We start from the raw sequence: 57,250 nt of genomic DNA on the forward strand, positions 1-57,250 counted from the left end.
GAGGCGCATTATAGGGAGTTATCCGCAGCCCGCAACAGAAAAGTTGCAAAAAAATGACTGACTGCTGCATTCCCCAGCAAAACCCCGATTTATACCCTTTTACGCACAGACTTATCCACAATTACAGCAAGATCCTGATGCGATCCTGCGAACTGAAAGAGAAGATCAACTATACTAGCGGCAAATATTCTTTTCCGCAGAGCTCCCCCTGATGAATACACAACGCCTGCCTCGCGACTGGCGCCTCCCTTCGGCCGGATTGATGCTGCTGGCCATCCTCTTCGCCGCTTTTACGCTGCATACGCACTGGAACGCCTTTATCCAGTGGTGCCTTGCCACTCAGATTACGCTGCACCGTTATCTGGTGATGTATCTCCTGCAGCTTAATAACAACCAGTACAGCGGTGGATTATGGCTCTTAACAGGCGCTTTCTTTTATGGCGTCCTTCACGCCATCGGGCCGGGGCACGGGAAGTTCATCGTGACAACCTACCTGAGCACAAATAAGGAGAGCGAACTGGCCGCACGCACCGTTCCCTTTCTTGGCAGCCTGATGCAGGGCGTCAGCGCCATTCTGTTTGTCTTTATTCTGGCAGTAGGATTTAACCTCGCGTCAGGGGATATCAGCACCAGCCGCTGGTATGTCGAGAAGATAAGCGCCGTGCTGATTGGCGCGTTTGGTGCTTTCATCATTTACCAGGCGCTGAAAAGCCTGCGGCCTCAAAGAATAAGGATCTCAGCCATCACTCCCCTTCATCAGCACGATGAACACTGTGGCTGTGGTCATCACGGCGTGGGCGCAGATCTGACACAAGGTGACTGGAAAACACGTCTGGGCGTCATTCTGGCGATTGGCGCACGTCCGTGCAGCGGTGCAATCATGATTCTGATGTTTTCGAACGCGCTGGGCATTGTCACCTGGGGAATGGCGGCCGTTATGACCATGTCTTTAGGAACGGCACTCGCTATTATGGGGCTATCACTGGCGGTTCGTTATGCCCGTGAACGCACGGTGGCATGGTTCGGGGGAGATAGCGCGTTCAGATGGCTGGTACCGGCAGTTAAAATTGCCGGAGGTATCATCCTGATCCTGTTCGCGACCGTCCTGTTCCTGACCGTCATCCCCATTAGCGCCAACGGCGACTACATCGCCGCCGGATGCTAATAAAAGAAAACCCGCCGTTGGCGGGTTTCTTTATTACTCGTTAATGCGTGGATGTTGATCAACAAGACGGGAGCGTTTCTTCTGCAGCTCTTCAATCTCTGCGTCGATATCCTCAATTTTCTGCTCAACGTTATCGTAATGCTCGCGCAGGATTTCTTTCGCTTCCTGAATATCAGATGCCGCAGGCGTCGCCCCTTTCAGAGGACGGTTCGCCGTCTCCTTCATGGTCAGGCCGGTCGCCAGGCCGACTACCGCAATAACCATCAGGTAGTAGGCTGGCATCATCAGGTTCTGCGTGCTTTCCACCAGAGAGGCGGCAAGCGTAGGCGTCAGGCCGGCAATCAGAACGGAGATGTTGAACGCCGCCGCCAGCGCACTATAACGAATGTGCGTCGGGAACATCGCAGGTAATGTGGATGCCATCACCCCGATAAAGCAGTTCAGGATCACCGCCAGCATCAGCAGACCCGCGAAAATCAGACCCAGCACGTTACTGTTGATCAGAATAAACGCCGGGATCGCCAGCGCGAACAGCGCTACGCTACCCAGGATGATAAACGGTCGACGGCCAAAGCGGTCACTCAGCAGACCCATAATCGGCTGTACAAACAGCATACCCACCATGATGGCGATAATAATCAGCACGCCGTGATCTTCCGAGTAGTGCAGGTTATGCGACAGATAGCTCGGCATGTAGGTCAGCAGCATGTAGTAAGTAACGTTGGTGGAAATCACCAGACCAATACAGGTCAGCAGGCTGCGCCAGTGCTTTGTCGCGATCTCTTTAAAGGACACTTTCGGGCCGTCCTGCAGCCCTTCGCGGTCGCCCTGCTCCAGTTTATCAACGTGCTGCTGGAACGCAGGTGTCTCTTCCAGCGCATGTCGCAGGTAAAGACCGATAATACCCAGTGGGAGCGCGATAAAGAACGGGATACGCCAGCCCCAGTCGAGGAAGTTCTCCTCACCGACCACGGTTGAAATCAGAACCACGACGCCCGCACCCATCACAAACCCGGCAATCGAACCGAAGTCCAGCCAACTGCCCATGAAGCCGCGCTTACGGTCAGGGGAATACTCCGCGACGAAGATCGACGCCCCGGTATACTCGCCCCCGACGGAGAAGCCCTGCGCCATCTTACAGAGCAACAGCAGAATAGGTGCCCAGATGCCGATCGTGGCATAGGACGGTATTAGGCCGATACAGAACGTACTGATCGACATAATGACAATGGTGATAGCGAGTATTTTCTGGCGACCGTATTTGTCACCGAGCATACCGAAGAACAGACCACCCAGCGGGCGGATCAGGAAAGGAACGGAGAATGTACCCAGCGCGGCAATCATCTGCAGGCTAGGGTCAGCACCGGGGAAGAACACTTTACCTAATGCATAGGCAACAAAGCCGTAGACACCGAAATCGAACCATTCCATCGCATTACCGAGCGAGGCGGCGGTGATCGCTTTACGCAGTTTAGCGTCATCAATAATGGTGACGTCGCGAAGCGTAATGGGTTTAACCTTTTTCCTTCTTAGCATAGCTTTCCTCGTAGACTTAGCCCTGTCCGTTCCACAGCCAACTCGCACTCTGTGAACCCGAGATCCGCTCCGTGCGAACCTCCATCTTCAAGCGTAGCAGGTTTACTTACATTGACGTTTACCGTCGATACAACCGAACCTGTTGACGCCTGTCTGGGCAGTTAATGACCTTTTTACCCTACCAGCGTTTATATTTGTGATCAACTTCACACATATATTTATACTGCGTCAGGTGAAGACAGTTTTTGTCAACTACCGCAAATAAGTACTTTCTCAACCTTCCAGAGCCCCCATTTACGCCCTCATCCTTTTTCTTTTCCCAACAGAATAAAAAACCATATTTTTTACAAGAGATTTACATAAATTTTCAGCTCTCACAACGGGTCTTAAAGTTTACATTCAATATGTGATGAAGATAACTAAAACACCGTTTTATTTTCATTGAATCAATATTCCATCGATCGCATGATAATTCCTGAAACATAGCGACGCATGTTTTCTGACGACAGGAAACGAGAGCGCTGACTGAATTTCGGTGCAGGGTTATCACAAACCAATCATCAAGAGCACCCTTCATCAAATTGAATTTATTGATTTTTTTATTCGCACCTGTCGCTCACCATGAGAGGCGAAATTGTGAGGGTTAGAGATGAAGATTAAAGCCACGATAGAACGCATACCGGGTGGTATGATGCTGGTGCCGCTGGTACTCGGTGCTATTCTGAATACATTAGCACCTGAAACCGGAGCTTATTTTGGTGGTTTCACAAAGGGGATGATTACGGGTACCGTTCCCATCCTGGCGGTCTGGTTCTTTTGTATCGGCGCATCCATTAATTTGCGGGCAACCGGTACCGTATTACGCAAATCCGGAACGCTGGTAATAACCAAAATAGCGGTTGCCTGGGTGGTCGCAATGATATGCGCGATGTTCATTCCTGAAAATGGAATTCAGACCGGTTTCTTCGCCGGGTTATCCGTCCTGGCGATTGTCTCGGCGATGGACATGACCAACGGCGGGCTGTATGCAAGCCTGATGAACCAGTACGGAACGAAAGAGGAGTCCGGCGCGTTTGTTTTGATGTCTCTGGAGTCCGGCCCGCTCATGACGATGTTGATCCTGGGGTCCGCTGGCCTGGCTTCTTTTGAGCCCCATCATTTTGTCGGCGCGATCCTGCCATTCCTGATCGGCTTCGCGCTGGGCAATCTGGATCACGATCTGCGTGATTTCTTCAGCAAAGCCACGCCGGTGCTGATCCCATTCTTTGGCTTTGCGCTGGGTAATACCATCAACCTGAACGTGATTCTGGATACGGGACTGCTGGGGATTGTGCTGGGTGTCGCGGTTATCATCATCACCGGTATTCCGCTGATCATTGCTGACCGCGTAATCGGGGGAGGAAACGGCACGGCGGGCGTCGCCGCCTCTTCAGCCGCAGGCGCTGCCGTTGCAAATCCGGTGATTATCGCCCAGATTAACCCGGCCTTCGAACCGGTGGCCGCGTCCGCGACGGCACTGGTTGCCGCCAGCGTGATTGTCACCGCAATCCTGGTGCCCATCATCACGGCGCTATACGCGAAACGCTACGGAAATGTGCAAGAGATCCCGCCTGAACCGAAACCGATAGAAATGAATCACTAACACACCGCGCCAGCCATCCTCTCTCCCCTGGGGGGAGAGGGTCAGGATGAGGGGTTCAACCAAAAATCTCTTCCACCATCGCATCCACCAGCCGTTTTGCCGAACACAGCCTCGGCATACCCAGCGCGACGGTCTGCCAGTTTTGCGTCACTGACCAACTCACCGGGTGTATATCCGCCTGACACCAGTCGCCCAGCCAGCCCAGCATGTCTTTGTGATCGATTAAACCCGCCGAAGCGGGTGTGGTCAGCCATTGATGATAGAAATGGCGCGTTGTGGGAGACGCATTGATGCCCTGTGCGAGGTAGTTGGCGGCCATGCTGCGTAAATTATCCTTGAGCATGGCCGACACATCGTTGTTCGCCAGACGGCAGGCATCGCCAAATGCTCCCCAGCGCAGCTCTTCCAGAACAATGAAGCAGCGCCCGGCCAAAGACCAGCCATCATAGTGACCGGCTCGCCAGCGGGTGAAAATTTGTTCACTGTGCTCGCCCGCCTGTACCGTCAGTCCACGCTGGGTCAGCGCCTTTTCTTTATAGGCGGCACGTTGGGTAAAATGAGAGGAGAGCTCCGCATACTGTTCAAGCAGGCCGGGAGATGGCTGAGCGCGCAGGTGAGCCTGCTGGCACAGTGCAGTCAGTTTATCGGCCATCAGCGTCAGCGCAAGATGGCCCGGATCCAACATGCCGGCGAGTTTTTCCGCCAGCCCCAGGCGCAGGGCCGCGTTCTCGTTAAGCATTCCCGCCATCGCCCAAGGCCGTAGCCGGGTATGCGTCATGATCTCCTGAGTCAAACGTTCACGAAACTGCAGCTGCTGCGGCCCCAGATGGGGATGGCGCGCCGCGTCCACGCCCTGCACAAGATCGACCATAAACCTGGGATGAATACACTCCAGCGTCCGCCCGGGACCGTCCAGTAGCTGTGTTGTCATGGTTGCTCTGCTGCGAATAAAGTTTGAATGTCATCGCGTAACAGTCGGGTATCTTCCTGAATCCACGTCGCAGTCGTAATGCTTTGCTTCAACAGCTGGCTGAGCGCTCGGGTTGAATGCTCATTTTGTTGACGCACTGCGAGGCTATCACGCAAGCTTTCCTGTAACCCGGTCAGGCATAACGAAAATTCTGCAAAGAACGTCGCCATTCCGGCCGTAACAGAGACATCGACCTGCGCGGATAAAGCTTTACGTATTTGTTCACAAAACTGATCAATATGTTGCTTAAATTTGTCATGCAGTTGCGCAATGTCGATAACATAGTGCGTGCGCGTGACCACATACTCATCCCAGCCCCAGCCCGGATTATTGAGCCAACGCGAAACGGTTTCACGCATACTGCTCCCGGCGGAAAGTTGACCTGCCGGGCGGTTATCCTGTGCAATGGCATCGTTAAACAGCGCGCGCGTATTGAAGTCAAGCTGGTTTGCCTGAAAGGCCGGGAAGCTGATCCGCGCCCGGAAGCCGGCATGGCTCAGATGCTCTTTTATACGCGTTTCAATGGGGCGGATAGCGTCATTCAGCGAGCGCGCCAGCGTAGATTCCAGCTGATCGAAGCGTAACGCCAGCTCCCGGGCAATTTTTGCCTGCGCATCCAGCATGATGAGTTCACAGGAGGAGCGAATTTTACTCAGGACGATCTGCGCCTGACCTTCATCATCCAGAACCAGCGGTTCCCGCTCTTGCTGTTTGTCACTGCGGCGATTCAGCCGCTCAATACCTGCCAAATCAAGAATATTTTGAGGGCTGAACACATGGCCCACTGCCTGGTGAAGCGCCGATTTTTCGGCCTCCATAAAGTCCGCGGTCGCGTTCAGCGCCTGGTCAACTTCATGTTTCACCTCATCGCTCACCGCGCTCTGGCGCGTCTGCAGCAGCGCCATATCCTCTTCAAGACGCGCGATGTTCAGTTCCAGCCCCTCAAAGGCCACCGTCAGCCCCTGATAGCGGAAGTCGAGATACTCCCGGGCATTTTGCGCGTAGTTGAGCAGCTTATGCGAGGCCGAGCGCAGCGCGAATAGCGAGGCATTGGCATAGGCGGCGTAAATCAGTTTGCGTATCGGCTGTTCAAACAGCGAATCTTCCCAGAGCAAATCGGCTGCGTGACGGATATGGTTTATATCGTCCAGGTCCGCCGAACGCCAGCGGCGTCCGAGTGCGGCTTCGGCAAAATCCTGCACCCAGGGCTGCTCCTGATGATCCGGCAGGCGTCCGCGGGCATTCATCTCGTTGCGGGCGCGGTTTGCCAGATACGCCCACATAGAGGAAACAGGGTAGATCTGGCCAGGCGAAATAGTGCCTTTCATTAAGGTCCCCGAGATCATCGCCCTGACCTGCTCTTCATCGTCGCTATTGCGATCCTTCTGGTCGAATTTATTCACCAGCGCATACAGAGGCACTGATTTCCCCGCAACCGAAATAGCCTGACGGACCTCTTCATCAGAAATAGATTTAAGCTGGGTATAATCCATCACCGCCAGCACCGCCGACGCGCGGGCTAACTGTTCGCTAAGCATTTTTTGCAGATGCGGTTGTCCGGCCTCATTGGGGCCGGGAGTATCGAGCAGCGTCAGCTGCCCGAGGTGGGCATCCAGACCCGCAAGATGCACGAACTCCACTTCAATCACCGGAATATGTTCGATGGCCGCGTATTCAGAGAACGGAAACGCCACGCCCAGCGCCTGGGAGAGCCTCACCAGGTCATTGAGACTTTTCAGGCAATGAAATATTGGCTGCGCCCCGAGATGATGCTTTTCAAAGGCCTCGCCTTTCTCAATACGCTCCAGCAGCGTATTCATGTCCTTATCAATTTCCAGTTGCAGAGCCAGCTTGCCGCGATCGTAATCGCCAAGCTTTTTCTGCAGCAGGTGAATCAAATCATCAATAGGAGAGACATGTGAGAAGTGGAGAACCGGCTCTTTCTGACCTGGCGTATGACGTATCAGCGTAGGCAGCGCCGTCATTGGGCGGTTGCGGTTCGGCAACACTTCGGTACCCACAATGGCATTAATGGTGGTCGATTTCCCCGCTTTCATCGTGCCAACGATAGCCAGAACCATTTCCAGACGTGTTATTTTGCGTAATTCATTATTCAGCGTTGCCTGCTGCGCTTCGACACCTCGCGCACTAAAATGCAAAGGCAGCACGTTGTTCTTTTCACCTGTAATAGCAGCCGTCGTGCTCTCCAGCTTCGCTGTCGGCATTGATTTCAGGGTATCGAGATTTTGCAGGGCAAGCTGTAACAAACGCTCAGCTTCCTGACTTAATTCAAAAATGGTCTGTGTGTGCATGATAAAAGCCTTTCCTTAACGCAAATTTATTACTTTTATTAAGCCACTTGTATTAATTATGATGTTCAGGCTTATATGATCACGTGTGGAAAACATGTTCACCAAAATATAACTAATTGAAGATAATCAGAAATAAATGGCTATCCCTGCATGGCGTGTAAAGCTCTCCTCAAGGCCTGAAAGCCAAAAGATAAAAAGCCTGGCCCATTTTAAGAAGCTTCAGGATATATCATCATTATTTACCCACCTAAAAAGAGAGGGATAGGCCGCCAACATAAGAAATGCATGGCAGTAAAGTTCGAAGATAAATAACAATGCGTTGCTTCACCTTATCCGAAATGAAGGTGCGTAGCAATTTGCCGCAATAAAATATTCGATATATTTAGCGACTTCTCTTTCCACCGTGTTAATGACGTTAGCATCGCTTAGCTGACTGACAGTAAGTGTCACTCGCAACACATTTTCTGCGTTTTTTAAATTCACAATAGCACCGACAAAAGTGTGGATTTGCGTTATACTTGCCGCCTTTTTCGGCACTCTGCCGTCATTTAGCTGGCATTTTCCAGCGCGTTAACACTTTTGAGGATACCGACATGCAACTCCCACACTGCCCAAAATGCAATTCTGAATACACCTACGAAGATAATGGCATGTTCATCTGCCCGGAATGTGCACACGAATGGAATGATGCCGAGCCAGCGCAGGACGCTGATGCGCTGGTCGTCAAAGATGCCAACGGTAATCTGCTGGCGGATGGCGACAGCGTCACCGTGGTGAAAGATCTTAAGGTGAAAGGCAGCTCTTCCATGCTGAAGATCGGCACCAAAGTGAAGAATATCCGTCTGGTGGAAGGCGATCATAATATCGATTGCAAAATTGACGGCTTCGGTCCGATGAAACTGAAATCTGAGTTCGTGAAAAAGAACTGATTTAACCCGCCCGGTAGCGCTTCGCTTACCGGGCTTTCGGGAACTACACTTAACGGGCTTTTCTTACGTGAGGTAAAGATTATGCCGTTAAGTCCCTACATCTCTTTTGCCGGCAACTGTGCAGAGGCTACCGCCTTCTATCAGCAGGCCGTCGGCGCAGAACTCCTCTATAAAATCACCTTCGGCGAAATGCCAAAAAGCGATAACAGCGAAGAAGGCTGTCCGTCCGGCATGCAGTTTCCGGATTCGGCTATCGCTCACTCCAACGTTCGCATTGCGGGCAGCGATATCATGATGAGCGACGGGCTGCCGCCGGGCAGCAGCGCACAATACGCGGGCTTCACGCTGGTGCTCGACACGCAGGATGTGTCAGAAGGCAAGCGCTGGTTCGACAACCTTGCCGATGGCGGGAATATCGACATGGCCTGGCAGGAAACCTTCTGGGCGCACGGCTTCGGTAAGGTCACCGACAAGTACGGCGTGCCGTGGATGATTAACGTCGTTAAGCAGCAGCACTAATTTTCGGGCGGTGGGCGGTCTGCCTCCGCCTGTCATCAAACTCCCCTCAACTCTTCAAACTCCCGCAACCTGCACTTAACCCAAATGTCATATTGATGCGCCAGCATGAGGCCACATTTATCGTGAGGCCCAGCACATGCACACTGTCATCCGCGTCGAGAAACTGAGCAAGACCTTCAATCACAACAAGGCGCTGCATGCCGTTGATCTGACCGTCCAGCAGGGCGAAATGGTGGCGCTGCTGGGGCCGTCCGGTTCAGGAAAATCCACCCTTCTGCGTCACTTAAGTGGCCTTATTACCTGCGATAAAACGCCGGAAAGCCGCGTCGAGCTGCTGGGTAACACCGTGCAGCATGCGGGCCGTCTGGCGAGCGATATTCGCAAAAGCCGCGCCCGGACGGGCTACATCTTTCAGCAGTTCAACCTGGTGAACCGCCTGACGGTGCTGGAGAACGTGCTGATTGGCGCGCTCGGCAGCACCCCGTTCTGGCGCACCTGCCTGCGCTGGTTCTCCCCATCACAGAAGCAGGAAGCCTTACAGGCGCTGACCCGCGTCGGCATGGCGCACTTCGCCCACCAGCGCGTGTCCACGCTGTCTGGCGGGCAGCAGCAGCGCGTCGCTATCGCCCGCGCCCTGATGCAGAAAGCCAAAATCATTCTCGCCGATGAGCCCATCGCCTCGTTGGATCCGGAGTCGGCCCGCATCGTGATGGAAACCCTGCGCGACATCAACCAGAACGACGGCATCACCGTGGTGGTGACGCTGCATCAGGTGGATTACGCCTTGCGCTACTGCGAGCGCATCGTCGCCCTGCGTCAGGGCCACGTGTTCTTCGATGGCGCCAGCCACCAGTTTGATAACGAACGTTTTGACCATCTCTACCGCAGCGTAAACCGCGTCGAAGAACGCGCGCAGGCTGCTTAACGCCCCGATAACGAGGAATGGAAATGAACTACAAAGCCGTTGCCGCGCTGGCCTTCACCAGCATGTTCAGCATCAGCACCCTGTTAAGCCCGGCGTACGCCGAAGAGCAGGAAAAAGCGTTGAACTTTGGCATCATTTCAACGGAATCACAGCAAAACCTGAAGCCGCAGTGGGAACCGTTCCTGAAAGATATGGAAACCAAACTGGGGATCAAAGTGAACGCCTTCTTCGCCCCGGACTACGCGGGCATCATCCAGGGGATGCGCTTTAACAAAGTGGACATCGCCTGGTACGGCAACCTTTCAGCCATGGAAGCGGTGGACCGCGCCAACGGTCAGGTCTTTGCCCAGACCGTTGCGGCAGATGGTTCTCCAGGATACTGGAGCGTGCTGATCGTGAACAAAGACAGCCCGATCAACAACCTCAACGACATGATCGCCAAACGCAAAGATCTGACCTTTGGTAACGGCGATCCGAACTCCACCTCCGGCTTCCTCGTCCCTGGTTACTACGTCTTCGCGAAAAACAACATCTCCGCCAGCGACTTTAAGCGCACCGTCAACGCCAGCCACGAAACCAACGCGCTGGCCGTGGCGAACAAGCAGGTGGACGTTGCCACCAACAACACCGAAAACCTCGACAAGCTGAAAACCTCCGCGCCTGACAAGCTGAAAGAGCTGAAGGTCATCTGGAAATCCCCGCTGATCCCCGGCGATCCGATCGTCTGGCGCAAAAATCTCTCCGAAAGCACCAAGGACAAGGTCTACGACTTCTTTATGAACTACGGCAAAACGCCGGAAGAGAAAGCGGTTCTGGAACGTCTGGGCTGGGCACCGTTCCGCGCGTCCAGCGATCTGCAGCTGGTCCCGATTCGCCAGTTGGCGCTTTTTAAGCAGATGCAGGCCGTGAAGGACAACAAAGGGCTGAAGGAAGAGGAGAAGACCAGCAAAGTCTCTGAAATCCAGGCCCAGCTGGAAGACCTCGACCGCCTAACCGCCGCGCTGGGTGCGATGACGAGCGTGAATAAAGCGGTGCAGTAACACAAGTCCCCTCTCCCTTGGGGGAGAGGGAGAACAGATTAAGGAGCCAACATGCAAACCATCACCCTCCCGCCGCCGAAGCGCAGCTGGTTCTCGCTCATAAGCTGGGCCATCCTGCTGGCGGTACTCGTTATCTCCTGGAAGGGCGCGGAGATGGATCCGCTGCTGCTCTTCAAAGATTCCGGCAACATGGCGACCTTCGCCGCCGACTTCTTCCCGCCGGATTTCAGCCAGTGGCAGGACTACCTCAGCGAAATGGCGATCACCCTGCAAATCGCCGTCTGGGGCACCGCCCTCGCCGTCGTTCTCTCCATTCCGTTCGGCCTGATGAGCGCCGAAAACATCGTGCCGTGGTGGGTATACCAGCCGATGCGTCGCCTGATGGACGCCTGTCGTGCCATCAACGAAATGGTCTTTGCGATGCTGTTCGTGGTCGCCGTTGGCCTGGGTCCGTTCGCCGGCGTGATGGCACTGTTCATCCACACCACCGGCGTGCTCTCCAAGCTGCTCTCGGAAGCGGTTGAAGCCATCGAGCCCGGCCCGGTGGAAGGTATTCGCGCAACCGGCGCCAACAAAATCGAAGAGATCCTCTACGGCGTCCTGCCGCAGGTGATGCCGCTGCTGATCTCCTACTCGCTGTACCGCTTCGAGTCCAACGTTCGCTCCGCCACCGTGGTCGGCATGGTGGGCGCAGGCGGGATTGGCGTCACCCTGTGGGAAGCGATTCGCGGTTTCCAGTTCCAGCAAACCTGCGCCCTGATGGTGCTTATCATCGTCACCGTCAGCCTGCTGGATTTCCTCTCTCAACGCTTGCGTAAGCACTTCATCTGATTAGCGAGGCTTTGATTGGTATGCACTTATCCAGACATCCGACCAGTTACCCTACCCGCTGGCAAGAGATTGCGGCCAGGCTCGAAGTGGAACTGCGCACGCATTACCGCTGCGGTGACTACCTGCCCGCCGAGCAGCAGCTTGCCGACCGCTACGAAGTGAACCGCCACACCCTGCGCCGCGCCATTGACCAGCTGGTGGAGCGCGGCTGGGTGCAGCGCCGTCAGGGCGTCGGCGTGCTGGTGCTGATGCGCCCGTTTGACTACCCGCTCAACGCCCAGGCGCGTTTTAGCCAGAATCTGCTTGATCAAGGTAGCCATCCAACCAGCGAAAAGCTGCTCTCGGTCCTGCGCCCGGCCTCCCACCACGTGGCGGATGCGCTCGGGATTCAGGAGGGTGACAACGTCGTACACCTGCGTACGTTGCGCCGGGTCAACGGCGTGGCGGTCTGCCAGATCGACCACTACTTCGCGGACCTCACCCTCTGGCCAGTGCTGCAACATTTCGCCAGCGGTTCCCTGCATGATTTCCTTCAGGACGCGACGGGTATCGCGCTCAAACGCACCCAGACGCGCATCAGCGCCCGCCGCGCGCAGGCGAAAGAGAGCAAGGTGCTGGAGATCCCCAATATGGCCCCGCTGCTCTGCGTGCGCACCCTCAACCACCGTGACGGCGAGATCAACGCGACGGAATACTCCGTCAGCCTGACCCGCGCCGACATGATTGAATTCACCATGGAGCACTGAATGCACTTCGACACCTCCACCCGACAGCGCTGGATGCGCGTGCTGGCCCATAGCCAGCCTGCTGCGCTGGCCGCCCGCATGAACGCACTCGGCCTGACGCCGGACTACGACACGATCCGCGCGCCGGAGATCGGCCTGGTGCAGATCCAGGCACGCATGGGCGGCACCGGCGAGCGCTTCTTCGCCGGCGATGCCACCCTCACCCGCGCGGCTATCCGCCTTAACAGCGGCACGCTGGGTTATAGCTACGTACTTGGGCGAGACAAAACGCACGCCGAGCGCTGCGCGGTGATCGACGCGCTTTTACAGGAACACCCGCATTTCCAGACGTTAATGGAAACCCTTATTGCCCCGCTGGAAGCCGACCGCGCCGCACGCCTTGCCGCGCGTCAGGCCGAAGTGAACACCAGCCGGGTCGACTTCTTTACGCTCGTTCGCGGAGACAACGCATGACGCTTCAACCTGCTTTTACCCTGGCCGTCCAGGATGCCCAACAGAGTTTCCGTCGCCTGCTGAAGGCCATGAGCGAGCCGGGGGTGATTGTCTCCTTGCACCAGCTCTCGCAGGGCTGGCTGCCGCTCAACCTCGCCTCCACCAGCGTGCTGCTGACGCTGGCGGACAACGACACCCCGGTATGGCTGTCAGGCGCATTGCTGAACGATATCGCCAGCCAGAACCTGCGCTTTCACACCAGCGCGCCGCTGGTCGATCAGCCCCAGCAGGCAGTCTTTGCCGTCGCCGACGAACAGATCAGCCATGAACAGCTTAACGCCCTGAGCGAAGGCAGCGCCGTCGCACCGGAAACCAGCGCCACGCTGATTTTGCAGGTCTCCAGCCTGAGCGGTGGCCGCATGCTTCGCCTGACGGGCGCAGGCATCGCCGACGAGCGGATGGTCGCGCCTCAGCTACCGGAGTGCATCATCCATGAGCTGACCGAGCGCCCGCACCCGTTCCCGCTCGGCATTGACCTGATCCTGACCTGCGGCGAGCGCCTGCTGGCAATCCCGCGGACTACCCACGTGGAGGTGTGCTGATGTACGTAGCCGTCAAAGGAGGCGAAAAGGCGATCGCCGCCGCTCATGCCTTACAGGAGCACAGACGCCGGGGCGATGAACAGCTTCCCGAGCTGAGCGTCGCCCAGATTGAGCAACAGCTTAACCTCGCGGTTGACCGCGTGATGACCGAGGGCGGCGTTGCTGACCGCGAGCTTGCAGCGCTGGCGCTGAAGCAGGCCAGCGGCGATAACGTGGAAGCCATCTTCCTGCTGCGCGCCTGGCGCACCACCGTTCCCCGTCTGGCAGTCAGCGAGCCGGTGAACACGGCGGAAATGCGCCTAGAGCGCCGAATCTCTGCCGTTTATAAAGACATTCCCGGCGGCCAGCTGCTTGGCCCTACCTACGACTACACCCATCGTCTGCTGGACTTCACGCTGCTGGCGAACGGCGAAGCCCCAACGCTCAGCACTTCAGACGTCGAACAGGAACCGTCTCTGCACGTCTTCAGCCTGCTGGCAAACCAGGGGCTGGCGAAAGCGGAAGAAGACACTGGCGCCACGCCGGACGACGTCACCCGCACGCCGCCGGTCTACCCGTGCTCACGCTCGTCCCGTCTGCAACAGCTGATGCGCGGCGACGAAGGGTATCTGCTGGCGCTGGCCTACTCCACACAGCGCGGCTACGGGCGCAACCACCCGTTCGCGGCAGAAATCCGCAGCGGCTATCTCGACGTCGAAATCGTGCCGGAAGAGCTGGGTTTTGCGGTGAACGTCGGCGAACTGCTGATGACCGAGTGCGAAATGGTCAACGGTTTCGTCGCGCCAGAGAATGAAGACCCGCATTTTACCCGCGGCTACGGGCTGGTGTTTGGCCTCGGCGAGCGCAAGGCGATGGCGATGGCGCTGGTTGACCGCGCCCTGCAGGCGCCGGACTACGGCGAGCACATTGCCGGTCCGGCGCAGGACGAAGAGTTCGTACTGGCGCACGCGGACAACGTCGAGGCCGCAGGCTTTGTCTCGCATCTCAAGCTGCCGCACTACGTCGATTTCCAGGCCGAACTGGAACTGCTGAAACGCCTGCAACGGGAGCGCGCCAATGGCTAACTTAAGCGGCTACAACTTTGCCTATCTGGATGAGCAAACTAAACGCATGATCCGCCGCGCCATCCTTAAGGCAGTGGCGATCCCCGGCTATCAGGTGCCGTTTGGTGGCCGTGAAATGCCGATGCCGTACGGCTGGGGCACGGGCGGCATTCAGATCACCGCCAGCGTGATTGGCGAAGCGGACGTGCTGAAGGTTATCGACCAGGGCGCGGACGATACCACCAACGCCGTGTCGATCCGCAACTTCTTTAAGCGCGTGACGGGCGTCAACACCACCGAAAAAACCGAAGACGCGACGCTGATCCAGACCCGCCACCGCATTCCGGAGACTCCGCTGACGGAAGATCAGATTCTGATTTTCCAGGTGCCGATCCCGGAGCCGCTGCGCTTTATCGAGCCGCGCGAAACCGAGACCCGCATCATGCACGCGCTGGAAGAGTACGGGATCATGCAGGTCAAACTGTATGAAGACATCGCCCGCTTCGGCCATATCGCCACCACCTACGCCTACCCGGTGAAGGTCAACGGGCGCTACGTGATGGACCCGTCGCCAATCCCAAAATTCGACAATCCGAAGATGGACATGATGCCTGCCCTGCAGCTCTTTGGTGCCGGACGTGAAAAACGCATCTACGCCGTGCCGCCGTATACGCGTGTCGAAAGCCTGGATTTCGACGATCACCCGTTTACGGTGCAGGAGTGGGACGAGCCGTGCGCCATCTGCGGATCCAAACACAGCTATCTCGATGAAGTGGTGCTGGACGATACGGGCAAACGGATGTTTGTCTGCTCCGACACCGATTACTGCCGCCAACAGAGCGAGGCGAACGGCCAATGAAACCGCTGCTTTCGGTTAATAACCTGACCCACCTTTATGCGCCGGGAAAAGGCTTCAGCGACGTGTCGTTTGAGCTGTGGCCGGGCGAAGTGCTGGGCATTGTCGGCGAGTCCGGCTCCGGTAAAACCACCCTGCTGAAGTCCATCTCCGCGCGCCTGACGCCGCAACACGGCGAGATCCTGTATCAGGGACGCTCCCTCTACGACATAAGCGAGGCCGAGCGCCGTCGCCTGCTGCGCACCGAGTGGGGCGTGGTGCATCAGCACCCGATGGACGGCCTGCGCCGTCAGGTGTCGGCGGGAGGCAATATCGGCGAACGGCTGATGGCCACCGGCGCGCGCCACTACGGCAACATCCGCGCCACCGCACAGCACTGGCTGGAGGAGGTGGAGATCCCCGCCTCGCGCCTTGACGACCTGCCAACCACCTTTTCCGGCGGTATGCAGCAGCGTTTGCAAATTGCCCGCAATCTGGTCACCCATCCAAAGCTGGTGTTTATGGATGAACCCACCGGCGGGCTGGACGTCTCCGTGCAGGCCCGCCTGCTCGACCTGCTGCGCGGCCTGGTGGTGGAGCTGAACCTGGCGGTGGTGATTGTCACCCACGATCTGGGCGTTGCGCGCCTGCTGGCGGACCGCCTGCTGGTGATGAAGCAGGGTCAGGTGGTGGAAAGTGGGCTGACCGATCGCGTGCTCGACGATCCACATCATCCGTACACCCAGCTGCTGGTGTCCTCGGTATTACAGAATTGAGAGGCCAACATGATCCACGTTGAAAATGTCAGTAAGACCTTTGTGCTCCACCAGCAAAATGGCGTGCGCCTGCCGGTGCTGCAAAACGCCTCGCTAGAGGTGAGTCAGGGTGAATGCGTGGTGCTGCACGGCCACTCCGGCAGCGGTAAATCGACCCTGCTGCGCTCCCTGTACGCCAACTATTTACCGGACGAAGGCCACATCCACATCCGCCATAACGAAGAGTGGGTCGATCTGGTTCAGGCCCCGGCGCGCAAGGTGCTGGAAGTGCGCCGCTCAACGATCGGCTGGGTCAGCCAGTTCCTGCGGGTGATCCCGCGGATCTCCGCCCTGGACGTGGTGATGCAGCCCCTGCTGGATCTCGGCGTGCCGCGCGAAACCTGCGCCGCCAGGGCCGCCAGCCTGCTGACGCGCCTCAACGTGCCGGAGCGCCTGTGGCACCTCGCCCCGTCGACCTTTTCCGGCGGCGAGCAGCAGCGCGTGAATATCGCGCGCGGGTTTATCGTCGACTATCCGATTTTACTGCTGGATGAACCCACCGCCTCGCTCGACGCTAAAAACAGCGCAGCGGTGATAGCACTGATCGAACAGGCCAAAGCGCGCGGGGCGGCGATCGTCGGGATCTTCCACGACGACGCCGTCCGCAATCGCGTAGCGGACAGGCTGCACCCGATGGGGACAAACGCATGATTATCAATAATGTCAGGCTGGTGCTGGAAAATGAGGTCGTGAAGGGTTCGGTTGAAATCCAGGACGGCGTCATCCGCGCCTTTGCCGAAACCCAAAGCCGTTCTCCTGAAGCGATGGACGGCGAAGGCGGCTGGCTGCTGCCGGGGCTGATTGAGCTACATACCGATAATCTGGATAAATTCTTCACCCCGCGCCCGAAGGTGGACTGGCCCGCCCATTCGGCGATGAGCAGCCACGACGCGCTGATGGTCGCCAGCGGCATCACCACGGTGCTGGACGCGGTGGCGATCGGCGACGTGCGCGACGGCGGCGATCGTCTGGAAAATCTGGAAAGGATGATCAACGCCGTGGAGGAGACGCAAAAGCGCGGCCTCAACCGCGCCGAGCACCGCCTGCACCTGCGCTGCGAGCTGCCGCATCACACCACCCTGCCGCTGTTTGAAAAGCTGGTCGGGCGCGAGCCGGTCTCGCTGGTCTCCCTGATGGATCACTCCCCGGGGCAGCGCCAGTTCGCCAACATTGAAAAGTACCGTGAATACTATCAGGGCAAATACTCGCTCAACGACGCGGAGATGGCGCGCTACGAAGAAGAGCAGCTGGCGCTTGCGGCACAATGGTCGCAGCCGAACCGTCTCTCCATTGCCGCGATGTGCCGCGACCGCAACATTGCGCTGGCCAGCCATGACGACGCCACGCACGATCACGTGCGCGAATCCCACCAGCTTGGCAGCGTGATCGCCGAATTTCCCACCACGTTCGAAGCGGCTGAAGCCTCCCGCAAACACGGCATGAACGTGCTGATGGGCGCGCCGAACATCGTGCGCGGCGGATCGCACTCCGGCAACGTGGCGGCAAGCAAACTCGCTTCCCTCGGCCTGCTGGATATCCTCTCGTCTGACTACTACCCCGCCAGCCTGCTGGACGCGGCCTTCCGCGTTGCAGAAGACGAGGACAACCGCTTTACGCTGCCGCAGGCGATTCGACTGGTGACGAAAAACCCGGCCAGCGCGCTCAACCTTCACGACCGCGGTGAGATTGCCGAAGGCAAACGGGCAGACCTGGTGCTGGCGCACCGCAAGGGCGAGCACGTTCATATCGACCACGTCTGGCGTCAGGGAAAAAGGGTGTTCTGATGGGAAGACTCATCTGGTTAATGGGCCCGTCCGGCTCGGGAAAAGACAGCCTGCTGTCGGCGTTACGGCAGCGGGAACATTCACAGCTGCTGGTGGCGCACCGCTACATTACCCGCGCGGCGAACGCTGGCAGTGAAAACCATATCGCCCTGAGCGAGCAGGAGTTTTTTACCCGCGCCGGGCAAAATCTGCTGGCGCTGAGCTGGCACGCGAACGGCTTTTATTACGGCGTCGGCATCGAGATCGACCTCTGGCTGCACGCGGGCTTTGACGTGCTGGTTAACGGCTCGCGCGCACATCTGCCGCAGGCCAAAGCCCGGTACGAAGCGGCGCTGCTGCCGGTCTGCCTGCAGGTTTCTCCGGATATTCTGCGCAGCCGCCTGCAAAGCCGGGGGCGCGAAAATGCACGTGAGATCGACCAGCGGCTGGAACGTGCGGCGCGCTACACTCCGTCGGGCTGTCACGTCCTCAATAACGACGGAAGTTTGCTACAGTCAGTCGAGACCTTTTTATCGCTTATTCGCCAGAAGGAGAGACAGCATGCCTGACTGCCAGCTTCGCCCCGCCACCGCCGACGACGCGCAAATTGTTTACGCCCTGATCTGTGAACTGAAGCAGGCAGAGTTCGATCACCAGGCGTTTCACGCCGGATTTCTGGCCAACCTTCAGGATCACAACATGCGCTACCAGCTTGCCGAGCTGGACGGACAGGTCGTCGGCATGATCGGCCTGCACATGCAGTTTCACCTGCATCATGCCCGCTGGATCGGCGAGATCCAGGAGCTGGTGGTGATGCCGCAGGCGCGCGGGTTAAAGATTGGCAGCCAGCTGCTGGCCTGGGCGGAAGACGTAGCACGAGAGGCGGGCGCGGAGTTGACCGAACTCTCCACCAGCGTGAAGCGCACGGACGCCCACCGCTTTTACGTTCGTGAGGGATATACGCAGAGCCATTTTCGATTCACCAAACCGCTGTAGAGGTGCGTTATGAGTCTGACCATCACGTTAACGGGAACCGGAAGCGCGCAGTTGGTCCCGGTCTTTGGCTGCGACTGCGCGGCGTGTCGCAGGGCGCGTTTGCAGGACAACTATCGCCGTCGCCCCTGTAGCGCGGTGGTCAAATTCAACGATGCAGTCACCCTGCTGGATGCGGGCATTCCGCACCTGATGGACGACTGGCCGGCGGGCAGTTTCCAGCAGTTTTTACTCACGCACTATCATATGGATCACGTCCAGGGGCTGTTCCCCCTGCGCTGGGGCGTGGGCGCGACCATCCCGGTGTACGGCCCGCCGGACGACGCAGGCTGTGACGATCTGTTTAAACACCCCGGCATTCTGGATTTCAGCCACACGGTCGAGCCGTTCGTGATGTTTGAGCTGCAGGGGCTGCGGGTCACGCCGCTGCCGCTCAACCATTCAAAACTGACCTTCGGGTATCTGCTGGAATCGGCCCATAGCCGCGTGGCGTGGCTTTCTGATACCGCCGGGCTGCCGGATAAAACGGTGACGTTTCTGCTCAACAATCAGCCACAGGCGATAATCATCGACTGCAGCCATGAACCGCGTCCGGAGACGCCGCGCAACCACAGTGATTTAAATACGGTGATTGCCCTGAACGAGGTGATTGGCTGTCCGCAGGTGATCCTGACGCACATTAGCCATCAGTTTGACGCATGGATGATGGATAACCCGCTGCCGGACGGCATTGAAGCGGGATATGACGGGATGGTACTTGTGCTGGATTAGGTTTTCTCCCTCTCCCGTGGGAGAGGGTTGGGGTGAGGGCAACAGGCCGCACTTAGCCGCGATCGTAATCGTCTTCCAACCTGCGCTCGTCCTCTTCTAACCGACTCCTGTCGTCATCCAGCTGGCGCTGACGCTCGTCTAAGCGGCGGCGTCTGTCTTCGAGCTGCCGACGACGATCGTCGTACTGTCGGCTGTCGATTTGACGGCTGCGGTCGTAACGATCGTCGTCATCGTCATTACGGCTGCTGCTGGGGTTGTAGGCATCGTTGATCGCCTGCTGAATGTTGCCAATGGCGTCATCAATCACATCGGCATGCGCCAGTTGGCTGGTTAAAGTCAGCAGACCAAATAACAGGACGGTAGAGTAACGTTTCATAAGGCCAGACTCGCAGGGGAACTGGTCTTACGGTAATGAATGGCTGGGAACCGGGGTAGCGGAGGAATCTCAAATTACCATCACCTTCCGCAGCACCTGCGCCAGCTGCTGGCGGGTAAACGGCTTACGCAGTAACGGAACGTCCGGCAGTTGCGGGTTATGCGCCGGGCGCAAATCCTGCCCGCTGATCAGCAGCACCGGAAGCTGCGGATAATGGCTGCGCACATGGTTAATCACCTCGGCTCCGCTCAGGCTTCCGGGCAGCATCAGATCGCTGATAAACATGCCAATATCCGGCGACGCCGCCAGCATGTTCAGGGCCTGTTCGCCGCTGTCCGCTTCGAGCGTCAGGTAGCCAAGCTGATGCAGCTGTTCGCACAGGGTCTGGCGAACGTCCGCCTCATCTTCCAGCACCAGTACAAGCCGCTCGTTATCCACGGACGTTGTGGCAGCCAGCGCTTCATCCTCCGAAACGGCGGGCAGCGTCGAGCGCGGGAGGTGGAGCCGCACGGTCGTTCCTTGTCCCGGCGCGCTTTCGATCTCTACCCGCCCCCCGGACTGACGCACAAAACCGTACACCATCGACAGGCCCAGCCCGCTTCCGCTTCCGGTCTGCTTGGTGGTGAAGAACGGTTCAAAAACCCGGGATTTCACCTCCTGCGACATGCCGCTGCCGCGGTCAATGACCTCCAGCGCCACCATATCCTGCCTGCGTCCGTCGCTGCGGGTCACGCGCTGGTTCCAGGTGCGAATTTTGATCGCCCCGCTCTGGCCTTCCATCGCATCCCGGGCGTTCATCACCAGGTTGATAATGGCGTTTTCCAGCTGGCTGACATCAATCCACGCGGGCCATGCCGGAGTTTGCGCTTCAATCTCCAGAGTAAGCGTGGCGGGCAGCGAGTGGCGCATCAGTTCCCGAAGGTTTTCCAGCAGGGGCAGCATCTCTACTGCATGCGGCGTCAGGGACTGTTTGCGGGAAAACGCCAGCAGCCGCTGGGTCAGCAGCGCGCCGCGTTCGGCAGCCTTCAGCGCACGGGTAATGCGCGGCGCGTCGTTTGATTCGGGGTCTGTCAGCTCAAGGCTGCCGATGATCACCGCCAGCAGGTTGTTAAAATCATGCGCCAACCCGCCGGTCAGCTGTCCGACGGCCTTCATCTTCTGGCTGTGCAGCAGCGCCTCTTCCAGCCCCTGACGCTCGATGCGGTCGATCTCCATCTGCGTGGTTTTCTCTTTCAGCAGACGCGTGGTGTGCTCAAGCGAGGCGGTGTTGCGGGCAAAAACGTTAAACGCGCGCGCCAGCTCGCCCAGCTCGTCGCGCCGCTGCAGCGCAGGAACAGAAACATCCTGTTCACCGTGGGCAAGTCGCGACATCGCCCGGGAGATGGCCGTCAGGTTGGAGCCCAGATTGCGGTAGATATACCAGCAGGCGCAGCCGGTGATGATCAGCGCCAGCACGGCGAAGATGCTGATAAACACGCTGATGGATTGCAACTCGTGATGGCTCTGGGCCGTGCGAAGCCGGGAAGCCTGCGCCACCTGCTCAACGTACTGATTAATATCGCTATTAAGGATCGCCACCAGCGCCTTAATGTGGAACATATACCAGCTGATGGACAGATCGCTCTCCTCCAGCTGCTTCGACAGCGGGGCAAGCTTGCGCAGCTCGGCGTTAAAATCGGGCAGAACGCCCTCCACGACCGGCTGTATGGCGCTTCGGGGCAGCGTGGCGGTCACGGCGTCCAGCTGCTGAACGGTAGCACGCGGCGAAGGTGTATCAATCGCGGCCACGATCAGCCGATCCATCTCCATCAGCTGCCGCGCGTCCGGCACGTTGCTGCCGAAGCGGCGGTTGATGTCCTGAAGATGGCGTAAATAGCTCTGGCTTTGATAGAGCGAGCTCAGCAGCGCGTTACGCTCAAGATGCCGCTTTTGCCCACGCTCCAGCATCCCCGTTACGCTTTGCTGTAATTCATTGCTTCTGCGAATAATCCGCGCCACCAGCGCCGGCTCCTGCTGCGCCAGCGGGGCATCCGCCAGCTGTTCCAGCGAGCGGCGCAGCGCCGTTTGCATCTGCTTCAGCCGCTCGGCCTCGCCTTTGTACTCCAGCGCCCCTACCACCTGCGAAAGCCGCACCGCCGCCGTTGCCACGTTGGCCGTGTCGCGCGCGAGGTTCATGCTCCCGGTCATGTCGTCCAGCGTTTGCTGTTGGACCTGCTCCTGGATCTGGCTGGCATGACGAAAGCCGAGCACCGCCACGCCGCTCACCATCAGCGTGACGGCGACCACCAGCAGGTTAAATATCAGCAGGCGACCGCGGGCGCTGGAGAAGAACGGGGGGCGTGAAGGCATGTTGACTCCGTAACTGTGATCCACATTCGCTATTCATAACTATGACAAATATGAACAGCTTCTGACATTTTGCATTTACGCACCTGTGATGAAGTGCAGATATCGACATTCACAGGAGATCCGCCATGAGCAGAACCCCGGTTTTAGAGATGCGCCACATTGCCAAAACCTTTGGCAATTTCCACGCGCTCAAGGGCGTGGATTTGACGGTCTTCCCCGGTGAGATCCACGCGCTGATGGGGGAAAACGGCGCGGGAAAAAGCACGCTGATGAAGATCCTCGCGGGGGCCTATACCGCCACCGGCGGCGAGATCCTGATCGACGGCCAGCCGTTTCACATTAAAGGGCCGAAGGACGCGCTGGCCGCAGGCATTACCCTGATTTACCAGGAGATGCAGCTCGCCCCCAATTTGACCGTCGCGGAAAATATCTTCCTCGGCAGCGAGCTGTCGCGCGGCGGGCTGGTGCAGCGCAAGGAGATGGCCGCCCAGGCGCAGGCGGTGATTGACCGTCTCGGCGCGCAGTTCAGCGCCACCGACCTGGTGATGAAGCTGACCATCGCCGAGCAGCAGCAGGTGGAAATCGCCCGCGCGCTGCACCGCAACAGCCGCATCCTGGTGATGGACGAACCCACCGCCGCCCTCTCCTCCCGCGAAACCCACCGCCTGTTCGAACTGATTTTGCGCCTGCGCGATGAAGGCATGGCGATTATCTATATCAGCCACCGCATGGCGGAAGTGTATGAACTCTCTGACCGCGTGAGCGTTCTGCGCGACGGGCAGTACGTCGGCAGCCTGACGCGCGACAAGCTGAACGCGTCTGAACTGGTGAAGATGATGGTGGGCCGCCCGCTCAGCGATCTGTTCAACAAAGAGCGCGATATCCCTCTCGGCAGCCCGCGTCTCAACGTGCACCATCTCACCGACGGTAAAAAAGTGCAGCCATGCAGCCTGCAGGTGCGCTCCGGTGAAATCGTCGGACTGGCGGGGCTGGTCGGGGCCGGACGCTCCGAGCTGGCGCAGTTGATTTTCGGCGTGCGCAAGGCCACCGGCGGGATGATTGAGGTGGACGGCGAGCCGGTGGTGATCCACTCCCCGCGCGCGGCCATTGAAAACGGGATTGGTTTTCTCACCGAGAACCGCAAGGAGCAGGGGCTGTTTCTGGAGCTGGCGGCGCAGGAGAACATCACCATGGCGACGCTGGAGCGCGACGCCACCTTCGGCATGCTTAACCGCAAAAAAGCCCAGTCCATTTCCGATGACGCTATCGCCCTGCTTAACATCCGCGTGCCCCATTCTCAGGTGCGCGCGGGCGGGCTCTCCGGCGGCAACCAGCAAAAGCTGCTGATCTCCCGCTGGGTGGCGATTGGCCCGCGCATTCTGATTCTCGACGAACCCACGCGCGGGGTGGACGTCGGTGCCAAAAGCGAGATCTACCGCATCATGAACCAGATGGCGCGCAAGGGGGTGGCGATTCTGATGATCTCCAGCGAGCTGCCGGAAGTGGTAGGCATGAGCGACCGGGTGTACGTAATGCGGGAAGGCAGCATTGCGGGTGAACTGCACGGGCGCGACATCTCTCAGGAAAATATTATGACGCTGGCAACCGGCGTGAACGACACACATCATCAGGCGGTGCAATCATGACAACTCCAACCCATCCGCAGCAGGTGGCGAAATCCGCCTCCGCCAAAAAAATGCTGATGAGCGATCTGATGCAAACGGTCGGCATTTTGCCGATTTTAATCCTGATTGTGGCGGTATTTGGCTTTATCGCCCCGAACTTCTTTACCGAAAGTAACCTGCTCAACATTACCCGTCAGGCGTCGATCAACATCGTGCTGGCGGCGGGGATGACCTTCATCATCCTGACAGGCGGGATTGACCTCTCCGTGGGCTCGATTCTCGGCACCACGGCGGTGGCGGCGATGGTGGTCTCGCTTATTCCTGAATTCGCGATGCTCTCCATTCCGGCGGCGCTGATGCTCGGCATGGTGCTGGGGCTGTTCAACGGCGCGCTGGTGGCCTTCGCCGGGCTGCCGCCGTTTATCGTCACGCTCGGTACCTATACTGCGCTGCGCGGCGCGGCGTATCTGCTGGCGGACGGCACCACGGTGATCAACTCCAGCATCAGCTTCGAGTGGATCGGCAATAACTACCTCGGCCCGATTCCGTGGCTCGTAGTCATTGCCCTGGCGGTCATTGCTATCTGCTGGTTCATCCTGCGCCGCACCACGCTCGGCGTTCATATCTACGCGGTCGGCGGCAACATGCAGGCGGCGCGCTTAACCGGCATCAAGGTCTGGCTGGTGCTGCTGTTTGTCTACGGCATGAGCGGCCTGCTCTCCGGCCTCGGCGGGGTGATGAGCGCCTCGCGCCTCTACAGCGCCAACGGCAACCTCGGCACGGGTTACGAGTTGGATGCGATTGCGGCGGTGATCCTCGGAGGCACCAGCTTCGTCGGTGGGATCGGCACGATCACCGGCACGCTGGTGGGGGCGCTGATCATCGCCACCCTCAACAACGGCATGACGCTGATGGGCGTCTCCTACTTCTGGCAGCTGGTGATCAAAGGGGCGGTGATCATCATAGCGGTGCTGATCGACAAATACCGTACCCGACATCATCAAAGTGCATAACAACAATACCCTACAAGCGAGGAAGACAAGATGCGTTTGAAACCCTTAGTGACCGCGCTCTGTGCTGGCGCGCTGCTGGCCGCAACGCCGTTTGCGCAGGCAAAAGATCTGAAGTCCATCGGCGTGACGGTGGGCGACCTGGCTAACCCGTTCTTCGTGCAGATCACCAAAGGTGCCGAGCTGGAAGCACGCAAGCTGGCTGGCGATAACGTCAAGGTGACGCTGGTTTCCAGCGGTTACGATCTGGGCCAGCAGGTGTCGCAGATCGATAACTTCATCGCCGCGAAGGTGGACATGATCATCCTCAACGCTGCGGATTCCAAAGGGATCGGCCCGGCGGTGAAACGGGCCAAAGAAGCGGGGATCGTGGTCGTGGCGGTGGACGTGGCGGCGGAAGGGGCCGATGCGACCATCACCTCCGATAATACCCAGGCGGGGGAAATGGCCTGTAAGTACATTACCGACCGCCTGAAAGGCAAAGGCAACGTGGTGATCATCAACGGACCGCCGGTCTCTGCGGTGCAGAACCGCGTCGAAGGCTGCCAGACGGAATTCAAAAAACATCCGGACATCAAGGTGCTCTCGGACAACCAGAATGCCAAAGGCAGTCGTGAAGGCGGGCTGGAAGTGATGACCTCTCTGCTGGCGGCCAATCCGAAGATCGACGGCGTATTCGCGATTAACGATCCGACCGCGATCGGCGCCGATCTGGCGGCGAAACAGGCCCAGCGCAACGAGTTCTTTATCGTCGGCGTGGACGGTTCCCCGGACGGTGAAGAGGCGCTGAAGCGCGAAAACTCCCTGTTTGTGGCGACCCCGGCGCAGGATCCGCAGGTGATGGCGGCGAAGGCGGTGGAGATCGGCTATGACATTCTGCAGGGCAAACCTGCGCCGAAAGCGCCTGTGCTGATCCCGGTGACGATGATCGATAAAAAGAACGTCGGCACGTATAAGGGGTGGACGGTTAAATGATCCTTTTCCCTCTCCCACAGGGAGAGGGAACTGTTTTCAAGGAGTCCCCATGAAACGCTCCGACATCAATGAAATCCTCGGCCACACGCGGCAGTTCTTTTCCATGCACGACGTGCATCTCCCGCCGTTTGCCAGCTTTCCACCAACCAAATGGCAGCAGCTTGACCAGGCCGCGTGGCAGGAAGTGTTTGACCTCAAGCTCGGCTGGGACGTGACCGCTTTCGGCGGCAACAGCTTTGCCGCACAGGGTCTGACGCTGTTTACCCTGCGCAACGGCTCCCCCAACGGCGTGCCGTATAAGAAATGCTACGCCGAAAAAATCATGCACGTGCGCGACGGCCAGGTGACGCCGATGCATTTTCACTGGCGCAAGCGGGAGGACATCATTAACCGGGGCGGCGGGAACCTGATCATTGAGTTATGGAATGCCGGGATGCATGAGGAGACCGAAAACACCGACGTGACCGTCACGATTGACGGCTGTCGGCAAACCCACGCTCCCGGCAGCCAGCTGCGCCTCACACCAGGGGAAAGCATCTGTCTCACGCCCGGCCTGTATCACAGCTTCTGGGGCGAACGCGGCTTTGGCGACGTGCTGGTGGGCGAAGTGTCGTCGGTGAATGACGACGAGCACGACAACCACTTTTTGCAGCCCGTTGCCCGCTATAACAACATCGAAGAAGACGAACCGGCGGTGCTGGTGCTGTGCAACGAGTACAACCTGTTTCGGAGATAAGGAGTGAATGATGCCACTGATTTCTCTTGCCGACGGTCTTGAGCACGCCAGGAAACACCGCTACGCGTTGGGCGCGTTCAACGTGCTCGACTCCCATTTCCTGCGCGCGCTGTTTGCCGCCGCAAAGCAGGAACGCTCGCCGTTTATCATCAACATCGCCGAAGTGCACTTTAAGTATGTTTCCCTGGATTCGCTGGTCGAAGCGGTCAAGTTCGAAGCCGCCCGTCATGATATTCCCGTAGTGCTGAATCTCGACCACGGCCTGCATTTCGAGGCCGTCGTGCGCGCCCTGCGCCTGGGGTTTAGCTCGGTGATGTTCGACGGCTCGACGCTGAGCTACGAGGAGAACATTCGCCAGACCCGGGAAGTAGTGAAGATGTGCCACGCGGTGGGCGTCTCGGTGGAGGCGGAGCTGGGCGCGGTCGGCGGGGATGAAGGCGGCGCGCTGTACGGACATGCGGATGAAGCGTTCTTTACCGACCCGCAGCTGGCGCGGGAGTTTGTCGATAAGACCGGCATCGACGCGCTGGCGGTCGCCATCGGCAACGCGCACGGCAAATACAAAGGCGAGCCGAAGCTCGATTTCCCGCGCCTGGACGCCATTCGTCAGCAGACGGGGCTGCCGCTGGTGCTGCACGGCGGCTCCGGGATTAGCGATGCAGACTTCCGCCGCGCCATCGAGCTGGGCATTCATAAAATCAACTTCTACACCGGCATGTCGCAGGCCGCGCTCGCCGCCGTTGAGCAGCGTATGGCGAACCGCCAGCCGCTGTACGATGAGTTTGCCGAACTGCTGCTGGGGATAGAAGAGGCGATAACCGATACGGTCGCCGAGCAGATGCGCATCTTCGGCAGCGCGGGGCAGGCATAATGGAACGCAAAGGCATCATCGCCGCAGGCAATATGCTGGTGGATCACGTTCACCAGATCGTGCAGTGGCCGGAGCGCGGCTGGCTGGCGGAAATCACCCACAGCGAACGCTCAACCGGCGGCGCGCCGCTCAACGTGCTGCTGACGCTGGCGAAAATGCACGCCGGCCTGCCGCTGCAGGCGGTGGGGCTGATCGGGGAAGACGGCGACGGGGATTACATTCTGGCGATGCTCGACCAGTACCACGTCAACCGCCAGCGCGTGCAGCGCACCACCTTCGCCCCAACCTCCATGTCGCAGGTGATGACCGATCCCAGCGGGCAGCGCACCTTTTTCCACTCGCCGGGCGCCAACCGTCTGCTGGATCTTCCCGCCTTCGATCGTCTCGATGGATCGATGAAGATCTTCCATCTCGGCTACCTGCTGCTGCTCGACAGCCTGGATATGCCGGATGACGAGTTTGGCACCCGCAGCGCGCGGCTGCTGGCGCAGATGCGCGAGCAGGGGTATGAAACCTCCCTTGACCTGGTGTCCCGCAAGGGCGACCCGCGCTATCAGCCGCTGGTACTCCCTGCCCTGCGCCATCTGGATTATCTGGTGATTAATGAACTCGAGGCCGGTGAGTTTAGCGGGCTGGAGATGCGCGACGGCAACGATGCCCTGAACATCGCCCATATCGCCGATGCCGCGGCGCAGCTGCTGGCGGCAGGCGTTCGTCAGCGGGTGGTAATCCACTGCCCGGAAGGGGCATGGGGTGAAACACCGGGAGAAGGAGGCCGATGGGTTCCGTCGTGGAAGCTGGAGCAGAACGAGATTATCGGCAGCGTCGGCGCGGGCGACGCGTTTTGCGCGGGCTTTTTATACGGCTGCCATGAATCGCTGCCGCTGACAGAAAGTATTTATCTGGCGCACGCCTGCGCGCGGGCCAGCCTGCTGGCGGCCAATGCGATTGACGGCGCAAAAACGCTGGCCGAGCTGCAGCTGTTTATTAAAGAGAATACTTAGGCCGCTTTCTCGCTATGAGACACATCGGCGGCAAAAACATAGCCCAGACCGCGCATGGTTTTGATGAGCTTAGGCTGATGCGGGTTGACCTCGATTTTTCGCCGCAGGCGCATGATCAACACGTCAATCGTGCGGTCGAATACCTCGGTACTTTCGCTGTGGGTGAGCTCAAGCAGCTGCTCGCGGCTCAGTACCCGGCGGGCATTTTGCGTGAGCGCCAGCAGCAGGCCATATTCACCCTGAGTCAGTGGCACGGCGTTACGCTGCGGATCAATCAGTTCACAGCGGGCGGTGTCCAGCGTCCAGTCGTTGAAGGTTATCCCCGCCGCACGTGGCATCGGCGCTTCGGCTGCCAGCGCTCCGGTACGACGCAGCACGGCCTTAACGCGGGCCACCACCACGCGTGGATTAAACGGTTTGCCAATATAATCGTCAGCCCCCATCTCCAGCCCCACTACCACGTCTGATTCACTGCCCAGCCCGGTTAACATGATCACCGGTAGCGCCGGGCGCTGCTTTTGCAGCTGCAGCAAAACCTGCAGGCCGTTGATGTCCGGCAGCATCATATCCAGCAGAACAAGGGCGATAGCCGGCTCCCGTTGGACCTGCCGCAGCGCATCCTGGCCGTTGTGGCAGACAAGCACGCTAAAGACGTGCTCGCTCAGCACATCCTGCAGCAGTTCACACACTGCCATATCGTCATCAACCACCAGAATCGCCGGTTTCATCATATGCTTCCGTCAGGGGATTATGTTAAGTCTGAACCATTCTGCCGTCGGCTCCAGTGAAATGAATTTTTCCGTGACGGAAATTCAACCCATGTCACATCCGCCGCTCATTCGACACGTCAATTTTGACGATTGTCTGCATTTCGTCAGGGATTTCGCCGGGAATGCACCGTAAAGTCGGTAAGTAACCCCACTAAAAACATGGCATAGAAGCTGCATTAGTCGGTGCGAAAGATTTGATTAACTGGAGCAGACTGATGAAAAAAGTCGTCACGGTTTGCCCTTATTGTGCCTCAGGTTGCAAGATCCACCTGGTGGTCGATAACGGCAAAATCGTCCGGGCGGAGGCCGCGCAGGGGAAAACCAACCAGGGCACGCTGTGCCTGAAGGGGTATTACGGCTGGGATTTTATTAACGATACACAAATCCTCACCCCGCGCCTGAAAAACCCTATGATCCGCCGCGAGCGCGGTGGCAAGCTGGAAGCCGTCTCCTGGAACGAGGCGCTGGATTACATCGCCACGCGCCTGAGTGCCATTAAGGCCAAGTATGGCCCGGATGCCATTCAGACCACCGGCTCCTCACGCGGGACCGGGAATGAAACCAACTACGTGATGCAAAAATTCGCGCGCGCCGTTATTGGTACCAATAACGTCGACTGCTGCGCTCGCGTCTGACACGGCCCATCGGTTGCAGGTCTGCACCAGTCGGTCGGTAACGGCGCAATGAGTAATGCTATCAACGAGATAGATAACACCGATCTGGTGTTTATCTTCGGTTATAACCCGGCGGATTCTCACCCTATCGTCGCGAACCACGTGATTCGCGCTAAACAGAACGGGGCGAAAATTATCGTCTGCGATCCGCGCAAAATCGAAACCGCGCGCATTGCGGATATGCACATTGCGCTGAAAAACGGCTCGAATATCGCGCTGTTGAATGCGATGGGGCACGTCATTATTGAGGAGAACCTGTACGACCAGGCGTTTGTCGCCACGCGTACGGAAGGGTTTGAAGAGTACCGGAAAATTGTCGAAGGCTACACGCCGGAGTCGGTAGAAGCGATAACCGGCGTGAGCGCGCAGGAGATCCGCCAGGCGGCACGGATGTATGCCGGAGCGAAAACCGCCGCCATCCTGTGGGGCATGGGCGTAACCCAGTTCTACCAGGGCGTGGAAACCGTGCGATCCCTGACCAGCCTCGCGATGCTAACCGGGAATCTGGGCAAAGCGCACGTCGGCGTTAACCCGGTTCGCGGCCAGAATAACGTCCAGGGTGCCTGCGACATGGGTGCGCTGCCGGACACGTATCCGGGCTATCAGTACGTGAAGTACCCGGAAAACCGCGAGAAGTTCGCGAAGGCCTGGGGCGTGGAGAGCCTGCCGGCACATACCGGCTATCGCATCAGCGAGCTGCCGCACCGCGCGGCGCACGGTGAAGTGCGGGCGGCCTACATCATGGGTGAAGATCCGCTCCAGACCGACGCCGAGCTGTCTGCGGTGCGCAAAGGCTTTGAGGATCTGGAGCTGGTGATTGTCCAGGATATCTTCATGACCAAAACCGCGGCGGCGGCGGATGTGATTCTCCCGTCGACCTCCTGGGGCGAGCATGAAGGCGTCTATACGGCGGCGGACCGCGGCTTCCAGCGCTTCTTTAAGGCGGTCGAGCCGAAGTGGGATTTGAAAACGGACTGGCAGATCATCAGCGAAATCGCCACCCGCATGGGCTACCCGATGCACTACAACAACACCCAGGAGATCTGGGACGAGCTGCGGCATCTGTGCCCGGACTTTTATGGGGCAACCTATGAAAAAATGGGTGAGCTGGGCTACATCCAGTGGCCGTGCCGGGACGAGTCGGAGGCCGACCAGGGGACGTCGTATCTCTTTAAAGAGAAATTTGACACCCCGAACGGGCTGGCGCAGTTCTTCACCTGCGACTGGGTTGCGCCGATCGATAAACTCACCGAGGAGTACCCGATGGTGCTCTCTACCGTTCGTGAAGTAGGCCACTACTCCTGCCGTTCAATGACCGGCAACTGCGCCGCGCTGGCGGCGCTGGCGGACGAACCGGGCTACGCGCAGATCAACACCGCCGATGCGGAGCGCCTCGGCATTGAGGATGAAGCGCTGGTGTGGGTGAATTCGCGCAAAGGCCGCATCATTACCCGCGCGCAGGTCAGCGACCGTCCAAACAAAGGGGCTGTCTATATGACCTACCAGTGGTGGATTGGTGCCTGTAACGAGCTGGTGACGGAGAACCTCAGCCCGATAACCAAAACGCCGGAGTATAAATACTGCGCCGTCAACGTTGAGCCGATTGCGGATCAGCACGCGGCGGAACAGTATGTGATCGACGAATATAACAAGCTGAAAGCACGGCTGCGTGAAAGCGCAATGGGTTGAAGCCGTTAATTAATCGTTGAATAAAGGGAGTGAGTTATTCACTCCCTTTTTATTTCCGCTTAAAACATTAAAAATATAAATTATTATTCTGGAAAGCGACTCGCAAAATAATGTAATTCGCGCAGAACAGAATTACATCTTTGCATTTTAATTCAGAAGGATAAGATGTGCGGCGGGTGCTTAAGACTTTCTGTCTTGAGCATTGTTGAGGGACAGAAAGTGGAAAGCCCCGGGAAATTTTCATTCACCCGAGGCTACCCCTCAACTACCAACAGGTTGAGAGTAGCCTCTTCTTCTTTTTTTGACAAGGAGTAAAAGGCATGACGCCATTAAAAACTGCGTTAGGCATCGTCTTTATTATCTGCCTGACGATAGTGATATTTACCTTTATTACTCGCGGTAGACTGTGCGAGTTTTCAATAAAGAGTGAACATCAGGAGGTGGCGGCGAAATTAGCCTGCGTGGCAGGCTAACCTCTACGGGCGAAACCACGGTTTCGCCCGGCTTGTAGGATGTTGAGGTCTTAATGCACCCATTTTTTTCTTTTGCTACCGCGATTATACTGCGCGGCGTGTACCCAGATGATAAGAATCCATGAAAGCCATTTTTCTGTTGTTGTTATTTTTTACGTCGTTCGCCCGCGCGGATGAGATAGGCAGCCAGTATCAGAAGCAGGCGGAAGCCGGCGATGCCCGCGCCCAGTATTATCTCGCCGATACCTACTTCAGCTCCGGTGACAGAAAGCAGGCAGCGCTGTGGGCCGAGAAAGCCGCGAAAGGCGGTGATGTCGACGCCATGGGGTTACTCTCGCAGATCCTCTTTACGCAGGGGGATTACGCTCAGGCTAAAGCGCTGGCGCAGCAGGCCACCATCGCCGGCAGCAAGCGCGGCACGATTATGCTGGCGCGTATTATGGTGAACACGCAGGCGGGTAAAACCGACTATCCTCAGGCCATCAAGCTCCTGCAAACGGCGGCCGAAGATATCGACAACGACTCGGCGGTCGATGCGCAGCTGCTGCTGGGGCTGATTTATGCCAACGGCGTAGAGGTGCCGCAGGATGACGTACAGGCGGCGTCATGGTTTAAGCGCAGCTCGTCCCTGTCACGTACGGGCTATGCGGAATACTGGGCAGGAATGCTGTTCCAGCAGGGTGAGAAAGGCTTTATCACGCCGAATAAGCAGAAAGCGCTCTACTGGCTAAACCTGAGCTGTACCGAAGGGTTTGATACGGGGTGTGAGGAGTTTGATGCGTTGAGCGGAGAATAACGTGCCGGGTGGCGGCTTCGCCTTACCCGGCCTACAAAACCCGTAGGCCCGGTAAGCGCAGCGCCACCGGGCTTAGGATGTTACTGGTCAGCCGTCTTATCAAAACGACCCAGCACCTCGCGTTCATACGCCAGCGCTTTTTTACGGTCGAATTTGTGTTCCCACTTGGCGATAACCAGCACCGCCAGCGCGTTACCCACCACGTTCAGCGCGGTACGCGCCATGTCGAGGATACGGTCCACACCGGCGATGAACGCCAGGCCTTCCAGCGGAATACCCACGCTGCCCAGCGTCGCCAGCAGCACCACGAAGGAGACGCCCGGCACGCCTGCGATGCCCTTTGAGGTCACCATCAGCGTCAGAACCAGTACGATCTCCTGCCACAGCGACAGGTCAATGCCGTACAGCTGCGCGATAAAGATCGCCGCAATACTCTGATACAACGTCGAGCCATCCAGGTTAAAGGAGTAGCCGGTCGGCACCACGAAGCTCGTTATCGACGCTGGCGCGCCGTACGCCTCCATCTTCTCAATGATGCGCGGCAGCACGCTCTCAGAGCTTGCGGTGGAGTACGCCAGAATCAGTTCATCCTTCAGGATACGGATCAGGATCCAGATGCTCAGCCCGCACAGGCGCGCCACAATCCCCAGCACCACCAGCGCGAAGAACAGAATGGCGAAGTGCACCAGGATCACCAGCTTCGCCAGCGGCCACAGGGAGGCAAAACCAAAGTTCGCCACGGTCACTGCGATAAGCGCGAACACCCCAACCGGCGCGTAGCGCATCACCATGTGGGTCACTTTGAACATGGTTTCGGAAATAGAGCGGAATACGGTGACCAGCGGCTCACGGTGCGTTGCCGGCAGGGAGGAGAGCCCCAGACCAAACAGCACCGAGAAGAAGATGATCGGCAGCATCTCGCCTTTCGCCATGGAAGCAATGATGTTGGTCGGCACCAGCGACAGGATAGTCCCCATCAGACCGTGGGAATGGCTCTGCACGTCAGCGGTGGTGCTTTGGTATTTCGAAATATCCACCGTCGCCAGCTGCGACATATCGATCCCGGAGCCTGGCTGGAATACGTTCGCCAGCGTTATGCCGAGGATAATCGCAACCGTGGTGATCACTTCGAAATAGAGAATAGTTTTCGCGCCAATGCGACCTAACTGCTTCGCATCGCCGACGCCCGCGATACCGACCACCAGCGTCGAGATCACAATGGGCACCACAATCATCTTAATCAGATGAATAAAAATATCGCCTGCCGGAGAGAGCAGGTTCGCAATCAGCCACTCGCGGCTGTCGCTATGATAATGAAGATAACTGCCCAGCAAGATGCCCAGCACAAGGGCCAGCAGGATCTGCCAGGCCAGGCTGACTTTCAAATTTTTCATAGAAACTGACTTCCTCAATGAAATCTCCGCACCAGCAAAACTGCATGAATATGGAGACATACTGAAAGGGTATGAATTGTGTTGCGTTGGTTTATGGGATTTTTTAACGCGGCGTATGAGTATCATTTGCACGACCTGTTGCGCAAGCCTTAAAGAACGACGCATTTCACTATCAAAAGCGGTTATGACGCGAGTTTGTCATAATTCTGATAAATAACCTTTTGTTATAAAAACGCTTTTTTATAAAGAATTGTGAATAATCGGCATCGTGAATTATTTCCCTTCAAAGTTTCATTCGCTCAATTTTCAACCTGTTCAAACAATGCGTGATCTGTCGCCCAAATACTAAACAAAGCTTGTAAAGCCCCTACTATTAACGTTTTTGCGACATATTATTAACATCTTACAAGGAGAAAAAAAGCCATGAGCCAAATACACAAACACGACATTCCCGCAAACATTGCGGACCGTTGCCTGATCACCCCGGAGCAGTACCACGAGAAATATCAGCAATCTGTTACCAACCCGGACGCCTTCTGGGGCGAGCAGGGTCACATCCTTGACTGGATCAAACCTTATCAGAAGGTGAAGAATACCTCTTTCGCGCCAGGCAACGTCTCCATTAAATGGTATGAAGACGGCACGCTGAACCTGGCGGCGAACTGCCTGGACCGCCATCTTGCCGAACGCGGCAACGAAACGGCCATTATCTGGGAAGGCGACGATGTCTCTCAGAGCAAACACATCTCTTATAAAGAGCTGCACCGCGACGTCTGCCGCTTCGCTAACGTGCTGCTGGACCAGGGGATTAAAAAAGGCGACGTGGTGGCGATCTACATGCCGATGGTGCCGGAAGCGGCGGTAGCTATGCTCGCCTGCGCGCGTATCGGCGCGATCCACTCCGTCATCTTCGGCGGCTTCTCCCCTGAAGCGGTTGCCGGGCGCATCGTTGACTCGAACTCGAAGCTGGTGATCACCGCCGACGAGGGCGTACGCGCCGGGCGCGGTATTCCGCTGAAGAAAAACGTCGATGAAGCGCTGAAAAACCCGAACGTCAAATCCATCAATAACGTCATTGTCCTCAAGCGTACCGGCGGCAAGATCGACTGGCACGAGGGGCGTGACCTGTGGTGGAGCGACCTGATTGAAAAAGCGAGCGACCAGCATCAGCCGGAAGAGATGAACGCGGAAGATCCGCTGTTTATTCTTTACACCTCCGGCTCAACCGGTAAACCGAAAGGCGTACTGCACACCACCGGCGGCTATCTGGTCTATGCGGCCACCACCTTCAAATACGTCTTCGACTACCATCCGGGCGACATCTACTGGTGTACCGCCGACGTGGGCTGGGTCACCGGACACAGCTACCTGCTGTACGGCCCGCTGGCCTGCGGCGCAACGACGCTGATGTTTGAGGGCGTACCGAACTGGCCGACTCCGGCGCGCATGTGTCAGGTGGTCGACAAGCACCAGGTCAACATTCTTTACACCGCGCCAACGGCGATCCGCGCGTTAATGGCGGAAGGTGATAAGGCCATCGAGGGCACCGACCGCTCCTCATTGCGCATCCTCGGCTCCGTGGGCGAGCCCATCAACCCGGAAGCCTGGGAGTGGTACTGGAAGAAAATCGGTAACGAGAAGTGCCCGGTGATGGACACCTGGTGGCAGACCGAAACCGGCGGCTTCATGATCACCCCAATGCCGGGCGCCACGCAGCTGAAGGCCGGCTCGGCAACCCGTCCGTTCTTCGGCGTGCAGCCTGCGCTGGTGGATAACGAAGGTAATCCGCAGGAAGGCGCCACCGAGGGTAACCTGGTGATCACAGACTCCTGGCCGGGCCAGGCGCGCACGCTGTTTGGCGATCACGAGCGCTTCGAGCAGACCTACTTCTCGACCTTTAAAAACATGTACTTCAGCGGCGACGGCGCGCGCCGGGATGAAGACGGTTATTACTGGATCACCGGACGCGTGGACGACGTGCTGAACGTTTCCGGCCACCGTCTGGGTACGGCAGAGATTGAGTCCGCGCTGGTGTCGCATCCGAAGATTGCCGAAGCGGCGGTGGTCGGCATTCCTCACAACATCAAGGGCCAGGCGATCTACGCCTACGTCACCCTGAACCACGGCGAAGAGCCGTCGCCGGAGCTGTATACCGAGGTGCGCAACTGGGTACGTAAAGAGATTGGCCCGCTTGCCACGCCGGACGTACTGCACTGGACAGACTCGCTGCCGAAAACCCGTTCCGGCAAGATTATGCGCCGTATCCTGCGCAAAATCGCGGCAGGCGATACCAGCAACCTCGGCGATACCTCAACGCTTGCCGATCCTGGCGTGGTGGACAAACTGCTCGAAGAGAAGCAGGCCATCGCAATGCCATCCTAGTGTTTTCTCCCTCTCCCCGTGGGAGAGGGCCGGGGTGAGGGCATCAGACCGCACCTTCCTCCCCTCACCCTCTCCCCATAGGGGAGAGGGGATAAAACAAACCAACCTTACCTCTGGAGATTTCTGTGATGAATAACGATATTTGTCAGCAGATAGAGAATAGTGCGCACTACAGGGAGCTCGTCGATAAGCGGCAACGGTTTGCCTTCACCCTTTCCATCATCATGCTGATTATCTATGTCGGCTTTATTCTGCTGATCGCCTTTGCGCCGCACTGGCTGGGCACCCCGTTACATGAGGGCACCAGCGTGACGCGCGGTATCCCCATTGGCATTGGCGTGATCGTGATTTCATTTGTGCTGACCGGCGTCTACGTCTGGCGCGCGAACGGTGAGTTCGATCGTCTTAATAAAGCGGTACTGCAAGAGGTAAAAGCATCATGAAGCGAATCCTGACGGCGCTAGCCGCCACACTTCCCTTTGCCGCCCACGCGGCGGATGCCATTACCGGCGAGGTACAGCGCCAGCCAACCAACTGGCAGGCGATTATCATGTTCCTGATTTTCGTGGTGCTGACGCTGTACATTACGTACTGGGCGTCGAAACGCGTGCGCTCCCGTAACGATTACTACACCGCGGGCGGCAACATAACCGGCTTCCAGAACGGGCTGGCAATTGCGGGTGACTTTATGTCTGCCGCCTCGTTCCTCGGGATCTCCGCGCTGGTTTACACCTCCGGCTATGACGGCCTGATCTACTCCCTCGGCTTCCTCGTCGGCTGGCCGATCATTCTGTTCCTGATTGCCGAACGCTTGCGCAACCTGGGACGTTACACCTTCGCTGACGTGGCATCCTATCGCCTGAAGCAGGGGCCGATTCGTACCCTCTCCGCCTGCGGCTCGCTGGTGGTGGTGGCGCTGTATCTGATCGCCCAGATGGTGGGCGCGGGCAAGCTTATCGAACTGCTGTTTGGCCTGAACTACCACATCGCGGTGGTGCTGGTGGGCGTGCTGATGGTGATGTACGTTTTGTTCGGCGGCATGCTGGCCACCACCTGGGTGCAGATCATCAAAGCCGTACTGCTGCTGTTCGGCGCGAGCTTTATGGCCTTTATGGTGATGAAACACGTCGGCTTCAGCTTCAATAACCTGTTCACCGAAGCGATGGCTGTCCACCCGAAAGGAGAAGCGATCATGAGCCCGGGCGGGCTGGTGAAAGATCCGATCTCCGCGCTCTCTCTCGGTCTCGGCCTGATGTTTGGTACCGCTGGCCTGCCGCACATTCTGATGCGTTTCTTCACGGTGTCAGACGCGCGTGAAGCGCGTAAGAGCGTCTTCTACGCCACCGGCTTTATGGGTTACTTCTACATCCTGACCTTTATCATCGGCTTCGGCGCGATCATGCTGGTGGGCGCGAACCCGGCGTTTAAAGACGCGGCGGGCGCGCTGATTGGCGGTAACAACATGGCGGCGGTGCACCTGGCCGATGCGGTGGGCGGCAACCTGTTCCTCGGCTTTATCTCCGCCGTGGCCTTCGCCACCATCCTTGCGGTGGTCGCCGGGCTGACGCTGGCGGGCGCGTCTGCGGTATCGCACGACCTCTACGCCAACGTCTTCCGTAAAGGCGCGAGCGAGCGCGACGAGCTGAAGGTTTCCAAAATCACCGTGCTGGTGCTGGGCGTGGTCGCTATTCTGCTGGGGATCCTGTTTGAGAAGCAGAACATCGCCTTTATGGTGGGACTGGCCTTCTCGATTGCGGCAAGCTGTAACTTCCCAATCATTCTGCTCTCCATGTACTGGTCCAAACTGACCACCCGTGGGGCGATGATAGGCGGCTGGCTGGGCCTGCTGACAGCGGTCATTCTGATGATCCTCGGCCCGACCATCTGGGTGCAGATCCTCGGTCACGAAAGCGCTATCTTCCCGTACGAGTACCCGGCGCTGTTCTCCATTGCCGTGGCGTTTATCGGTATCTGGGTCTTCTCGGCTACCGACAACTCGCCGGAGGGTAACCTGGAGCGTGAGAAATTCCGCGCCCAGTTTATCCGCTCACAAACCGGCCTCGGCGTTGAGCAGGGCCGCGCACACTAAGCCTTTCTCCCCGGTTGCTCTGGCCGGGGAGCTTAAAACATCACCCACGCCACCAGCGGCGCAATCAGCACCATCGTTACGCCCGAGAGCATCATCACCAGGCTTGCAACGACCCCTTCCTGCTGACCCAGCTCATACGAACGCGCCGTGCCTGCCCCATGAGATGCCGCGCCAAACCCTGCTCCTTTCGCCATCCCTTCCCGAATGGACAGCCGCAGAAACAGCACATCCCCCACCGCCATGCCGAATACGCCGGTGACGACCACAAACAGCGCCACCAGATCCGGCTGCCCGCCGAGCGGTTTGGCGGCCGCCAGCGCAAACGGCGTGGTCACCGAGCGCACGGCCAGGCTGCGCTGAATTTCATCGGAGAGGGTAAACAGCCTCGCCAGCCAGACGGAGCTACAGACCGCCACCACCGTCGCGGTGACGACGCCCGCGCTGAGCGACATCCAGTGGCGTTTGATAATCGCCAGGTTGTCATACACCGGCACCGCAAAGGCGATAGTCGCCGGGCCGAGCAGCCACAGCAGCCAGTGGGATTCACCAATGTAGTTCTGCCAGGAGATATGGCCGAAGACCAGCATCAGCACCAGCAGGATCGGCGTGAAGACCAGCGGCATCAGCGGCAGCGTGCGAAAGCGGCGATACAGGCGCTTGTTGGCAAAGTAGATGGCGACCGTCACGATCAGGCACAGCACGCTTATCTGAAAGTTAGTCATGCTTTTGCCTGCTGATTTCGAACCGGTATACCTTATCCACCACCCAGGCGGTGGCACCCAGCACCATCAGCGTGCTCAGGGCAATAACCGCGAAGATGCGCCAGCCGTCGACCATCAGCAGCTGCGCATAGTTCACCACCGCCACCACGGCCGGAACGAAGAACAGCAGCATCTCCGCCAGCAGCCAGCGCGCGCCGGCGCGCACCCAGCTGAGGGGCAACGCGCGGCAGAGGATCAGCACCAGCATCAGCACCATCCCCACCAGGTTGGCGGGTAAAGGCAGATGCAGCCAGTCGACAAGGTATTCCGCAAAAACAAACAGTCCCGCGTAGAGCAGTACCTGAACCGGGACCTGGAGTCGTTGCACAACGGCAGGCGTAACACGGCTTAACGCCACGGCCATGGGGGTTTTCCTCAGAAATGAGACGAGGCGCCAGTATAGTGAGCGTACGTCATCGACTGAAATGAATTAAAATCATCGAAGGTATAGTTTCGAGGAATAATCATGGACATAAGAACGCTGCGCTATTTTGTCGAGGTGGTTCGCCAGCAAAGTTTTACCCGCGCAGCGGAGAAGTTGTTCGTTACCCAGCCAACCATCAGCAAAATGCTGAAAAACCTCGAAGACGAGCTGAACTGTACCCTGCTGATCCGCGACGGACGCAAGCTGCTGCTGACCGATACCGGACGCGTGGTGTTCGAGCGCGGGCTGGCGATCCTGGCGGAGTTTCGCCAGCTTGAGGCCGAGCTTGCGGACATCAACCACCTGACGAAAGGTCTGCTGCGGCTCGGCATTCCGCCGATGGTCGGCATGATGATGGCCGGGCCGATAAGCCTGTTCCGCCAGCGCTACCCCGGCGTTGAGCTTAAAATATCTGAGTTTGGCGGCCTGACCGTGCAGCAGGCGGTGATCAACGGCGAGCTGGACGTGGCGATGACGGCCCTTCCCGTGGAGGAAGAGAGCGGGCTGGCAACGCTGCCGCTGTTCAGCCATCCACTGTGCGTGCTGGTGCCCCGCTCCGGCGACTGGCTGAAGATAGACTCAGTGAAGCCCGATCTGCTCGGCGAACACCCGCTGCTGATCTACAACGAAGACTTCGCCTTAAGCCGCCAGCTGATGGCGCTGTTTAATCACCATAACGTGAAGCCGCGCATTGCGGTGCGCAGCGGCCAGTGGGATTTCCTGGCGGCAATGGTGCAGGCGGGCGTGGGAATTGCCATTCTGCCGCAGCCGATCTGCGAGCGTCTTGATAAAAACACGCTGCGCTGGATCCCGCTGGAGAGTGACCTGCACTGGCAGTTGGGGATGATTTGGCGTGAAGGAGTGTATCTTTCGCACAGCGCACAGGCGTGGCTGCAATGTTGTGAGGGGTTTTGGGTGCGGTCTGAATAGTGCCGGGTGACGGCTTCGCCTTACCCGGCCTAAGGTTCAAATGTAGGCCCGGTAAGCGTAGCGCCACCGGGCAACAACGCGCTACTGATTCTCTATTAACAGCGCTTCTAACAGGTCCAGATCGTGCAGCAGCTTTTGCAGCGTCTCGTTGCTGATCTGACGCGTCGCGCGCAGGTGATACAGCTCGGCACGCTCGGATCGCAGCGCCGCCAGGCGGAAACGACGCTCGAGGTTCTCTTCCTGCAGCGAGCTTTCCACGTCGTTACGTCCGTCAGCACGACGGCGCAAATTACCAATTACGCGTGAACTGACTTCCTTCAGCAGCTGGTTATCAATGTTCTCTTCGGCATCGGCAGCCAGACGCTCCTCCATCTTCTCAATGGCGACAATCGCGACTTCTGCCGTCGCCGCACGGGCTATCCGCTCCTCTTTGTGCTGTTGGGTCGAGTCACCGGCATCAATGTGCTGGAGTAAAATCGGCAGCATAATCACGCCGACAAACAGCGAGAAGAGAATCACGCCCGCCGCCAGGAACACCAGCTCGTAGCGCGCCGGGAAGACGTCGCCCGTCGGCAGCAGCAGCGGAATAGAGAGCACACCGGCGAGGGTTATCGCCCCGCGTACGCCCGCGAAGGAGGCAATCAGCAGCTCGCGCGTGGTCCAGGAGCCGAACTCCATCGGCTTTTTGGTCAGGAAGCGGACGCTGAACTTTTTCATCGTCCAAAGCCAGCCGAAACGCACCAGCATTAATGCCATGTAGATCAGCACGATATCGGTAAACAGCATCCAGACTTCAACGTTTGGATCCGCCTCCGCCGCGATCAGCGAGGATTCCATGATGCCCGGCAGCTGCAGGCCCAGCAGCAGGAAGACCATGCCGTTAAAGACAAACTCCAGCATCGCCCAGGTGCTGTTGGCGCGCAGGCGCATCGCCAGCGGCGCGCGGCGCATCACGCCGGAACGGGTGATGGTCATCCCCGCCGCTACCGCCGCCAGAATGCCCGAGACGCCGATATGTTCAGCGATAAGGTAAGAGGCAAAAGGCAGCAGGAACAGCAGAACGATTTGCGTCGCCGGTTCATCGCCGCCCCAGCGGCTGAGGAAGCGCAGCGAACGACCGTACAGCCAGCTCACCACGAAGCCCGCGAGAATACCGCCAATCGCCACCTTGAAGAATTCCAGGGTCGCGCCACCAATGGTAAAGACCATGGTGCCCATGGCTACCGCCACGGCAAACTTCAGGGCCACCAGGCCGGAAGCGTCATTCATCAACGCCTCGCCCTGCAAAATGCCCATTATTTTCTTCGGAATGCGCCCTTCACCCACAATGCCGGAAAGGGCCACGGCGTCGGTCGGCGACAGCACGGCGGCCAGCGCAAAGGCGGGAATTAACGGGATACCCGGTACGGCCCAGTAGATCAGGAAACCTATCCCGACCACGGTAACGACCACCAGCGCCAGCGCCAGGCCGAAGATCTCTCGCCCATGCTCAAGAAATTCGCGCGTCGGCGTTTTCCACCCATCGGCAAACAGCAGCGGCGGGATAAACAGCACGAGGAACAGTTCCGGATCGAACTCCACGTGCAGACCGAACGTCGGCCACGCAAGCAGCGCGCCGATGGCTATTTGCATTAAAGGCAGGGGGACCTGGAAGGGCAGTACGCGTGTAACCACCCCGGATAATGAGACCACAAGGGTCATGATGAGTATTGTGAAGAAAATTTCCATGCGTTCCCTGTTTGCTGTGTTTCTTTTTAAGCCAAACCTGAGGCGTCGTGCCTCTTATTCTATCCTCTCCAGAGTAACGCAAAAGGCAACGGGATGAGTCCTGAAAATAAAAACGGGCGGCCTGAGCCACCCGTTTTCGCATCAATGGATAATTTAGATTGCCCAGCCGCCCGCGTAGAAGGCGACCAACGCAACGGCGATCACCACGGTGCCGATGTTCAGCTTGCGCCACTCTCCGGAAACCAGACGACCAATCACCAGCGACGCAAAACCGATCATGATGCCAGTCACGATGTTACAGGTCAGGACGATAAACACTGCGGTAATCAGGCCGGACATCGCATCCACGAAGTCCGCAAAATCGATTTTCGCCACGTTGCTCAGCATCAGCAGGCCGACGTACATCAGCGCTGGCGCGGTCGCATACGCAGGCACCAGGTAGGAGAGCGGAGAGAGGAACAGGATCAGCAGGAACAGCACGCCAACGGTGATGGCCGTCAGGCCGGTTTTACCGCCTGCCGCCGTACCCGCTGCAGATTCGATGTACACCGCCGCAGGCGCCGCACCCACCAGACCAGAGAAGACGCTGCTCAGGGAGTCGGTGGTCAGCGCTTTGCCGCCATCAATAATCTGACCGTCTTTATCCAGCAGGTTGGCCTGACCAGCCACCGCGCGAATGGTACCGGTGGCGTCAAATACCGCGGTCATCACCAGCGCCAGCACGCTTGGCAGGATCACCGGGTTCAGCGCGCCGACGATATCCAGGCTGCCGATCAGGGAGTTGCCTTTGTCATCGCTCAGCGACGGCATGGCGAAAATACCGGAGAAGTGAACGGTCGGATCGAAAATCAGGCCGACGATGGAAATGCCAATAATGGTCAGCAAAATGCCGCCCGGCACCTTCAGTTTTTCCAGGCCGATAATCACCGCCAGACCGATGAGCGACATAATGACCGGGAAGCTCGCGAAATGACCGAGCGCTACCGGCAGGCCGTCCAGCGGGTTCTTGATGACCAGACCCACGCCGTTGGCAGCGATCAGCAGCAGGAACAGGCCGATACCGATACCGGTTCCGTGCGCCACGCCCTGCGGCAGGTTGCGCAAAATCCAGCTACGGATGCCGGTGGCAGAAATAACGGTAAACAGTACGCCCATCAGGAACACGGCGCCGAGGGCAACCGGTACGCTGATCTGCTGGCCCAGCACCAGACTGAACGCGGTAAAGGCGGTCAAAGAGATGGCGCAACCAATCGCCAGTGGCAGGTTCGCCCACAGGCCCATTACGATGGAGCCCACGCCGGCCACCAGGCAGGTGGCGACAAAGACAGCCGCAGGCGGGAAGCCCGCCTTGCCCAGCATGCCCGGTACCACGATGACGGAGTAAACCATCGCCAGAAACGTGGTCAGACCGGCAACGACTTCCTGGCGCACGGTGCTGCCACGAGCCGAAATTTTAAACATGGCGTCAAGTGAACCGCCGGTACGCGCAGATGGCGTAGACATAGAAAACATCCCCTGAGAGTTTTTATAGAACGTCCATAAGCGTGGTGGAGACACCGCTGCCAGCTAAAACGTCAAATCCGTGTGTTGCGTTTGCGACGAAAGGGCGTCACAAAAAAAGCAAACGTTTAGCTCCGCGCTTATAAAACGGGTGGTCAAATTAAGGCAAACGATTATCCAGCCTAATACCCGCCCTTTTCAACTGAACTTTGTCGTTTTTCGCTAAAATTCACTTATGACGATGAAGAAATAAACAGAGGATGCGCAAACGTTATCGTCTATGCGCAATTTGTTTACATTTCAATCCTCGCCCGGGATCGTTAACGGGCCACCTTGTTGCAGGGTTCTTTGCCAGCCAGGACTCGTTTCCACTTTTTTCTTCCATGCCTGAATATGCGGCAGATTAGCAATGCCGCCGCGCGCCAGCAGGGCAAAGAGGGGGAAGCTCATCTGAATGTCAGCCATGCTTAACGTCTCTCCGGCAAACCAGCTGTTTTTAGCAAGATGTGAGTCAATAAAGCGCGCATGGGTCTCCAGCTGGGGGTTGAGATACGCTTTCTGTACCCCCTGCCCCAGCGCCTTGCCCAGCGTTCGGATGCCAAACGGCACGGGCGGCTTGCCCAGGCTGCTGAAGACCAGCTTCATGAGCAGCAGCGGCATCAGCGACCCTTCTGCGTAATGCAGCCAGAAGCGGTATTGCACCTTATGCGCGGGGTCTAAAGGCTTCAGCCGCGATTCGGCATCATAGGTTTCCTGCAGATACTCCAGAATGGCGCCTGACTCCGCAAGGATCAGCCCGTTATCTTCAATGACCGGCGATTTGCCCAACGGATGCACCTTTTTGAGGGACTCGGGTGCCAGCATGTTTTTTTCGCGCTGGTAGTGAACAATCTCATAAGGCAGGGCGAGCTCTTCCAGCGCCCAGATCACGCGGTGCGAGCGCGACTGGTTAAGGTGATGTACCGTGAGCATGATTTTCTCCTGTTATTCATACTTTTTAACTATAGAAAATCGAACAACACCGCGAAAAAATTTCGTCTAAAAAACGGCTAGCGCGGCTGGCGAAAAAACGGGTCTTGCATAGAATTAAAGTGTCAGCACAATCCGGAACCTCCCCAACCAGCTCGACACGAGGGGTGCTGATGTCGGGGGAAACCCTCCCGTGAACCAGCGGGATAGAGAGAAAGACAAAGACCGGGAAAAACTAAAGCGCCCTTAGTGGCGCTTTAGTTCTTTATTATGCTTTTTGCCGCAAGAACTTAATCCTCCTCCAGCAGCCGCGCCCCGGTCCCCTGCTCGCCCAGCCTGTCGCCAGGGTTACGTAGCGGGCAGTCGCTACGGGACAGGCAGCCGCAGCCGATACAGCCGTCCAGCTCGTCACGCAGCGCCACCAGCGTGTGGATACGCCTGTCCAGCTCTTCACGCCACTGGGACGAAAGCTCTTTCCACTCTTTCGGGCTAAGCGTATGCCCTTCCGGCAACACGCCGAATGCCTCACCGATCGTCGCCAGGGGAATGCCGATGCGTTGCGCAATTTTGATAATCGCCACGTAGCGGAGCACGTCACGGGTATAGCGGCGCTGGTTTCCACCGTTACGGATGCTTTTAATTAACCCTTTGCTTTCATAAAAGTGGAGCGCCGATACCGCAACGCCGCTTCGCTTTGCCACTTCGCCGGGGGTTAACAGCGCTTTAATGCGCGGCAATCTCTTTTCCATAAAACCTCTTTACCTCAAGTTAACTTGAGGAATTATACTCCCCCGCAGAGAAAACGACGAATCAACCGAGAAAGTTGTATCTACAGAGGGGCAACCTTATGTCGCATCAGCAAATTATTCAGACACTTATTGAATGGATTGACGATCATATCGACCAACCGTTGAACATTGATGTGGTCGCAAAAAAATCGGGCTATTCGAAATGGTATTTACAGAGAATGTTCCGCACGGTCATGCACCAGACGCTGGGGGAGTACATTCGCCAGCGCAGGCTCCTGCTGGCGGCGCAGGCGTTACGCTCAACGCAGCGGCCGATTTTTGATATCGCGATGGATCTTGGCTATGTTTCGCAACAAACCTTTTCCCGCGTGTTTCGCCGCGAGTTTGACCGTACGCCGAGCGATTATCGCCACCAGTTGAATTAATGCATATCAGTGCAAAGGTTGCTGCTGCCAGGTCATAAACTCCTGGGGCGGCATCGCTTTCGCGAAGTGCCATCCCTGACAGAACTCAACGCCGCGCTTCAACAGCCAGCTCACCTGCTCAGCCGTCTCAACCCCTTCCGCAATGGTTTTAAGCCGCAGGCTTTGCGCCATCTCGATAATATGCTCGGCGATCAGGTGGCTGGTACTGTTGGTGGTTAAGGTGTCGATAAACGATTTATCGATTTTCAGAATATCCACGTTCAACGAGTAGAGGTTGTGCAGGTTGGAATAACCGGTCCCGAAATCATCGATCGCCACTTCATAGCCCGCCTGACGGAAGGCCTGAATCACCGGCGTGGTTTTTGGCACATCGATAAAGCCGCGCTCCGTCACTTCAATTTTAATTTGCTGGGCGCGTACGGCGTAGTGCCGGGCCTTGTCAGAAATCATGGCGATCAGCCGCGAGGAGTGAAAGTCCGTGGCCGACAGGTTGATCGAAATATAGAGATGCGGATGCGCCGCCAGGAAATGGCCCAGATCGCTGAACACCTCCTCAACGACATAATCCGTAATCCGCTCGCTCATTCCCTCTTTTTCCGCAAGCGGAATAAACTCAGCCGGGCTCATTACCTGCCCATTGAAACCAGGCCAGCGCAACAGCGCCTCTGCCCCCACACACTGGTTGTTCTTGATATCAATAATCGGCTGATAGTGCACACAAAGCTGGCGCTTGTTCAGCGCCCGGTGCAGTAAGCGCCCCGGCGAATTAAGCTCACGATGGGTGCGGGACCACACCAGCAAAATAATAATGCTGCAGATCATTCCCAGCGGTAGCGTCAACGTCGCCTGGTGATAGAGCGTTTCATAAAAACGTTTATCTGACGTCGACACGATGGCGGCAATAGGCCGATTTGTCGATTTCACGACGGTATAGAAACGGTTATCTTTTTGAAATACCGATTCCTTATCCCGAATCATCGAATTTAATAAAGTCGCATTGGCTTTCTGGCTGACGGAAAAGAAGGCATTAGTTACCGTGTCGTATACCCCCCATGCGAGGGAATGATCGGTAGACATCACTTCACTGTAAGAAAGCGGATTGACCACCACGACATAATTTCCGCGCTGCATATATGTCATTTTATAGCCAGTATAAAATGGCGTATCGCGAAAATAATAGATAGCAACGTCAGGTTTACGCGTGTAATTAGCGACCGGAATGACGTAGGGTTGATCCGGTGTAAAAACGGTCGAACAAAGAAAATTCTGACCTTCTGCATAAATTAAATCGGCGACAAACAGGCGGCCACGAACAACGTTCAACATATATTGACGATGTTCCGGCGTACAACGTTCACCCTGATATTTTTCTGCCTCGCCCCTGGCCAGTTCAACTTGTTGAATTACCAGTTCTGTTTTGTCTAAAGCCAGTTCAGCAAATGTCCGTAGCTGAGCGCTCGTTTCCGACTCGGCTCGTAGCTGGGCAAACCATAGAGCAAGCATCACCGGCAGCATAACTACCATGATGATCCCTACCACTCTGAGCATTTTGCGCCGCGCGCTACGATTCATTTCCCGCCCTATATCCCTGCATGTTGTACGCCTGTAGTAATGAAGGCCGGATGCTTTGTTAAACAGGTGATTACGTTGCATGAATCATGCGAAGTTAGCAACTGACTTTTAGTATTAAAAATCTTAAATTTCGTTATGACGATAATATTTTCCCGTAAGCTAAACTGTAAGTATTCGTTCCGTTTTAATTAAGGAAAATAATTATCCATCGCGTACGGGAGGTTTGAAGAGAACACAACAGAGGATCGCTGATTAAGCAAAACTTCTGGCGGCATGAAAAAAGTACAACACCAACGTGACGTTTCATCCTATTTCTGCGGGTATATTTTGTTCGTTGTTTTATAAATAATCAGACATCACCACAATATTATCAGAAAATAATGCGCCCCCTAAAAACAGCACGGCTGGCCGTCTCTCTGCCTCCAGATGCTCTTCCCCACTTACCCGACGGGATTACCTCAGCGCGTTGTGGATCCGCCTCCCCCCTGTCCGAAGGCGGTCCCGAACCGCATGCTCTTTTTTCCGGGTAATAAAATCCCCTTTTTTGGCTACGCAGACACTGGCGAATAAATCAACAAATGTGATATAGTTCACACATATTGTGTAACGAGAAACACTGTTTCATTCAGTTCGTCTGTTTTGTAGAGGATGGGTTTTATGGCAACCATTACTACCAGCATGGTTCTCCTGCGCTGGCCCTTGTTGAGCGCGGTTTTGATGTTTTTAGCCAGCACGCTGAACATTCAGTTTCGTAAATCCGACTACGCGGGTCTTGCCGTCATAAGTACCCTGTTAGGGCTTGGCGCGGCCTGCTGGTTCGCAACGGGCCTGCTGGGCATTACCCTGCTGGATATGGCCGCGGTCTGGGAAAATATAAAAGTGGTGATGGTTGAGGCGATGAACCACACCCCACCAGACTGGCCGATGGTGATTACCTGATCCCTTCAGCAATAAAAAAACCCAGACGATGTCTGGGTTTTTTTTAGCATCCGTTGATCAGAACGGGATATCGTCGTCGAAGTCCATTGGCGGTTCGTTAGACGGAGCAGGAGCAGACTGCTGCTGCGGACGAGACTGCGCGCCGCCGCTGAACTGGTTGCCGCCCTGCGGCTGCTGAGGCTGACCCCAACCACCCTGCTGCTGGTTCTGACCGCCACCTGCCGGTGCGCCACCGCCCTGACGGCCACCCAGCATTTGCATGGTACCGCCCACGTTCACCACCACTTCCGTGGTGTATTTTTCCTGACCGGATTGGTCGGTCCATTTGCGGGTACGCAGCTGGCCTTCGATATAGACCTGAGAACCTTTACGCAGATACTCACCGGCCACTTCGGCCAGTTTTCCAAACAGCACAACGCGGTGCCATTCGGTCTGCTCTTTCATTTCACCGGTCGCTTTATCACGCCAGGATTCGGAAGTAGCCAGCGTAATGTTGGCAACTGCGCCACCACTCGGCATGTAGCGTACTTCCGGGTCCTGGCCCAGATTACCGACGAGAATCACCTTGTTTACGCCTCTGCTGGCCATGTTCGTGTCTCCTGAATACGTTTCTTAATAGTGTAAACGCGCGAGTGTACCATTTCCATGCTGCACTTTGATAGTTGCGTAGCACGTTCCAGAGTTCTCCCGCGAACTCAACATTGTTACACAGTGAATCAGAAAATGCATTCCAATACTGTATATTCAAACAGGTCATTTTGTGTCATAATTAGCCGTTTCTGACAGCCGTTTGTCCTTCAAACAAACCAGGCAATCCGTGTTCCAACCGGGAAAGGTGAATGGATAAGATCGAAGTTCGGGGCGCCCGCACCCATAATCTCAAGAATATCAACCTCATAATCCCTCGCGACAAACTCATCGTCGTGACCGGGCTTTCGGGGTCTGGCAAATCCTCACTGGCTTTCGACACCTTGTATGCCGAAGGACAGCGTCGTTACGTTGAATCGCTCTCGGCGTACGCGCGTCAGTTCCTGTCGCTGATGGAAAAACCGGATGTCGACCATATTGAAGGGTTATCGCCTGCTATCTCTATTGAGCAGAAGTCTACCTCGCATAACCCGCGTTCAACGGTCGGTACCATTACCGAAATTCACGACTATCTGCGTCTGCTGTATGCCCGCGTGGGTGAGCCGCGCTGCCCGGACCACGATGTCCCGCTGGCGGCACAGACCGTGAGCCAGATGGTGGATAACGTGCTGTCGCAGCCGGAAGGCAAACGCCTGATGCTGCTGGCACCGATTATCAAAGAGCGTAAAGGCGAGCACACCAAAACGCTGGAGAACCTGGCAAGCCAGGGCTATATCCGCGCCCGTATCGACGGCGAAGTGTGTGACCTGTCCGATCCGCCAAAGCTTGAGCTGCAAAAGAAACACACCATCGAAGTGGTGATTGACCGCTTTAAGGTGCGTGACGATCTCGCCACGCGTCTGGCTGAATCCTTTGAAACCGCGCTGGAACTCTCTGGCGGCACGGCCGTGGTCTCCGACATGGACGACCCGAAAGCGGAAGAGCTGCTCTTCTCCGCCAACTTCGCCTGCCCGATTTGCGGCTACAGCATGCGCGAGCTGGAACCGCGCCTGTTCTCGTTCAACAACCCGGCGGGCGCGTGCCCGACCTGTGACGGTCTGGGCGTGCAGCAGTATTTCGATCCGGATCGCGTGATCCAGAACCCCGAGCTGTCGCTCGCGGGCGGTGCGATTCGCGGCTGGGATAAGCGTAACTTCTACTACTTCCAGATGCTGAAGTCGCTGGCGGAGCACTACAAATTCGACGTTGAAGCGCCGTGGGCGAGCCTGAGCCCGAACGTGCACAAAGTGATCCTGTTCGGTTCCGGCAAAGAGAACATCGAGTTCAAATACATGAACGATCGCGGCGATACCTCCGTGCGTCGCCACCCGTTCGAAGGGGTGCTGCACAATATGGAGCGCCGCTACAAAGAGACCGAATCCAGCGCGGTGCGCGAGGAGCTGGCGAAGTTCATCAGCAACCGCTCCTGCGCCACCTGCGAGGGCACGCGTCTGCGTCGCGAAGCGCGCCACGTGTTTGTGGAAAACACGGCGCTGCCGACCATCTCAGACATGAGCATCGGCCACGCAATGGACTTCTTCAATAACCTGAAGCTTTCCGGCCAGCGTGCGAAAATCGCCGAAAAAGTGCTGAAAGAGATCGGCGATCGCCTCAAGTTCCTCGTGAACGTTGGCCTGAACTACCTGACGCTTTCCCGCTCGGCAGAAACGCTCTCCGGCGGTGAAGCCCAGCGTATCCGTCTGGCGAGCCAGATTGGCGCGGGCTTAGTCGGCGTGATGTACGTGCTGGATGAACCGTCCATCGGCCTGCACCAGCGCGACAACGAGCGTCTGCTCGGCACACTGATCCACCTGCGCAATCTCGGCAACACGGTAATCGTGGTGGAGCACGACGAAGACGCAATTCGCGCCGCAGACCACGTGATCGACATCGGCCCGGGTGCGGGCGTACACGGCGGCCAGGTGGTGGCGGAAGGTACGCTGAAGGACATTATGGCGGTGCCCGAGTCGCTGACCGGCCAGTACATGAGCGGCAAGCGCAAAATTGAAGTGCCAAAACAGCGCGTCGCGGCGAACCCGGAAAAAGTGCTGAAGCTCACAGGGGCGCGCGGCAACAACCTGAAGGACGTCACCCTGACGCTGCCGGTTGGCCTGTTTACCTGCATTACCGGCGTGTCCGGTTCCGGTAAATCGACGCTGATCAACGATACGCTGTTCCCGATTGCGCAGACGGCGCTGAACGGCGCGACGCTGGCCGAGCCTGCACCGTACCGCGACATTCAGGGGCTGGAGCATTTCGACAAGGTTATCGACATCGACCAGAGCCCGATTGGCCGTACGCCGCGTTCCAACCCGGCGACCTATACCGGCGTCTTCACGCCCGTACGTGAACTCTTCGCTGGCGTACCGGAAGCGCGTTCGCGCGGGTATACGCCAGGACGTTTCAGCTTTAACGTGCGCGGCGGCCGCTGTGAAGCGTGTCAGGGCGACGGCGTGATCAAGGTTGAGATGCACTTCCTGCCGGATATCTACGTGCCGTGCGACCAGTGCAAAGGCAAGCGCTATAACCGAGAAACGCTGGAGATTAAGTACAAAGGCAAGACCATCCACGAAGTGCTGGACATGACCATCGAAGAGGCGCGCGAGTTCTTTGACGCCGTCCCTGCGCTGGCTCGTAAGCTGCAGACGCTGATGGACGTAGGCCTGACCTACATTCGCCTGGGGCAGTCAGCAACAACCCTGTCCGGCGGTGAGGCGCAGCGCGTGAAGCTGGCGCGCGAGCTGTCCAAGCGTGGTACCGGCCAGACGCTCTACATTCTGGATGAGCCGACCACCGGCCTGCACTTTGCGGATATCCAGCAGTTGCTTGAGGTGCTGCATCAGCTGCGCGATCAGGGCAACACGATTGTGGTCATCGAACATAATCTGGACGTGATTAAAACCGCGGACTGGATTGTCGATCTCGGCCCGGAAGGCGGCAGCGGCGGGGGTGAAATCCTCGTCTCCGGTACGCCAGAGACCGTTGCAGAGTGCGAAGCCTCGCACACCGCGCGCTTCCTTAAACCGTTGCTGTAATTGTTACACGGAGAGCTGCTGTCGGGTCGCTTCCGGCAGCAGCTCAACCGCCTGCTTGTAGGACGCATCCACCAGATAGTAAATTTGTGAGCCGGGCAGCGAGCCGTCCAGATAAACGGTACTCCAGTGCGCCTTATTGAGGTGCTGGCTCGGCCTCACATCATCATGCTGCTGACGTAATAGATCCGCCAGTTCCGGGCTGGTTTTCAGCGACGCCGCCGGGCGCCCTTCAACCTCTTTCACCATCGCAAACAGCACGTCTCCCACTTTGATCTGCGTGGCTTTCCAGTCGCTGTGAACGCTTTGTTCCGCGCCAGGCTTGCTCATGCAGTACTGAAGTATCTCCGAAATTGTCATCTTTATTCCCCTTGTAGCGTTGCGATAATTTTACGCGAACCACCGTGAATGCGATGTTCTCCCAGCCAGATCCCTTGCCACGTTCCCAGCATTAGCCGCCCGTTATGAACCGGCAGCATCAGCGATACGCCCAGCAGAGAAGATTTGATATGCGAAGGCATGTCATCTGCGCCTTCATAATCGTGCTCGTAGGGGGCGTTGTCCGGAACCGTCTTCAGGAAATGGTGTTCCATATCAGACCGGACGGTAGGGTCGCAATTTTCATTAAGCGTGAGGGAGGCTGACGTGTGTTGAAGCAGCAGATGCAGTAAACCCGTTTTGACGCGCGACAGGTCGCGGAGTTGCCCGATGACTTCGTCCGTCACAAGGTGAAACCCGCGGGGTTTAGCGCTTAAGGTCAGGGTCTGTTGATACCACATGAGCTGCTCCGTTCTGAAAGATGAATCTTTCTAAGTGTGCAGCAAGAAGGCGAAAGGTAAAACCCGCAGCGGCGGATTTGTTCAAAAAAGAATCAAACCCGCCGCTCTAGAACTAATACTCGGAGTTAACAATCACCTCCTCGCCAAACTTGCCTGCCATCGGCAGCGGTCGATAGGTCGAGTTAGAGGCACGCAGCACCCGGATCGCTCTGGCCCCCACATCCTGCGCCGCGGTAATGTCGTTATCCGAATCACCGTAGAACACTTTGATGTTTTTCTGCTCCAGCCACTGGGTTTTGGTGTTTTGTCCCTCTTTATCACCGGCAAAAATGACCGGATTCATGCTGGCCGCCGGGATCTGAAAATCGTCCTGCAGGGTTTTGGAGACGGTCTCCGTTTTGGTCTGGCTACGGCCGGTGACAAAGTAAATGCTGTCGCCGCGCTTAACGTGCATGGCGATCAGCGCGCGGGCCACCTCTTTCGGAATGCTGAACTCATCCCAGCCGTTATTCATTTTTTCCCAGAACTCCGGGTTCTTCAGATACGCTTCGCTGTCAGGAGAATACGTTTTCTTGCCACGCCAGAAGCCAGGGCTTGAGAACAGCACGGTATCGTCAATGTCGAAGCCCACGGCCATTGGCGGGCGGCCCACCAGGCTGTTTTCGATTTGGGCCACGGAAACCCAGTGAATGGGTGCCTGCTCGGCAAGGATGGCGGCGGTGGTGCCGGTGTAAAGCGGCGTCGGTGCGGAAGCTCGCGCGACGACGGCGCTATTAAGCGAGAACAATAAGCAGGCGGCGCTGAGCGCCAGTGTGATCTTGCGCATATTTTCCCCTGAATATTCAGTTTGTTATCTTTATATTTTGAGTGGATGGTCAAAAATCTATCCGACCATAACCCCGGAGGGAGGGGAAGGAAAGGAGTTTTTACTTATAAAGATGAATAAAAAGAAGACGATCACAAAGTGCCGGGGGACGTGTTTATGCGGTCTGATGCCCTCACCCCAGCCCTCTCCCACGGGGAGAGGGCTGGGTTAGTGAGCATTTACATTACAGCAGCAAACGCCTGCGCCACGCGCTGGACGTTGCCGGCATTCAGGCCCGCCACGCACATACGGCCGCTGGCGATCAGGTAGACGCCGAACTCGTCACGCAGGCGATCGACCTGTGCCGCGCTCAGTCCGGTATAGCTGAACATCCCGCGCTGCTTGAGCAGATAGTCGAAGTTATGCCCCGGCACCGCCTCTTTCAGCACGTTAACAAGTTCCTGACGCATCGACAGAATGCGCTTGCGCATCGCTTCCACTTCCGCAAGCCAGGTGGCTTTCAGCTGTTCGTCTCCCAGAACGGTCGCCACCACCTGCGCACCAAAGTTCGGCGGGCTGGAGTAAATACGGCGGACCGTCGCTTTCAGTTGGCCGAGAACGCGCCCCGCGGCTTCGGCGTCTTCACACACCACGGACAGACCGCCAACGCGCTCGCCGTAGAGAGAGAAGATTTTTGAGAAGGAGTTGCTGACCAGCGCTGGCAGCCCGGCGCTGGCAACGGCGCGGATGGCGTAAGCATCTTCTTCCATGCCCGCGCCAAAGCCCTGATAGGCGATGTCGAGGAACGGGATCAGGTTACGTGCCTTCAGCACCTCGATCACCGCATCCCACTGGGCATTGGTGAGGTCCGCACCCGTTGGGTTATGGCAGCATGGGTGCAGCAGCACGATGCTGCGCGCCGGCAGGGTGTTCAGTTTTTCCAGCAGCGCTTCGACGCGCACGCCATTGGTTTCGCTGTCGAACCACGGATAGGTCTCGACCTTAAAGCCCGCGCCTTCAAAGATGGCCACGTGGTTTTCCCACGTCGGGTCGCTGACCCACACGCCGGAATCCGGGAAATATTTTTTCAGGAAATCAGCGCCTACCTTCAGCGCACCCGAGCCGCCCAGCGTCTGGATAGTCGCCACGCGCTTTTGCGCGAGCACCGCGTGGTCCGCACCAAACAGCAGCGGCGCAATCGTATTACGGTAGGTGTTTAACCCTTCCATCGGCAAATAAAGCGAAGCACCGTGCGGGGTTGCGTTAAGACGTGCTTCGGCTTCGGCAACGGCTTTCAGTTGAGGAATGATGCCGTCCTCGTTGTAATAAAGACCAATGCTGAGGTTCACTTTATCGCTGCGAGGATCTTCTTTGAAACGCTCCATCAAGGAGAGAATAGGGTCGCCGGCGTAGGCGTCTACTTTCTGAAACACGCGATGTTCTCCGGATTATTATGAGGCAGGGTTTTCAACAATAAACCGGAAGCGGAATAAGATCGAGGGGATGTTAACAGAAGCGGGATGCATCGCATCCCGTTAAAGCTCAGTCGATGTATTTCATCGCCACCCGCGACGTCAGACGCGTAATAAGTTCGTAAGCACTCACTTTTGTAATCTCAGCAATGCGTTCAACGGGCAGACCTTCACCCCACATCACCGCATCGTCGCCCGCTTTATCCTGCGCGCCGGGCCCAAGATCCACGCAAATCATGTCCATCGCCACGCGGCCGACAATGTTCACTTCACGACCATTGACCAGCACCGGCGTGCCCGTTGGTGCCGCGCGCGGATAGCCGTCGCCGTAGCCCATCGCCACCACGCCAAGCCGCGTGTCGCGCTCGCTGGTCCAGGTACCTCCGTAACCCACCGGCTCGCCCGCTTTGTGCTCCCGCACGGCAATCAGCTTTGATACCAGCGACATCACCGGCTTAAAGCCTAAGTCCGGCCCCCAGGGTTTATTCTCAAGCGGGGAAACGCCATACAGGATAATCCCCGGACGCGCCCAGTCGAAGTGGGATTGCGGCCACAGCAGAATGCCGCCGGATGCCGCAATGGAGCGCATTCCCGGCTTGCCTTCGCAGAAGGTGTTGAAGATATCAAGCTGCTGCTCGGTTGCGCCGCATTCGGGCTCATCGGCACGGGCAAAGTGGCTGACGATATTGACCGGCTGACGCACATTTTTGCACTGGCACAAACGCTGATAAAACGCCTCCGCGTTTTCCGGACGCACGCCCAGCCTGTGCATGCCCGTGTCGAGCTTCATCCAGACGGTGACCGGCTCGCTCAGTTCAGCCGTTTCCAGCGCGGCCAGTTGTTCTTCGTTGTGTACCGCCGTGTGCAGCTGCTGGTCTGCAATGGTCGGCAGATCCGAGGCTTCAAAAAAGCCTTCGAGGAGCAGAATCGGTTGCGTAATGCCGCCTGCGCGCAGGCGGAGAGCTTCTTCGAGACGGGCGACGCCAAAGGCGTCGGCATCGGGGAGCGTTCGCGCGGTCTCAAGAAGACCGTGTCCGTAAGCGTTCGCTTTCACGATTGCAACGAGCCTGCTGGCGGGCGCCAGTTCACGCAGACGTTGCAGGTTGTGTCGCAGAGCGCGGCGGTTAATCACAACAGTTGCCGCTTGCATTTGAATTCCTTAGAAATTACTCATCATCATATTGAGGACCGGCATAGTTGTCGAAACGCGACCACTGGCCGTTAAAGGTCAGACGTACCGTACCGATGGGGCCGTTACGTTGCTTACCAATAATAATTTCGGCGATCCCTTTCAGGTCGCTGTTCTCGTGATAGACCTCATCACGGTAGATGAACATGATTAAGTCGGCATCCTGCTCAATGGAGCCGGATTCACGCAGGTCGGAGTTGACCGGGCGTTTGTCTGCACGCTGTTCCAGGGAGCGGTTAAGCTGCGACAGCGCCACTACCGGCACGT

General features: G+C 57.5%; 55 protein-coding genes (1 of these 55 cut by a window edge). 34 read left to right on the forward strand and 21 right to left on the reverse strand.

Annotation, left to right across the window (positions count from 1 at the left end):
- Positions 1-211: 211 nt before the first annotated feature.
- The gene (locus tag IM295_RS18520) at positions 212-1,165 is read left to right on the forward strand and encodes a nickel/cobalt transporter (protein WP_193067155.1); all 954 of its coding nucleotides are present in this window, start codon (positions 212-214) and stop codon (positions 1,163-1,165) included.
- A gap of 33 nt (positions 1,166-1,198) precedes the next feature.
- Here the strand turns inward: IM295_RS18520 and proP are convergent, their stop codons facing one another.
- A complete protein-coding gene (proP, locus tag IM295_RS18525) occupies positions 1,199-2,701 on the reverse strand; it encodes a glycine betaine/L-proline transporter ProP (RefSeq protein ID WP_028015221.1) in 1,503 nt (500 codons plus the stop codon).
- 649 nt (positions 2,702-3,350) lie between these two features.
- Here proP and kdgT point away from each other — a divergent pair.
- Entirely contained in the window at positions 3,351-4,343 is a 993-nt protein-coding gene (gene kdgT / locus IM295_RS18530; protein WP_028015220.1) for a 2-keto-3-deoxygluconate transporter, read from the forward strand.
- 55 nt (positions 4,344-4,398) lie between these two features.
- On the opposite strand, the gene IM295_RS18535 is transcribed toward kdgT, so the two are convergent.
- Positions 4,399-5,274: a diguanylate cyclase regulator RdcB family protein gene (locus tag IM295_RS18535; RefSeq protein ID WP_028015219.1), complete on the reverse strand. Its 876-nt coding sequence runs from the start codon at positions 5,272-5,274 to the stop codon at positions 4,399-4,401.
- Positions 5,271-7,625 carry a clamp-binding protein CrfC gene (crfC, locus tag IM295_RS18540; RefSeq protein WP_193067156.1) on the reverse strand — a complete coding sequence of 785 codons (2,355 nt, stop codon included), beginning with the start codon at positions 7,623-7,625 and terminating at the stop codon, positions 5,271-5,273. Before crfC ends, IM295_RS18535 begins: the two co-directional genes overlap by 4 nt.
- A 593-nt stretch (positions 7,626-8,218) precedes the next feature.
- Here crfC and IM295_RS18545 point away from each other — a divergent pair.
- From IM295_RS18545 to phnP, 16 genes are all read left to right on the forward strand, one after another.
- Positions 8,219-8,554, forward strand: a complete 336-nt coding sequence (locus tag IM295_RS18545; RefSeq protein ID WP_028015217.1) for a zinc ribbon domain-containing protein YjdM — start codon at positions 8,219-8,221, stop codon at positions 8,552-8,554.
- Positions 8,555-8,635: 81 nt separating this feature from the next.
- Positions 8,636-9,073: a VOC family metalloprotein YjdN gene (gene yjdN, locus IM295_RS18550; protein WP_028015216.1), complete on the forward strand. Its 438-nt coding sequence runs from the start codon at positions 8,636-8,638 to the stop codon at positions 9,071-9,073.
- Between the two features lie 136 nt (positions 9,074-9,209).
- Positions 9,210-9,998, forward strand: a complete 789-nt coding sequence (phnC, locus tag IM295_RS18555; RefSeq protein WP_041911507.1) for a phosphonate ABC transporter ATP-binding protein — start codon at positions 9,210-9,212, stop codon at positions 9,996-9,998.
- Positions 9,999-10,021: 23 nt separating this feature from the next.
- A complete protein-coding gene (gene phnD / locus IM295_RS18560; RefSeq protein WP_028015214.1) occupies positions 10,022-11,038 on the forward strand; it encodes a phosphonate ABC transporter substrate-binding protein in 1,017 nt (338 codons plus the stop codon).
- Positions 11,039-11,089: 51 nt separating this feature from the next.
- A complete protein-coding gene (gene phnE, locus IM295_RS18565) occupies positions 11,090-11,869 on the forward strand; it encodes a phosphonate ABC transporter, permease protein PhnE (protein ID WP_028015213.1) in 780 nt (259 codons plus the stop codon).
- A 20-nt stretch (positions 11,870-11,889) separates the two neighbouring features.
- Positions 11,890-12,615 (forward strand): phosphonate metabolism transcriptional regulator PhnF, encoded by a 726-nt coding sequence (gene phnF / locus IM295_RS18570; protein WP_028015212.1) that lies wholly within the window; start codon positions 11,890-11,892, stop codon positions 12,613-12,615.
- The gene (phnG, locus tag IM295_RS18575) at positions 12,616-13,068 is read left to right on the forward strand and encodes a phosphonate C-P lyase system protein PhnG (RefSeq protein ID WP_028015211.1); all 453 of its coding nucleotides are present in this window, start codon (positions 12,616-12,618) and stop codon (positions 13,066-13,068) included.
- Positions 13,065-13,649 carry a phosphonate C-P lyase system protein PhnH gene (gene phnH, locus IM295_RS18580; protein WP_045630769.1) on the forward strand — a complete coding sequence of 195 codons (585 nt, stop codon included), beginning with the start codon at positions 13,065-13,067 and terminating at the stop codon, positions 13,647-13,649. Before phnG ends, phnH begins: the two co-directional genes overlap by 4 nt.
- Positions 13,649-14,713 carry a carbon-phosphorus lyase complex subunit PhnI gene (locus IM295_RS18585; RefSeq protein ID WP_193067157.1) on the forward strand — a complete coding sequence of 355 codons (1,065 nt, stop codon included), beginning with the start codon at positions 13,649-13,651 and terminating at the stop codon, positions 14,711-14,713. The genes phnH and IM295_RS18585 overlap by 1 nt, the downstream gene beginning before the upstream one ends.
- On the forward strand, positions 14,706-15,551 hold the full coding sequence (gene phnJ, locus IM295_RS18590) for an alpha-D-ribose 1-methylphosphonate 5-phosphate C-P-lyase PhnJ (RefSeq protein ID WP_193067158.1): 846 nt from the start codon (positions 14,706-14,708) through the stop codon (positions 15,549-15,551). The genes IM295_RS18585 and phnJ overlap by 8 nt, the downstream gene beginning before the upstream one ends.
- Positions 15,548-16,303, forward strand: coding sequence for a phosphonate C-P lyase system protein PhnK (gene phnK / locus IM295_RS18595; protein WP_048998768.1), 756 nt, complete (start codon positions 15,548-15,550; stop codon positions 16,301-16,303). Before phnJ ends, phnK begins: the two co-directional genes overlap by 4 nt.
- 9 nt (positions 16,304-16,312) lie before the next feature.
- The gene (gene phnL / locus IM295_RS18600; RefSeq protein ID WP_047366876.1) at positions 16,313-16,993 is read left to right on the forward strand and encodes a phosphonate C-P lyase system protein PhnL; all 681 of its coding nucleotides are present in this window, start codon (positions 16,313-16,315) and stop codon (positions 16,991-16,993) included.
- Positions 16,990-18,126 (forward strand): alpha-D-ribose 1-methylphosphonate 5-triphosphate diphosphatase, encoded by a 1,137-nt coding sequence (phnM, locus tag IM295_RS18605; protein ID WP_193067159.1) that lies wholly within the window; start codon positions 16,990-16,992, stop codon positions 18,124-18,126. Before phnL ends, phnM begins: the two co-directional genes overlap by 4 nt.
- The gene (gene phnN / locus IM295_RS18610) at positions 18,123-18,674 is read left to right on the forward strand and encodes a ribose 1,5-bisphosphokinase (protein WP_028015204.1); all 552 of its coding nucleotides are present in this window, start codon (positions 18,123-18,125) and stop codon (positions 18,672-18,674) included. Before phnM ends, phnN begins: the two co-directional genes overlap by 4 nt.
- Entirely contained in the window at positions 18,667-19,101 is a 435-nt protein-coding gene (gene phnO / locus IM295_RS18615) for an aminoalkylphosphonate N-acetyltransferase (RefSeq protein WP_059357322.1), read from the forward strand. Before phnN ends, phnO begins: the two co-directional genes overlap by 8 nt.
- Before the next feature lie 9 nt (positions 19,102-19,110).
- The gene (gene phnP / locus IM295_RS18620; protein WP_193067160.1) at positions 19,111-19,869 is read left to right on the forward strand and encodes a phosphonate metabolism protein PhnP; all 759 of its coding nucleotides are present in this window, start codon (positions 19,111-19,113) and stop codon (positions 19,867-19,869) included.
- 52 nt (positions 19,870-19,921) lie between these two features.
- Here the strand turns inward: phnP and yjdP are convergent, their stop codons facing one another.
- Both yjdP and IM295_RS18630 read right to left on the reverse strand, forming a co-directional pair.
- Positions 19,922-20,245 (reverse strand): DDRRRQL repeat protein YjdP, encoded by a 324-nt coding sequence (yjdP, locus tag IM295_RS18625; protein WP_193067161.1) that lies wholly within the window; start codon positions 20,243-20,245, stop codon positions 19,922-19,924.
- Positions 20,246-20,314: 69 nt separating this feature from the next.
- Positions 20,315-22,594, reverse strand: a complete 2,280-nt coding sequence (locus IM295_RS18630) for an ATP-binding protein (RefSeq protein ID WP_193067162.1) — start codon at positions 22,592-22,594, stop codon at positions 20,315-20,317.
- A 125-nt stretch (positions 22,595-22,719) separates the two neighbouring features.
- Between IM295_RS18630 and IM295_RS18635 the strand changes: the two genes are divergently transcribed.
- The 6 genes from IM295_RS18635 to IM295_RS18660 are packed head-to-tail and all read left to right on the forward strand — an operon-like array spanning position 22,720 to position 28,815.
- Positions 22,720-24,240, forward strand: a complete 1,521-nt coding sequence (locus IM295_RS18635) for a sugar ABC transporter ATP-binding protein (RefSeq protein WP_028015199.1) — start codon at positions 22,720-22,722, stop codon at positions 24,238-24,240.
- The gene (locus tag IM295_RS18640) at positions 24,237-25,232 is read left to right on the forward strand and encodes a ribose ABC transporter permease (protein ID WP_028015198.1); all 996 of its coding nucleotides are present in this window, start codon (positions 24,237-24,239) and stop codon (positions 25,230-25,232) included. Before IM295_RS18635 ends, IM295_RS18640 begins: the two co-directional genes overlap by 4 nt.
- Positions 25,233-25,262: 30 nt before the next feature.
- The gene (locus IM295_RS18645; RefSeq protein WP_045261060.1) at positions 25,263-26,204 is read left to right on the forward strand and encodes an ABC transporter substrate-binding protein; all 942 of its coding nucleotides are present in this window, start codon (positions 25,263-25,265) and stop codon (positions 26,202-26,204) included.
- A 49-nt stretch (positions 26,205-26,253) separates the two neighbouring features.
- Positions 26,254-26,940, forward strand: coding sequence for a D-lyxose/D-mannose family sugar isomerase (locus tag IM295_RS18650; protein ID WP_193067163.1), 687 nt, complete (start codon positions 26,254-26,256; stop codon positions 26,938-26,940).
- A gap of 10 nt (positions 26,941-26,950) precedes the next feature.
- Positions 26,951-27,811 (forward strand): ketose 1,6-bisphosphate aldolase, encoded by an 861-nt coding sequence (locus IM295_RS18655; protein WP_028015195.1) that lies wholly within the window; start codon positions 26,951-26,953, stop codon positions 27,809-27,811.
- Positions 27,808-28,815: a carbohydrate kinase family protein gene (locus IM295_RS18660; RefSeq protein ID WP_193067182.1), complete on the forward strand. Its 1,008-nt coding sequence runs from the start codon at positions 27,808-27,810 to the stop codon at positions 28,813-28,815. Before IM295_RS18655 ends, IM295_RS18660 begins: the two co-directional genes overlap by 4 nt.
- Here the strand turns inward: IM295_RS18660 and IM295_RS18665 are convergent.
- On the reverse strand, positions 28,812-29,543 hold the full coding sequence (locus tag IM295_RS18665) for a response regulator (protein ID WP_126818767.1): 732 nt from the start codon (positions 29,541-29,543) through the stop codon (positions 28,812-28,814). The genes IM295_RS18660 and IM295_RS18665 overlap by 4 nt on opposite strands.
- A gap of 257 nt (positions 29,544-29,800) precedes the next feature.
- Here IM295_RS18665 and fdhF point away from each other — a divergent pair, with 257 nt between their 5' ends.
- From fdhF to IM295_RS18680, 3 genes are all read left to right on the forward strand, one after another.
- A complete protein-coding gene (gene fdhF / locus IM295_RS18670) occupies positions 29,801-31,948 on the forward strand; it encodes a formate dehydrogenase subunit alpha (protein ID WP_193067164.1) in 2,148 nt (715 codons plus the stop codon).
- 320 nt (positions 31,949-32,268) lie between these two features.
- Positions 32,269-32,421, forward strand: a complete 153-nt coding sequence (locus tag IM295_RS18675; RefSeq protein ID WP_028015189.1) for a Hok/Gef family protein — start codon at positions 32,269-32,271, stop codon at positions 32,419-32,421.
- Between the two features lie 121 nt (positions 32,422-32,542).
- Positions 32,543-33,217, forward strand: a complete 675-nt coding sequence (locus IM295_RS18680) for a tetratricopeptide repeat protein (protein WP_045261055.1) — start codon at positions 32,543-32,545, stop codon at positions 33,215-33,217.
- An 80-nt stretch (positions 33,218-33,297) separates the two neighbouring features.
- On the opposite strand, the gene gltP is transcribed toward IM295_RS18680, so the two are convergent.
- Positions 33,298-34,611 carry a glutamate/aspartate:proton symporter GltP gene (gene gltP, locus IM295_RS18685; protein WP_028015187.1) on the reverse strand — a complete coding sequence of 438 codons (1,314 nt, stop codon included), beginning with the start codon at positions 34,609-34,611 and terminating at the stop codon, positions 33,298-33,300.
- Between the two features lie 423 nt (positions 34,612-35,034).
- Between gltP and acs the strand changes: the two genes are divergently transcribed.
- The 3 genes from acs (at position 35,035) to actP (ending at position 39,082) form a co-directional block, all read left to right on the forward strand.
- Positions 35,035-36,993, forward strand: a complete 1,959-nt coding sequence (gene acs / locus IM295_RS18690) for an acetate--CoA ligase (protein ID WP_063437696.1) — start codon at positions 35,035-35,037, stop codon at positions 36,991-36,993.
- 128 nt (positions 36,994-37,121) lie between these two features.
- Positions 37,122-37,436, forward strand: a complete 315-nt coding sequence (locus tag IM295_RS18695) for a DUF485 domain-containing protein (RefSeq protein WP_028015185.1) — start codon at positions 37,122-37,124, stop codon at positions 37,434-37,436.
- Complete coding sequence (gene actP, locus IM295_RS18700; protein ID WP_193067165.1) at positions 37,433-39,082, forward strand: cation/acetate symporter ActP; 1,650 nt, start codon at positions 37,433-37,435, stop codon at positions 39,080-39,082. The genes IM295_RS18695 and actP overlap by 4 nt, the downstream gene beginning before the upstream one ends.
- A 32-nt stretch (positions 39,083-39,114) precedes the next feature.
- Here actP and IM295_RS18705 read toward each other — a convergent pair whose 3' ends face one another.
- A complete protein-coding gene (locus tag IM295_RS18705) occupies positions 39,115-39,804 on the reverse strand; it encodes an LrgB family protein (RefSeq protein WP_045630755.1) in 690 nt (229 codons plus the stop codon).
- Positions 39,797-40,207 (reverse strand): CidA/LrgA family protein, encoded by a 411-nt coding sequence (locus IM295_RS18710; protein WP_100171234.1) that lies wholly within the window; start codon positions 40,205-40,207, stop codon positions 39,797-39,799. The genes IM295_RS18705 and IM295_RS18710 overlap by 8 nt, the downstream gene beginning before the upstream one ends.
- 102 nt (positions 40,208-40,309) lie before the next feature.
- Between IM295_RS18710 and IM295_RS18715 the strand changes: the two genes are divergently transcribed.
- Positions 40,310-41,197, forward strand: coding sequence for a LysR family transcriptional regulator (locus tag IM295_RS18715; protein ID WP_193067166.1), 888 nt, complete (start codon positions 40,310-40,312; stop codon positions 41,195-41,197).
- A gap of 81 nt (positions 41,198-41,278) precedes the next feature.
- On the opposite strand, the gene IM295_RS18720 is transcribed toward IM295_RS18715, so the two are convergent.
- The 4 genes from IM295_RS18720 to soxR all read right to left on the reverse strand — a co-directional run bounded on the left by IM295_RS18720 (position 41,279) and on the right by soxR (position 46,143).
- Positions 41,279-42,925, reverse strand: coding sequence for a Na+/H+ antiporter (locus IM295_RS18720; RefSeq protein ID WP_028015180.1), 1,647 nt, complete (start codon positions 42,923-42,925; stop codon positions 41,279-41,281).
- A gap of 153 nt (positions 42,926-43,078) precedes the next feature.
- Positions 43,079-44,428, reverse strand: a complete 1,350-nt coding sequence (gene ghxP, locus IM295_RS18725) for a guanine/hypoxanthine transporter GhxP (RefSeq protein ID WP_028015179.1) — start codon at positions 44,426-44,428, stop codon at positions 43,079-43,081.
- A gap of 297 nt (positions 44,429-44,725) precedes the next feature.
- Complete coding sequence (locus tag IM295_RS18730; protein ID WP_193067167.1) at positions 44,726-45,397, reverse strand: glutathione S-transferase family protein; 672 nt, start codon at positions 45,395-45,397, stop codon at positions 44,726-44,728.
- Between the two features lie 287 nt (positions 45,398-45,684).
- Positions 45,685-46,143, reverse strand: coding sequence for a redox-sensitive transcriptional activator SoxR (soxR, locus tag IM295_RS18735; RefSeq protein ID WP_023331806.1), 459 nt, complete (start codon positions 46,141-46,143; stop codon positions 45,685-45,687).
- Positions 46,144-46,241: 98 nt separating this feature from the next.
- Here soxR and soxS point away from each other — a divergent pair, with 98 nt between their 5' ends.
- Complete coding sequence (gene soxS, locus IM295_RS18740) at positions 46,242-46,568, forward strand: superoxide response transcriptional regulator SoxS (RefSeq protein ID WP_008503387.1); 327 nt, start codon at positions 46,242-46,244, stop codon at positions 46,566-46,568.
- Between the two features lie 6 nt (positions 46,569-46,574).
- On the opposite strand, the gene IM295_RS18745 is transcribed toward soxS, so the two are convergent.
- Positions 46,575-48,140 (reverse strand): EAL domain-containing protein, encoded by a 1,566-nt coding sequence (locus tag IM295_RS18745; RefSeq protein ID WP_028015177.1) that lies wholly within the window; start codon positions 48,138-48,140, stop codon positions 46,575-46,577.
- A 657-nt stretch (positions 48,141-48,797) separates the two neighbouring features.
- Here IM295_RS18745 and IM295_RS18750 point away from each other — a divergent pair.
- Complete coding sequence (locus IM295_RS18750; RefSeq protein ID WP_028015176.1) at positions 48,798-49,079, forward strand: YjcB family protein; 282 nt, start codon at positions 48,798-48,800, stop codon at positions 49,077-49,079.
- A 57-nt stretch (positions 49,080-49,136) separates the two neighbouring features.
- Here IM295_RS18750 and ssb1 read toward each other — a convergent pair whose 3' ends face one another.
- A complete protein-coding gene (ssb1, locus tag IM295_RS18755; protein WP_006810470.1) occupies positions 49,137-49,667 on the reverse strand; it encodes a single-stranded DNA-binding protein SSB1 in 531 nt (176 codons plus the stop codon).
- Positions 49,668-49,918: 251 nt separating this feature from the next.
- Between ssb1 and uvrA the strand changes: the two genes are divergently transcribed.
- Positions 49,919-52,741, forward strand: coding sequence for an excinuclease ABC subunit UvrA (uvrA, locus tag IM295_RS18760; protein ID WP_041911534.1), 2,823 nt, complete (start codon positions 49,919-49,921; stop codon positions 52,739-52,741).
- 3 nt (positions 52,742-52,744) lie between these two features.
- Here uvrA and IM295_RS18765 read toward each other — a convergent pair whose 3' ends face one another.
- The 6 genes from IM295_RS18765 to dnaB all read right to left on the reverse strand — a co-directional run.
- Positions 52,745-53,098: an MmcQ/YjbR family DNA-binding protein gene (locus IM295_RS18765; RefSeq protein ID WP_028015174.1), complete on the reverse strand. Its 354-nt coding sequence runs from the start codon at positions 53,096-53,098 to the stop codon at positions 52,745-52,747.
- 2 nt (positions 53,099-53,100) lie between these two features.
- Positions 53,101-53,517, reverse strand: a complete 417-nt coding sequence (locus tag IM295_RS18770) for a secondary thiamine-phosphate synthase enzyme YjbQ (protein WP_041911536.1) — start codon at positions 53,515-53,517, stop codon at positions 53,101-53,103.
- Positions 53,518-53,629: 112 nt separating this feature from the next.
- Positions 53,630-54,343 carry an acid phosphatase AphA gene (gene aphA / locus IM295_RS18775; protein ID WP_047366859.1) on the reverse strand — a complete coding sequence of 238 codons (714 nt, stop codon included), beginning with the start codon at positions 54,341-54,343 and terminating at the stop codon, positions 53,630-53,632.
- Between the two features lie 218 nt (positions 54,344-54,561).
- Complete coding sequence (gene tyrB, locus IM295_RS18780; protein ID WP_045260940.1) at positions 54,562-55,755, reverse strand: aromatic amino acid transaminase; 1,194 nt, start codon at positions 55,753-55,755, stop codon at positions 54,562-54,564.
- 109 nt (positions 55,756-55,864) lie between these two features.
- The gene (alr, locus tag IM295_RS18785) at positions 55,865-56,944 is read right to left on the reverse strand and encodes an alanine racemase (RefSeq protein ID WP_136344139.1); all 1,080 of its coding nucleotides are present in this window, start codon (positions 56,942-56,944) and stop codon (positions 55,865-55,867) included.
- A gap of 16 nt (positions 56,945-56,960) precedes the next feature.
- Positions 56,961-57,250, reverse strand: partial view of a replicative DNA helicase gene (gene dnaB / locus IM295_RS18790; RefSeq protein ID WP_008503375.1) — the 3' portion only. 1,123 nt of this gene lie beyond the right edge of the window; the window shows 290 of its 1,413 coding nt (coding positions 1,124-1,413); its start codon lies off the right edge, out of view; it ends in the stop codon at positions 56,961-56,963.

The organism is Enterobacter cloacae complex sp. P14RS (assembly GCF_014895895.1).
Classification (GTDB): domain Bacteria; phylum Pseudomonadota; class Gammaproteobacteria; order Enterobacterales; family Enterobacteriaceae; genus Enterobacter; species Enterobacter bugandensis.

Coding starts and splice junctions, on each gene's coding strand:
- IM295_RS18765 (WP_028015174.1), bottom strand. CDS start 53,098: ATGACAATTTCGGAGATACTTCAGTACTGCATGAGCAAGCCTGGCGCG.
- IM295_RS18520 (WP_193067155.1), top strand. CDS start 212: ATGAATACACAACGCCTGCCTCGCGACTGGCGCCTCCCTTCGGCCGGA.
- IM295_RS18710 (WP_100171234.1), bottom strand. CDS start 40,207: ATGGCCGTGGCGTTAAGCCGTGTTACGCCTGCCGTTGTGCAACGACTC.
- IM295_RS18655 (WP_028015195.1), top strand. CDS start 26,951: ATGCCACTGATTTCTCTTGCCGACGGTCTTGAGCACGCCAGGAAACAC.
- IM295_RS18680 (WP_045261055.1), top strand. CDS start 32,543: ATGAAAGCCATTTTTCTGTTGTTGTTATTTTTTACGTCGTTCGCCCGC.
- yjdP (WP_193067161.1), bottom strand. CDS start 20,245: ATGAAACGTTACTCTACCGTCCTGTTATTTGGTCTGCTGACTTTAACC.
- phnO (WP_059357322.1), top strand. CDS start 18,667: ATGCCTGACTGCCAGCTTCGCCCCGCCACCGCCGACGACGCGCAAATT.
- IM295_RS18675 (WP_028015189.1), top strand. CDS start 32,269: ATGACGCCATTAAAAACTGCGTTAGGCATCGTCTTTATTATCTGCCTG.
- IM295_RS18645 (WP_045261060.1), top strand. CDS start 25,263: ATGCGTTTGAAACCCTTAGTGACCGCGCTCTGTGCTGGCGCGCTGCTG.
- phnF (WP_028015212.1), top strand. CDS start 11,890: ATGCACTTATCCAGACATCCGACCAGTTACCCTACCCGCTGGCAAGAG.
- IM295_RS18695 (WP_028015185.1), top strand. CDS start 37,122: ATGAATAACGATATTTGTCAGCAGATAGAGAATAGTGCGCACTACAGG.
- phnM (WP_193067159.1), top strand. CDS start 16,990: ATGATTATCAATAATGTCAGGCTGGTGCTGGAAAATGAGGTCGTGAAG.
- yjdN (WP_028015216.1), top strand. CDS start 8,636: ATGCCGTTAAGTCCCTACATCTCTTTTGCCGGCAACTGTGCAGAGGCT.
- phnJ (WP_193067158.1), top strand. CDS start 14,706: ATGGCTAACTTAAGCGGCTACAACTTTGCCTATCTGGATGAGCAAACT.
- soxR (WP_023331806.1), bottom strand. CDS start 46,143: ATGGAAAAGAGATTGCCGCGCATTAAAGCGCTGTTAACCCCCGGCGAA.
- actP (WP_193067165.1), top strand. CDS start 37,433: ATGAAGCGAATCCTGACGGCGCTAGCCGCCACACTTCCCTTTGCCGCC.
- IM295_RS18545 (WP_028015217.1), top strand. CDS start 8,219: ATGCAACTCCCACACTGCCCAAAATGCAATTCTGAATACACCTACGAA.
- IM295_RS18630 (WP_193067162.1), bottom strand. CDS start 22,594: ATGCCTTCACGCCCCCCGTTCTTCTCCAGCGCCCGCGGTCGCCTGCTG.
- phnL (WP_047366876.1), top strand. CDS start 16,313: ATGATCCACGTTGAAAATGTCAGTAAGACCTTTGTGCTCCACCAGCAA.
- aphA (WP_047366859.1), bottom strand. CDS start 54,343: ATGCGCAAGATCACACTGGCGCTCAGCGCCGCCTGCTTATTGTTCTCG.
- acs (WP_063437696.1), top strand. CDS start 35,035: ATGAGCCAAATACACAAACACGACATTCCCGCAAACATTGCGGACCGT.
- phnP (WP_193067160.1), top strand. CDS start 19,111: ATGAGTCTGACCATCACGTTAACGGGAACCGGAAGCGCGCAGTTGGTC.
- gltP (WP_028015187.1), bottom strand. CDS start 34,611: ATGAAAAATTTGAAAGTCAGCCTGGCCTGGCAGATCCTGCTGGCCCTT.
- IM295_RS18730 (WP_193067167.1), bottom strand. CDS start 45,397: ATGCTCACGGTACATCACCTTAACCAGTCGCGCTCGCACCGCGTGATC.
- proP (WP_028015221.1), bottom strand. CDS start 2,701: ATGCTAAGAAGGAAAAAGGTTAAACCCATTACGCTTCGCGACGTCACC.
- phnE (WP_028015213.1), top strand. CDS start 11,090: ATGCAAACCATCACCCTCCCGCCGCCGAAGCGCAGCTGGTTCTCGCTC.
- uvrA (WP_041911534.1), top strand. CDS start 49,919: ATGGATAAGATCGAAGTTCGGGGCGCCCGCACCCATAATCTCAAGAAT.
- alr (WP_136344139.1), bottom strand. CDS start 56,944: ATGCAAGCGGCAACTGTTGTGATTAACCGCCGCGCTCTGCGACACAAC.
- IM295_RS18665 (WP_126818767.1), bottom strand. CDS start 29,543: ATGAAACCGGCGATTCTGGTGGTTGATGACGATATGGCAGTGTGTGAA.
- IM295_RS18635 (WP_028015199.1), top strand. CDS start 22,720: ATGAGCAGAACCCCGGTTTTAGAGATGCGCCACATTGCCAAAACCTTT.
- crfC (WP_193067156.1), bottom strand. CDS start 7,625: ATGCACACACAGACCATTTTTGAATTAAGTCAGGAAGCTGAGCGTTTG.
- phnK (WP_048998768.1), top strand. CDS start 15,548: ATGAAACCGCTGCTTTCGGTTAATAACCTGACCCACCTTTATGCGCCG.
- IM295_RS18770 (WP_041911536.1), bottom strand. CDS start 53,517: ATGTGGTATCAACAGACCCTGACCTTAAGCGCTAAACCCCGCGGGTTT.
- IM295_RS18720 (WP_028015180.1), bottom strand. CDS start 42,925: ATGGAAATTTTCTTCACAATACTCATCATGACCCTTGTGGTCTCATTA.
- ghxP (WP_028015179.1), bottom strand. CDS start 44,428: ATGTCTACGCCATCTGCGCGTACCGGCGGTTCACTTGACGCCATGTTT.
- IM295_RS18750 (WP_028015176.1), top strand. CDS start 48,798: ATGGCAACCATTACTACCAGCATGGTTCTCCTGCGCTGGCCCTTGTTG.
- IM295_RS18705 (WP_045630755.1), bottom strand. CDS start 39,804: ATGACTAACTTTCAGATAAGCGTGCTGTGCCTGATCGTGACGGTCGCC.
- IM295_RS18745 (WP_028015177.1), bottom strand. CDS start 48,140: ATGAATCGTAGCGCGCGGCGCAAAATGCTCAGAGTGGTAGGGATCATC.
- phnC (WP_041911507.1), top strand. CDS start 9,210: ATGCACACTGTCATCCGCGTCGAGAAACTGAGCAAGACCTTCAATCAC.
- phnG (WP_028015211.1), top strand. CDS start 12,616: ATGCACTTCGACACCTCCACCCGACAGCGCTGGATGCGCGTGCTGGCC.
- phnH (WP_045630769.1), top strand. CDS start 13,065: ATGACGCTTCAACCTGCTTTTACCCTGGCCGTCCAGGATGCCCAACAG.
- kdgT (WP_028015220.1), top strand. CDS start 3,351: ATGAAGATTAAAGCCACGATAGAACGCATACCGGGTGGTATGATGCTG.
- phnD (WP_028015214.1), top strand. CDS start 10,022: ATGAACTACAAAGCCGTTGCCGCGCTGGCCTTCACCAGCATGTTCAGC.
- IM295_RS18715 (WP_193067166.1), top strand. CDS start 40,310: ATGGACATAAGAACGCTGCGCTATTTTGTCGAGGTGGTTCGCCAGCAA.
- IM295_RS18650 (WP_193067163.1), top strand. CDS start 26,254: ATGAAACGCTCCGACATCAATGAAATCCTCGGCCACACGCGGCAGTTC.
- soxS (WP_008503387.1), top strand. CDS start 46,242: ATGTCGCATCAGCAAATTATTCAGACACTTATTGAATGGATTGACGAT.
- IM295_RS18585 (WP_193067157.1), top strand. CDS start 13,649: ATGTACGTAGCCGTCAAAGGAGGCGAAAAGGCGATCGCCGCCGCTCAT.
- IM295_RS18640 (WP_028015198.1), top strand. CDS start 24,237: ATGACAACTCCAACCCATCCGCAGCAGGTGGCGAAATCCGCCTCCGCC.
- ssb1 (WP_006810470.1), bottom strand. CDS start 49,667: ATGGCCAGCAGAGGCGTAAACAAGGTGATTCTCGTCGGTAATCTGGGC.
- IM295_RS18535 (WP_028015219.1), bottom strand. CDS start 5,274: ATGACAACACAGCTACTGGACGGTCCCGGGCGGACGCTGGAGTGTATT.